Here is a 53,284-nt window from a genome sequence, read left to right as displayed (position 1 = left end):
AAAGCAGCCATTGTTCATGCGCCGAGTGGACGACTGCTTCGCGATCAAACCGGACGCCGCTCCCTACGAAACTCAAGAATTTTGGAACGACCAAGCCGCAGCGAAACGGCCTCGCATGGTGAGCGAGGCTGTCCGGAGACGTATGGATTAGAAAATTAGAGCAATGGCCTACTAGTGCCCCTCCGGCCGTCCAGACTGAATACGATCCCCTGCGCTTCAAATGCGGCACGCAGCAGACTTATCCTGTCAGTCCGAACGCCCCCCTACCTCGAACTTGACGAGCGTACTGTTAGAGACCGTAGAGGCTCTATAGGTATCTAGGACAGTCCACCTTAGCGCGGCACGAGGCGCCCGGCATTGCTCCGGACTGAGTAGGTTTCTCTTCACGACAAATCGCGTGTGTTCGCTTGCCAGCTAGCTGTGCTGATGAAAAAGCTTGGCGATGACCTTCCACTGCCCGTCTTGCTTTAGGAGAGTGTGAAAGTCGGTATAGTCGGCACCGTTCGCATCGTTTTCCATATCGACGCGCACAGCCGCCGTGGTTGGCGTGATCGCCAGCACGTCAATGCGTGTCTGCATGTTCGGCGCCTTGCCGCTCTTCTCGACGTAATCATAAAGGTTGCTGATCGGACCGCCGAGCAGGCTGCCGCCCGCGAACCCGTACATCACGGCTTCATCGTGGAAGGCTTTGGCTGTCACCTTGGCGTCGCCGGTCTTCATGCCATCGACGTAGCTTTGCACTGCCGCCACCACGTCCTCGAAATCGCGGGTTGTCACAGCCTTTGAGCTGCTTGGCATCGTCTAACTCCCTGTCATGGGCATCAGGCCCGGCCTGGTGCCTGCTACTGGTGGCACGTGCGGCTTGACGAGGCGAACCGCCGGCCGACCGGTTTCGCAGGAATGGAATGGCATTCCGCAGGTTTGGATGCAGACACCCGGCTTACGGTAGGCCAGCGTGTCCCTAATCAGAAAAGCATCTGGGAGAACCGCCATGGCTTCGTTGTACTACGATGAGCACCGCCACTTGCAGCAGGAGTTCGGCACAGTCGGGCTGGCCGAGCGCCTCGATACTGGTTGGGTCCGCGATGAGATCGGCAAGGACGAGCGTGCTTTCATCGAGGGCCGGGACTTCTTCTTTCTCTCCACCGTAGATCCGGACGGCATGCCGACCGTCTCCTACAAAGGCGGCCCGGTTGGCCTGGTGCGCGTGCTCGACGCCAACACGCTCGTGTTCCCCGGCTTCGACGGCAATGGCATGTTCTACTCGGTCGGCAACATCGAGGGGCAGAACAAGGTCGGCCTGCTGTTCATCGACTTCGAGACGCCTCACCGCGTGCGCGTGCAGGGGCACGCAACGATGCTGCGCGATGATCCGATTATGGAAAGCTGGACCGAGGCGCAGTACGCCGTGAAGGTCGAAGTCACGAAGGCCTGGGTGAACTGCCCCCGCTACATCCACCGGTTCAACCGGCTCGATGAAAGCAAGTACGTGCCGCGCCCCGGCAAGAAGACGCCGCTGGCCCTCTGGAAGCGGCTCGACATCGTGCAGGACGTGATCACCGACGAGGATCGTGCCCGCGCCGAGAAGGAGGGCGTGATCGACCTCCCCGCCTATGAAGCCAAGGTATCGAAGGGCGACAACTGACAGCGACGCTACTGCACCCCTTCAAGGCCGAGCTCCCGATACTCGGCAGGTGTGTAGCCGGTCGCCTGTTTGAAGGCGCGGGCGAAGTTCGAGGCGTTCGAGAACCCCGCTGCGGTGGCTACCGCAGCGAGATCGTGCGCCCGGCCGCTAAGGAGCTTCCGCGCAAGGTCGAGCCGTTGTGCGCTGACGTAGGCGTGGGGTGCCACGCCGAACGTTTGCTTGAAGCTGCGGGCGAAATGCGCGGGGCTCATACAAGCTACGGCTGCCAGCTCGGCGACCGTGAAGGGTTGCGCCACGTGCGCCTCGATAAAGGCCAGCACGCGCTGCTTCCGGCGTTCGTCAAGCGGCCTCTCACACAGCGGCGGTTTGAGCCGCACTGCGGTTTCGGCGCAGTGGTTGACCAGGTAGGCGGATAGTGCCTGCCCAAGCCCTTCGATCAGGAGCGCTCCCGCTGCCGTCTGACGGTCAAGCTCGCGGGCGATCTGAACGGCGACCTGCTCGATGAAGGGGTCGCGAGCGATGACATCGTAGCGCAGCGCCACCCTGGCCGGGTCGACCCCGAAATCCTGCTCGACCGCATGGGCGAAGGGCTGGGCGGGCAGGAAGATGTGCAGGCAGTCGCGGAGCGGCTGCTTGAAGTCGATGTATTCCTCGCGGATGCCTGCCGGGCACAGCCAGGCCGTGCCGCGCCGCCCATGGGTTCGCTGTTTCAGGCCTGCCCCTTCCCGATCAACAAGCGTGGCGTCGCTCAACAAAACCGCCAGTTCGGTATCGCGGGGCAGCACCGAAGGCAGCTCACCACGCGCGTGGCTCCACCGCTCGGCCAGCACGTTCGTCCAGCCCCGGCCGCGTGACGAGCCGAGGCAGTGGCCGGTGACATATTTTTCGTTGGCGTGGCACTCGATGGGCATGGGTGCGGGTCCGAGCTATCGAACTAAAATCCTAGCCCGGCTCGCCTCCGCAGGCCACCACACGGTGATCGCCGCCGCTTTGGCCATCTCCCCGAAACTCAGGAGTTTCGCAGGTTACTTTTGCTCAATGAATTCAGGCGTTCACGCCGCACCAAAGCCATGAACGAAATGCGCAGCGCGTGACTGCTTTGTCGAGGCATTCGGACATGCACGGTCATCGCCGCCAGGGTCCGAGTTGGGTCGCCAGCGGCGGTTCACGCTGCCGGCAGGGGGCGCCCCGGACTGCCATGCCCACCGGGGCACCCCACGATGCCGTCAGATGCCCTGACCGCCCGAGACCTCAATGCGCTGCGCGTTGACCCAGCGGTTCTCCTCAGAGAGCAGGCTCGCGACCATCGGCCCGATGTCGTCCGGTACGCCGACGCGACCGAGTGCCGTCAGGCCCGCGAAGAGCTCGTTGATCTCCGCGTTGTCGCGCACCGCGCCCCCGCCGAAGTCGGTCTCGATGGCGCCGGGCGCCACCGTATTGACCGCGATCCCGCGGCTCCCGAGTTCCTTGGCCATGTACCGGGTCAACACCTCGACCGCGCCCTTGACCGCCGCGTAAGCCCCGTAGCCGGGAAAGCAGACCCGAGTCAGGCCGGAGGACAGGTTCACGATGCGACCGCCATCCGCGAGGAGGGGTAGCAGGGTCTGGGTCAGGAAGTAGACGCCCTTGAAGTGAACATCGACCAGCCGGTCGAACTGTTCCTCGGTCGTCTGACCAATCAGGGCATAGTCCCCGTGGCCAGCGTTGTTCACGAGGTGGTCGAAGGTCTCGCGGTTCCAGATCTCGCGCAGCTTTGCCTGCAGGCACTCGGCAAAGCCGGTGAACGCACCGACATCGCCGGTGTCGAGCTGCAGCGCGACCGCCTTGCGGCCCATTGCCTGGATCTCCGCGGCCAGCGCCTCGGCCTGGTCGGAGCGGCTGTGGTAGGTCAGGACGACGTCGCCGCCGCGGCGGGCGACGCTGAGCGCGGTGTTGCGGCCGAGGCCGCGGCTGGCTCCGGTGACAAGGGCGATCTTGGTCATGGGATTGGCTCCGTTCGAGTGGCTGGCCCGGTATGCCGCCCCGGAGCCGGCCCTTGTTGCCGGAAGCTCGGAAGTTCTTGCCTAATCCTACGACCAGCGATGCATTCGCGCGGGCGCTGGGCTACACCTTCCGTCCATGATCACCCTCCTCGCAGCCGTCCGCCGCCACGCGGAGACCCACCACAACGCCGCCGGCATCGCGACAACCCCGATTCCGGGTCTCTCAACCGTGCGGGCGACCGCCCCCAGCGGCCTGCTGCATGACATTTCGCGGCCGCTGGTCTGCCTGGTCCTGCAGGGGAGCAAGCATGTGACCATGGGGACGCGGGACTTCGCCTTCGGGGCCGGCGACTCGCTCCTGATCACCGCAGACGTGCCGACGGTGAGCCAGATCACTCAGGCCAGTGTCGCAGCGCCTTATTACTCGCTCGTGCTCGAACTCGACCCGGCGGTCATTGCCGACCTTGGCGCGCAGATGCCAGCCGAGCCGCAGGCTGACCACATGCCGGTCCGGGTCGACCCGACCGAGGCGGAGACCGCCGACGCGGCCCTGCGCCTGATGCGGCTCCTCGACCGGCCAGCAGCCATACCGGTGCTGGGCAAGCAACTCGTGCGCGAGATGCACTACTGGCTATTGGCAGGACGTCACGGGGCAGCCATCCGACGTCTGGGTTGGCCGGACGGCCACGTGGAGCGGATCACCCGCGCAGTCGCTTTGCTCCGGGCCGGGTTCGCTGAACACCTTCCGGTCGAGCGGCTGGCAGCTGCGGCCGGGATGAGCCCGTCGTCGTTCCACCAACACTTCCGGGCCGTGACCTCGCTGTCGCCGTTGCAGTTCCAGAAGCACCTGCGCCTCATTGAGGCGCGCCGGCTGCTGGTCTCGGAGGGTCTGTCGGCGAGCGGTGCCGCCTTCGCGGTCGGCTACGAGAGCGTTCCCCAGTTCACGCGCGAGTACGGCCGAATGTTCGGGTTGTCGCCCGTCCGCGATGCCAAGGCGACACGGAACCCGACTGCAGCCGCTGCCTGACCACGCTACCAAGCCGATCCGTGGGAAGCCCGCCACGAACGAGGCCGTGCAGTCCACTCCGCAGCAGCCAGAGATGCATCAACCCAGCGGCAGGCGAAGTTCCGACCCCAAGCGGTCATTCGAGGTGCCGCCGAAAGTCCGAATGGGGTCGCAAGCAGACCCAGACCTTGGGTCGCCGCCCATCAGATCTCAACCGCCAAGACGGATCGAAGGGCACGGGCGAGCCATTCTTATCGGCTCCCCCGCCGATCAATGACGCGCTCATCCTCGTCTATGACCCGACCGAAGGCGCTTCCGGCTGGGACATCTGGATAATGCGGGCCCTGATCGGTGAGGTGGATTCCGCCCACTGTCCCGGCCTCGCGCACGGTGCCGTAGAGGGTCGGTCATCGCGTTGCCGGCAGGGCCGTCTCATCGTCCGGGCCTTCAGGTCGGGCGTCCACGCTCACTCGAGGAAAGCGCGTCCCGCCATCATTCCACGCGTACCGCTGAACGCGAGACAAGGTCGACCGGACCGAACTCGTAACCGATCCACTAGCGGCGAGCGCCCGGCCCGTCAGCCTGCGCCGATCCCGTCGGGCTCCACGGTGGCAAGCCACAGGACATGGCGGCGGCCGTTGTCGATGTTCGAGCGGATGCGGATTTCGTCCACGGCGAAGCCCATCCGCTTGAGGCGGGCCTTGAACTTGCGGTCAGGGTGGCCGGACCAGACCGCCAGGATGCCGCCCGGCCGCAGGGCCCAGCGGGCGCGCTTCAGGCCCCATTCGTCGTAGAGGCGGCTATTCTGCCGCCGGGTCGCGCCCTCGGGGCCATTATCGACGTCGAGCAGGATGGCATCGTAGGCGCCCGGCGCCTCCTGGATGATGCGGTTGACGTCGTCGAGCCTGAGCTCGACCCGTGGATCGTCGAGCGCACCCTCGAAGAGATGCGCCAGCGGGCCGCGCGCCCAGGCTGCAACGGCGGGGACGAGCTCGGCGACCGCCACGCTCGCCTGCGGCCCGAGGCCGTCCAGGGCTGCGCGCAGCGTGAAGCCCATGCCGAGCCCGCCGATGAGGATGCGGGCCGCCGGCCGGTCGCGCAGGCGCTCGCAGGTGAGGGTCGCCAGCGCCCGCTCGGAGGCGCAGAGCTGGTCGCTCATCAGCTCGACCTTGCCCACCATGATGGTGAAGCCGTCGCTGCGCTGCATCAGCCGCATCGTGTCGGGTGTGCCCGGCACCGCGCCGACGTCGCGTTGGATCCAGTCGTTCACGTCGGATGGCTTCGCTGTGGGGGATCGAAGGGTGGCAGCCGGCGCTTAGCAGACGCGACACCGGGCGGGGTAGGCGGCAATGCCGGACGGAGCTATGCAGAGGCCTGAAACGGAGTTTTTCAGGCTCCGCCGTCTCGTCCTGTCGGACGCCCCCGAATCGCCGGCCTCGTGATCGAGGCCGCGATCGATCGAAAGAGCTGCTTTCCCATGGCCAAGCGCGTGAAGTCGAAGCCGCAGGAGCGCGGGTTCGTTCTGTTCGACGTGGTTTTCGAGGATGGCAGCCTCGCCTCGAACCGCCGCATCCCGATGGAGATCCTCGGCGGCCTCGACGGCGACGAGCCCGCCCGGACGATGATCGAGGAGCAGGAGGCCGAGATCGCCGAGAAGGCGAGCCGTCCGCCGCGCGTGATCCAGACGCTGGCCCGCACGCCGACGCGCCGGTTCGAGGCGAAGGTCGACTGACCCGCCGCGCATGGGCGGCTAGCCCAGCGCCTCCCGGAAGGCGCGCAGGTTCGCGCGCATCATCTCGATATAGCCCGGTGCCGGCCCATCGGCCGCGCTCAGCGCGTCCGAATAGATCCTGCCCCCCACCCGCGCGCCGCTCTCGCGGGCGATCTGCTCCATCAGGCGCGGGTCGGCGATGGATTCCAAGAACACCGCCGGGATCTTCTGCTGCCGGATCTGCCGGATGATGCGGGCCACGTCCCGCGGGCCGGCCTCGCTGTCGGTCGAGAGCCCCTGCGGCGCGACGAAGCGCAATCCGTAGGCCTGCGTGTAGTAGCCGAAGGAATCGTGCGTGGTGATGATCCGCCGGCGCGCCTCGGGGATCTCGGAGATGGTCGCGCGGATCTCGGCATCGAGCGCATCGAGCTTCTCGGAATAGGCCCTGGCGTTCTCGGCGTAGCCGGCCGCGTGGGCCGCATCGATCCGCGAGAGCCCGTCGCGGATCGCGGCGACGTAGAGCTTGGCATTCGCGACGCTCTGCCACGCATGCGGATCGTCATGGCTGTCGGCAAGACTGCCGGGAACATGATCGTGGCCATGATCAGCGTGATCACGAGACCCGGCGATGGTTTTCGCTCCGCTCGACGCGACGACGACCGGCGCCCGGGTGCCGGAGGCGCGGATCAACCGCTCTATCCAGCCCTCGAAGCCGAGGCCGTTGACGAAGACGATGTCGGCCCCGGCAAGCCTGCGGGCATCATCCGGAGAGGGGCTGAAGCTGTGCGTGTCCGCATCCGGCCCGACTAGGTTGGTGACAGCGACCCGTTCCCCGCCGACCTGACGCACGAGGTCGCCGAGGATGGAGAAGGTCGCCACCGCCTTGATCCGCTCCTCGGCCGAGGCTGTGGCCGGCGCGATCACGGCCACGATGAGGAGCAGCCACGCCGCCGTTCGCCGGAGTTCCATCGGCCACTCACCCGTCATCGATCTGCCCGCCTCTCTTCGTGCCCGAGCAGATAATGTAACGTTATCACATCGCCAAGCCTCACCGCGAACATGACAAAGCGGCAATGCGCCGGACATACGGCGGATACACAGGCTTGGGCATTCTGGCGCCCTGGGGTGAGTTCGTTCTGTTGGATCGAGGTAGCGCCATGTCGAGACGTGTGATCGTTGCGGTCATGCTGGCCGGATTGGCCGGCGCGGGGGCCGTCGCTTCGGTGAGTGCCGGCGAGCGGCATGGCTGGGATGGTCCCGGCCATAGGCATGGGCGCTGGAGCGCATTGACGCCGGAGGATCGCGCGGCCTTCGCCGATGCGCGCATCGCCGCTCTGCACGCGGGTATGAAGCTCAATGCCGACCAGGAAAAGCTGTGGCCACCGGTCGAGGCCGCCCTGCGCGATCTCTCCAAGCAGCGCCAGGCCCGCATGCAGGCCTGGCGCGAGCGGCGCGATCAACCGCAAGACGCGCCAACACGGCTGCGCGCCATGGCGGATGCGGCCACCGCTCGCGGCGAGGCGCTGCGCAAGCTCGCCGATGCCACGGGACCGCTCTATGCCACCCTCGACGACGGTCAGAAGCGCCGTGCCGCAATCCTGGCGCACCCGCTTCGCGGACATGGCGGTCAGGGTGGCTGGCGCCACCACGGCGGCGACCGAGATGGTTCAGGCGACAAGCGCGACAACTGATCGTTTCGCGGGTTTCGCTTGATCCCGAGGGGCAGCGGCGGCAAACACCGCTGTCCCTTCACCCGGCGAGGGCGGATCACGGAAGACGCGAACGCATGGCGCGGCGCCCGCTCCTGAGGGGCGATACCCTCCCTCTGCTCGGACGGCTCTGGCGCGAGTGGCTTTCGCCGCATCGGGGAACGCTTGCGGTCGTGCTGATGCTGATCGCCATCGTGGGGGCTGCGACCGGGCTCTACCCGACGCTGATCAAGGCGGCCTTCGACGCCTTCGACGCCAAGGACCAGCGGGCGCTCATCTATGGGCCTTTCGTCGTCATCGCGGTGACGACCGTGCGAGGCTTCGCGCTCTACGGCCAGACCGTCCTCACGAACCGCGTCGTCACCCAGGTCGAGGCCGACATGCAGGCGGCGCTCTACGCGCACCTGATCGAAGCTGACATGGCGCAGCTCGGCCGCGAGAGCGCCGCCTCATTCACGCAGCGCTTCACCACCGATTTCGCCTTCATCAAGGAGGCGCTGACTCGCATCTCGACCGTGATGCTGCGCGACCTTGCGATGTTGATCGCACTGGTGGGCGCGCTGCTCTGGATCGACCCGATCATGACTCTCGCGGCCGGTGTAACCGCTCCGTTCGTCGCCGGGCCGATTGGCCGGGTCGGCAAGAAGCTGCGGCGCGTCTCCACCAATACGCAGGAGCAGATGGGCCTGATGGCGAGTCTGATCAGTGAGAGCCTGCAGGGTGCGCGCGTTGCCAAGACCTACGCGCTGGAAGGCTATCTCAAAGGCCGCGCCGCAGACGCACTGCAGCACGTGCGCCGGCTTAAGATGAAGGCGGCCAACACCCGTGGCCGGCTCGACCCGCTGCTCGAAATTGGCGGAGGCTTCGCGGTTGCCGCCGTGCTGGTGCTGGTCGGCCAAAGGGTGATGTCGGGCGAGAAGACGGTCGGCGACTTCACCGGTTTCGTCGCCGCCCTGCTGCTCGCCTCGCAGCCCGCACGCGCGCTCGGCACCCTCAACGCCATCCTGCAGGAGGCCTCCGCCGCGCTGACTCGCTATTACGCGCTGCTCGACGAACCCCCGACCATTCGCGAGCAGGCCAACGCCGTGCCGCTGGTCGTTACGAAGGGTGAGATCCGCTTCGAGGACGTGCATTTCCGCTACCGCGAGGATGCGCCGGCCATCGAGGGGATCAACCTGACGGTGCCAGCGGGAACCACGACGGCTTTGGTTGGCCGCTCGGGCTCGGGGAAATCCTCGCTGCTCAACCTCGTGCCGCGTCTCTACGATGTCACGCAGGGCCGATTGCTGATCGATGGTCAGGACATCCGCAGCGTGACCCTTGCCTCGCTGCGTGAGGCCGTCGCCGTGGTCTCCCAGGATGTGGTGCTGTTCGATGATACCATCGCCGCCAACATCGCTTTCGGCCGCCCCGGCGCGAGCCGTGCCGAGATCGTGGCCGCAGCCGAGGCGGCAGCGGCACACGGTTTCATTTCGCGGCTCGCGGACGGCTACGATTTTCAGGTGGGGCCGTCGGGCGGACGTCTCTCGGGCGGCGAGCGTCAGCGCGTCTCGCTCGCGCGTGCCTTCCTCAAGAACGCGCCGATCCTGCTTCTCGACGAGGCCACCAGCGCGCTGGACTCCGAGTCCGAGCAACTTGTTCAGGCCGCGCTCGAGCGACTGATGGAGGGGCGCACTACCCTTGTGATCGCTCATCGTCTGTCCACCGTGCGCGATGCCGGCCTCATCGCGGTGCTCGACGCCGGACGAGTGGTCGAGACCGGGACTCACGAGAGCCTGGTCGCAGCGGGCGGCGCCTACGCGCGCCTCCATCGCCTGCAATTGTCGGACTCGGCCACGCAGGAGATCCTCGCGCAGTAGCCTCGGTGCGGTCCATGGACGAACCGGCCCGCACGCAATCCTTCCTCAGCGGCCGACTTGGCGGTGCGTGCCGGTCATGTCGACGACGAATCCGTTTTCGGTGGGGTTAGTGGCCGCGTCCGGGTACTTGCACGCCATTCGCTGACTGCGCGACGGCCGCACCCTCCGCCTTCGTTGAGATCGCGGCCTCGGAGGCCTATGCAGGCCCCATGGAACTCCAAGTATCCGCCCCGCGACCCGTCGCACCTCTCGCCTGCAAAGGGCCGCCTGCCGGGAAGGCGGCGCCGTTCCTGCCGATGAGCCGCGCCGAGATGGCCGCGCTCGGCTGGGATGCCTGCGACATCGTGCTGGTGACGGGTGACGCCTATGTCGATCACCCGAGTTTTGGCATGGCCATCATCGGCCGGTTGCTCGAGGCGCAGGGGTTCCGGGTCGGCATCATCGCACAACCGGACTGGCAATCGGCGGAGCCGTTCAAGGCGCTCGGCAAGCCGAGACTGTTCTTTGGCGTCACTGGCGGCAATCTCGATTCGATGGTGAACCGCTACACGGCGGATCGCCGTCTGCGCCATGACGATGCCTACACGGCCGGCGGTGAAGGCGGCCGGCGCCCGGACCGCTGCACCATCGTCTACACGCAGCGCTGCCGCGAGGCGTTCAAGGACGTGCCGATCGTGCTCGGTGGCATCGAGGCCTCGCTGCGCCGCATCGCGCATTACGATTACTGGTCTGACAAGGTGCGCCGCTCGATCCTGGCGGACGCGAAGGCGGATCTGCTGATCTACGGCAATGCCGAGCGTGCCGTGGTCGAGGTGGCGCACCGCATGGCCGCAGGCGAAACGCCGCGCGAGCTCGATTCCATCCGTGGCGTCGCCCTGTTCCGCCGCGTGCCGGAAACCTACACCGAGCTGCCCGCCGACGATCTCGATTCCGCGGACGAAGCCGCTACCCGCCGCCCCGGCGACACGGTGATCCGGCTTCCCGCCTACGACGAGGTGTTGAACGACAAGGAAGCCTATGCCCGCGCTTCGCGCGTGCTGCACCGGGAGGCCAATCCCGGCAACGCCCGTCCGCTCGTCCAGCGCCACGGCGACCGCGACCTCTGGCTGAACCCTCCGCCGATCCCGCTCACCAGCGACGAGATGGATGCGGTCTACGACCTGCCCTACGCGCGTGCGCCCCACCCGTCCTACGGCGACGCGAAGATTCCCGCCTGGGACATGATCAAGTTCTCGGTGACGATCATGCGCGGCTGCTTCGGCGGCTGCACCTTCTGCTCCATCACCGAGCACGAGGGCCGCGTCATCCAGAACCGCTCGGAGGGTTCGATCCTGCGCGAGATCGAGCGGATCCGCGACAAGACGCCGGGCTTCACTGGCGTGATCTCCGATGTCGGCGGGCCGACCGCCAACATGTACCGGATGGCCTGCAAGGACCCGAAGATCGAGGCGGCCTGCCGGCTGCCGTCCTGCGTCTTCCCGGACATCTGCCCGAACCTGAACACCTCGCACGACGACTTGATCCGGCTCTATCGCAAGGTCCGCGAGGCGAAGGGCGTCAAGAAGGTGATGGTCGCCTCCGGCGTGCGCTACGACCTCGCGGTGAGGAGCCCCGAATATGTCGAGGAACTCGTCACCCACCATGTCGGCGGCCGGCTGAAGATCGCTCCCGAGCATACCGAGCGCGGGCCCCTCGACCTGATGATGAAGCCGGGCATTGGTACCTATGACCGCTTCAAGGAGATGTTCGAGGCGGCCGCAAAGAAGGCCGGGAAGAAATACTACCTGATCCCGTATTTCATCGCGGCGCATCCGGGCACGACCGACGAGGACATGATGAACCTCGCCCTCTGGCTCAAGAAGAACGACTACCGCGCCGACCAGGTGCAGACCTTTCTGCCCTCGCCCATGGCGACCGCCACGGCGATGTATCACACCGAGCTCAACACGCTGCGAGGCGTGCGGCGCGGCGGCAGCGAGCAGGTTGGAGCGATCAAGGGCCTGCGACAGCGCCGGCTGCACAAAGCCTTCCTGCGCTACCATGACCCTGAGAACTGGCCTGTGCTGCGCGAGGCGCTGAAGGCAATGGGACGCGCGGATCTCATCGGGCCGAGGCCGGACCAACTCGTGCCGTTGTCGCAGCCGCCGGGGATGAGTGCCGGTACGGGCAAGGTGGGAGGCCAGCCGCGCCCCGGGCGTCATGCGGGCGCTCCGCGTTTCACCACGAAGGGCGTGCCGATTAGGAAGTGACGCTCTCGCGTCCGAGCCATGTGTCTCGCGCTAGGTTTCGGACCACCCGAAAGGCCTTCGTGAAGCCCAACACCGGTTGACGGCTTGATCGAATCGGTCTCTAATTTCTGTTATGACAGAAAATACAGACCAACAGAAGAAGCTTCCCGCCGCCGTCGAGGGCTTCGTCATGCACTGGGGCAACCTGGGCAGCCAATGGGGCGTGAACCGTTCTGTGGCGCAGATTCATGCCCTTCTCTACCTCTCCGAGAAGCCCATCACGGCGGAGGAGATCGCTGAGACACTCGGCATCGCCCGCTCCAACGTCTCGAACTCGCTGCGTGAGCTGACCGGATGGAACCTGATCCGGAGGGTGCCGGTCTTTGGCGACCGGCGCGATCACTTTGTCGCCGAGACCGATCTCTGGGAGATGGCAACGCGGATCGCTGCCGGTCGCAAGGAGCGCGAGATCGATCCGGCCATCGCGGCGCTCCGTGCGTGCGCCGCCGAGGCCGAGGAAGATCCTGCCGTCGGCGCAGTCGCACGGCGGCGGCTCGGCGCCATGCTCGATTTCACGCAGACGATGGAGGGATGGTACGCGCAGATGCTGCATGTGCCGCACGGGACCCTGGCCAAGCTGATCAAGCTCGGCAGCCGCATCGTCCGTTTCCTGCCCGCCAAACCGGAGGGATGAGTCGATGTCCGCCCTCGCACGCTGTCGATCGGGGCAGGCCGCTCCCGCGCCAGCCAAGACCGATCTGCTCGACTTCCGCTTCCGGGCGCTGATCCCGGAGGCGCAATGGGCCTCGCTGCCCGAGGCTGTGCGCCGCCGCTTCTCGAAGCGCCTGCCGCAGGGCGCGAGTGCTGTCTACGTCGGGCAGGTCGTGTCCACGCGAATGAGCTTGGCAGGATGGCTTCTCGCCCAGGCCACGCGCATCATAGGCTCGCCGCTGCCGCTCTCTCGGGCTGCTGGCATGGCGAGTGTCGTCTCGGTCACCGAGGACCCGCAGGGCGGCGGCCAAATCTGGACTCGGCTCTACGCGCGGCCGAGCGGTTTTCCGCAGATGATCCACTCGGCCAAGCGCTTCACCGGGCCGACAGGTCTCGAAGAACATATCGGTGCAGGCATCGGCATGCGGCTGAGCGTCGGCGTCGAGGACAGAGCGCTGGTGTTTCGCAGCCGAGGTTATTTTTTCGACGTTTTTGGCCCGCGGCTTGTGCTGCCGGCATGGCTGTCGCCCGGAGCGCTAAGCGTCACCCACGCGGCGACGTCAGCGGACGCGTTCCGCTTCACCCTCGATCTGCGCCACCCGCTGCTTGGCCCGTTGATTCGACAGGAGGCGGAGTTTCGGGACAGCAAGCCCCTGAAATCAGAACTCTGACGTCTTGGCTAAGCGCTGCCGACGCAATCCGCGGTGGAGATATTGAACCTGCGGATGCTGCCTCGGATTGCTTCACTGCACCTGCAATAACGGAGTGATCAGCCACCGAGATGGGCGGACGGGCGGTCGTCGCCCCAGATCTTCTCGAGATTGTAGAAGCCTCGCACTTCTGGGCGGAAGATGTGGACGAGCAGGTCACCCGCGTCAATCAGCACCCAATCGCAGGCAGGCATGCCCTCGACGCGTGGATTGCCGTACCCGCCGCTCTTGAGACCCTGCAGGATCTTATCGGCGATGGCGCCCACGTGGCGCTGGTTGCGGCCGGAGGCGATGATCATTGTGTCGGCTAGAGAAGTCTTACCGGCGAGATCGATCGCGATCGTCTCTTCGGCCTGCATGTCGTCGAGACAGCCGAGCGCGAGGGCCTTCAGAGCCTCGGTGGCCTGCGCGTCTTGAGAAAGTTGGTCGTTCAGCGGATCGATTCCCCGTTCGGTCGCGGCCTCGTCCGAGGCGGCTATTGTCGATTATCAAAACTTGGATGCTTTGGGCGCCGACTGCAATGCTGCCGGGCGCAAAGCCTTCATACACGGTTCCGCAGCGCCGTCGATGACAGCGATGAGCGTGGGCCATGCAGGAAGATCCAGGCAGGGGGCTGCAGGCTGGCAAGACGAGATGCGTCGGGTTCGTCGATCCGCCATCGCGCCAGCGCTCTCGCGCCGGGCGCGTTCGGCCCTGACAGTGTGGATCCGGGCCGGTCGATCACCGCGATGGGCATCAGCGATGCGATCTCCCGGAAACGTTCCCAGCGGTGGAAGCTCACCAGCGAGTCGGCGCCCATCATCCAGACAAAACGCAGGGATGGGCGATGCCGGCGCAGCCAGCGCAGGGTCTCGATCGTGTACCGTGCGCCGATCGCCGCCTCTATGCCGGTCACTGCGATGCGCGGATCCCGGGCGACTCCGCGCGCCGTCGCAATGCGCTCCGACAGCGGCGCCAGTTCCCGGTGATCCTTCAATGGATTGCCCGGCGTGACCAGCCACCAGATCCGGTCGAGCCGAAGGCGCTTGAGGGCCAGGCGGCTGACATGAAAATGGCCGGCATGGGCCGGGTTGAACGAGCCGCCATAGAGCCCGATCCGCAGGCCGGGCGCCGCCGGCGGTAGGCGCGCCGCGTCGAGCCCGTGAGTCATTCGACGCCCGGTTGCGGCGTGAACGTCTCAACCGTCATCGCGCGCCGAAGCCATCTAGCCAACGTTCCAACGTTGAGGATGCGGCCCCAGCTTGCTTCGTTGCACGCGCAAATAGTTTCGAGAGGTTCATACGCTGGTCCGTCGTCAGACCGGCCGCGTCTGCCCGTTGCCGTGAACACGGTACTTGAAGGTCGTCAACTGCTCGACGCCGACGGGGCCCCGCGCGTGCATCCGGCCCGTGGCGATGCCGATCTCGGCGCCGAAGCCGAACTCGCCGCCATCGGCGAACTGCGTGGAGGCGTTGTGCGTGACAATCGCGGAATCGACCTCGTTGAGGAAGCGGGTCGCGGCCTCCGCATTCTCGGTCACGATGCAGTCGGTGTGATGCGAGCCGTGCGTCTCGATATGCTCGATGGCCGCGTCGAGGCCATCGACGACGCGGGCGGAGATGATCGCGTCGAGATATTCCGTATTCCAATCGGCCTCGACCGCGGGTGTCACCCGGGGATCGGCCGCACAAACGGCCTCGTCGCCGCGCACGGCGCAGCCGGCCTCGATGAGCGCCGCGACAAGCGGCTTCAGGTGGGTCTCGGCCACGGCCTCGTCGACGAGCAGCGTCTCGGCCGCACCGCAGACGCCGGTGCGGCGCATCTTGCTGTTCAGGAGCAACGTGCGGGCCATGTCGAGATCGGCGCCGGCCGCAACGTAGACGTGATTGATACCGTCGAGATGGGCAAAGACTGGGACACGCGCCTCGTCCTGGACCCGCTCGACGAGGCTGCGACCGCCGCGGGGCACGATCACGTCGATCGAACCGTCGAGGCCCGACAGCATCAGGCCGACGGCGGCGCGGTCGCGGGTCGGCACCAGCTGGATCGCGTCCGCCGGCAGGCCGGCCTGGGCCAGCCCCTCGCTCATGGCGCGGGCGATGACCGTGGCGGTACGGTGCGCATCAGAGCCCGCGCGTAGGATCGCTGCGTTGCCGGCCTTCAGGCAGAGCGCACCGGCATCGGCCGTGACATTAGGACGGCTCTCGAAGATCACGCCGACTACGCCGAGGGGCACGGCGACGCGTTCGATCAAGAGGCCGTTCGGCCGCTCGAAGGCCGCGAGCTGACGCCCGACCGGATCGGGCAGGGCGCCGACCTGCGCGACAGCCTCGGCGATGCCGGCGACGCGGCGCTCGTCGAGTGTGAGCCGGTCGATGATCGCGTTCGACTGCCCGGCGGCCTTGGCGGCGCTGACGTCCCGCGCGTTCTCGCGAAGAATGTCGGCGGCGTGGGCGCGGATGCGCTCGGCGATCGCGCGCAGCGCGATGTCCTTGGTCTGCGCGGTGGCCAGCGCCATGCCCCGCGTGGCTGCGCGCGCCCGGCGGCCAATCTCGGCCATCTGGGTGGGTAGGTCATCGGCGTCCGCGAGTTCGGAGCGCAGGTTCAGAACAGGCACTGTTCCGTTTCCATCATCGGTGGCGCGTGCGGTACGCAGGATATTTCGCTGTCTCATCGCACGTGGGGTGTTTTCCCAACAAGTCCAAGTGCCCTCAGCTCCGCGACGCCACCCCTGCACCCAGCGCGGAGCGTCAGACCGGATCGATCGGGCCGACGGTCGCCATGTCGTCCCGGTGGACGATCTCGCTACGGCCCGAATAGCCGAGCAGCTCGGCGATCTCGCGACTTGGCCGGCCGATGATCAGCTGTGCCTCGGTGCTGTCGAAGGAGACGAGGCCGCGGGCCAGCACCCGGCCTGCCTTGTCGCGGATCAGCACCGCGTCTCCCTTGCCGAAAGCACCCTCGACGGCGGTGACGCCGACCGGCAGCAGGCTGGCGCCGCTCTGCAAGGCACGCGCGGCGCCGTCGTCGATGACGAGCGCGCCACTCGGCTCCAGCGCCCCGGCGATCCACGTTTTCCGAGCCGCCGTCGGAGTAGAGGCTGACAGGAACCAAGAGGAGCGCTTACCCTCGCGGATGGCGCGCAGTGGATTCTTCCCGCGCCCGTCCGCGATGACCATGTGCGTGCCGCCGGCCACCGCGATCTTGGCGGCCTCGACCTTCGTGCGCATGCCGCCGCGCGACAGTTCTGAGGCTGGGCCCCCAGCCATAGCCTCGATCTCCGGTGTGATCCGATCAATCACCGGCAGATGCTGAGCATTCGGGTCGGTATGAGGCGGGGCCGTGTAGAGCCCATCGACGTCGGAGAACAGCACCAACACGTCGGCGCCGATCATGGTGGCGACACGGGCGGCGAGGCGGTCGTTGTCGCCGTAGCGGATCTCGACCGTGGCGACGGTGTCGTTCTCGTTGACGACGGGCACGGCGCGCACGTCGAGCAGCTTCTGAACCGTGGCACGGGCGTTGAGGTACCGGCGGCGCTCCTCGGTGTCGCGCGGCGTCACCAGGATCTGGCCGGCGACGATATCATGATGACCGAGCGCCTCCGTCCAGTGTCGGGCGAGCGCGATCTGCCCGACGGCGGCCGAGGCTTGACTCTCCTCCAGCCGCAGAAGGCCTGGCGGCAGGCCGAGCACCGTGCGCCCGAGCGCGACGGCACCCGAGGAAACCACGGCGACATCGACGCCGCTCGCATGGAGTTCCGCGATATCCTCGGCCAGCGCTGCGAGCCAAGCATGGCGCAGCCGGCCGCGGGTGCTGTCGACGAGCAGGGCCGAGCCGACCTTGATGACGATGCGGCGAAAATCTTCGAGGGCGGGAGTCGACACGGGATGATGCAAGCGATGGGACGAAAGATATCTCGTTTGCACGAACTCGCCGGGCTTGAACAGCGAGGAAGGATTGGGGTGGCGGCGTCATCCCTTCGTTTGGGCACCAGGGACACAGGATGTTGTGAACTGATTTTGTTCGGCTTGGCCCAGCGACCCTGCAGCATCTTAAGCTGCAGGCAGGCCGACGTTGTCATGTCCACTCGTGTCCGTAAACGGACCGAAAATTACAGGTATTTTGTATTCATTGAGCGTTCGTCTGCATCTAGGCCGCTCTTACGTCGATTGCCGTCTATCCTTGGCCTTTAGGACCCCTTGGACACCTTCAGTAACGTCGCTATAGCGACGCGAAACGTCGTACCGGAGGAGTGCCAAGATGGCATCGAGCGCAGCGGTGACCCCAGCCTGGACGGGTGGGACCACCGAGAAGAAAGACCTCTACGAACTCGGCGAGGTCCCGCCGCTCGGCCACGTGCCGAAAAACATGTACGCCTGGGTGGTCCGCAAGGAGCGCCATGGACCGCCGGAGAGCGCCAACGAGGTCGAGGTTGTCCCGACCTGGGAGATCGGCGACGACGACGTGCTCGTTTACGTCATGGCGGCCGGCATCAACTACAATCACGTTTGGGGCTCGCTCGGCGAGCCGGTCTCGCCGATGGATTCGCATAAAAGCGACATCCATATCGGCGGCTCCGATGCCTCGGGCATCGTTTGGGCGGTCGGCCGCAAGGTTAAGCTGTGGAAGGTCGGCGACGAGGTTGTCATCCACTGCAACCAGGACGACGGCGACGACGAGGAGTGCAACGGCGGCGATCCGATGTTCTCGAACTCCCAGCGCATCTGGGGCTACGAGACGCCGGACGGCTCTTTCGCGCAGTTCTGCCGCGTTCAGTCGCGCCAGCTCATGCCGCGGCCGAAGCACCTCACCTGGGAAGAGGCGGCCTGCTATACGCTGACGCTGGCGACTGCCTACCGCATGCTGTTCGGCCACACGCCGCACCAGCTCAAGCCCTCCGACAACGTCCTTGTCTGGGGCGCTTCCGGTGGCCTCGGTGTGTTCGCGGTGCAGCTCATCGCGGCGTCCGGCGCTAACGCGATCGGTGTGATCTCGGACGAGTCGAAGCGCGACTACGTCATGAGCCTCGGCGCCAAGGGCGTGATCAATCGCAAGGACTTCGATTGCTGGGGCCAGATGCCCAAGGTGAACAGCCCCGAGTACACCGCTTGGCTCAAGGAAGCCCGCAAGTTTGGCAAGGCGATCTGGGAGATTACCGGCAAGGGCAAGGACGTCGACATGGTGTTCGAGCACCCGGGCGAGTCGACCTTCCCTGTTTCCTGCCTCGTGGTGAAGCGCGGCGGCATGGTCGTGTTCTGTGCCGGCACCACCGGCTACAACATCACCTTTGACGCCCGCTACGTCTGGATGCGCCAGAAGCGCATCCAGGGCTCGCACTTCGCTCACCTGAAGCAGGCCTCGGCTGCCAACCGCTTCGTGATCGACCGCCGCGTCGATCCGTGCATGAGCGAGGTCTATCCCTGGGAGAAGATCCCAGAGGCTCACACCAAGATGTGGAAGAACCAGCACCCGCCGGGCAACATGGCCTGCCTCGTGAACGCCACGAAGGCCGGTCTGCGCACCGTCGAGGACGTGATCGAGGCCGGGCCGAAGAAGGCGATCTGAAGCGGTCGCGACGCCCATCCCGTCCGCGAGGCGATCAGCCTTTGCGGACGGGCCTTGGGGCTCCGAAGAGGCTGGTCCACGTCACGCCCATCGCGTGTGCGCTGGGCGAGCACTGTTTGCGCGGTGATCACGCTGAATGAGGTGAAGCAACCATGATCGGCGCGCGGCACGCTCAGCGTTTTCCGGATTCGTTTTGCGGTAGGTGGCGCTTGTACGTCTCCTCTTCCTCCCCACGCTTGGTAATGAGGTCGGCATAAGCCTGCTTCATCTCCGGCGAAAGCGTGACGCGGCGGCCTTTGTCGCCCTTGCGCTTTGGGGCCTTCTTGAAGGTGTTGGACGAGTCGGACATTCGGTCCTCGGCAGTTCGATCGGTCGCGGGTGTTCATCCCGCCGACCCCTGTACACTTCCGAATACCGTTCGTGAGACCGAAACATGACGGGCAGCGCTCCACTTACGGATTTTCCCGACGGACGTTCGCCTTGAACACCGGCTAGCGTGCGTTGGCGCGCGTGCATGGTCATCGCCACGCTCGCGGGCGCTGCCGACCCCGCAGGGCGTGTGGCTCGTCGCCACGGATTTCCGGCTAATGATCCTCACCGACGAAGAGAATGCGGCCATCTTCGGCAAGCGCGCATGACCCGGGTGCGGCTTCCGACCAGTCCGGCGCGCTGCTAGAAGGCCCGTTCAGCGCGGCGCGAGCCCACGACAGTCAAGACGGCGACGAGCATGGAAAAGTTCACTACCCTGGAAGGCGTTGCCGCCCCGATGCGGATCATCAACGTCGACACCGATCGCATCATCCCGAAGCAGTATCTTAAGACCATCAAGCGTTCCGGGCTGGGCAAGGGGCTCTTTTCGGAAATGCGCTACAGGGACGACGGCTCGGAGAACTCAGACTTCATCCTGAACAAGCCGGCTTACCGGCAGGCCAAGATCCTGGTGGCGGGCGACAATTTCGGCTGCGGCTCGTCGCGTGAGCATGCGCCCTGGGCGCTCGCCGATTTCGGCATCCGCTGCGTGATCTCGACGAGCTTCGCCGATATCTTCTTCAACAACTGCGCTAAGAACGGCATCCTGGCGATCGTCGTCTCACCTGAAGATCTCGAGAAGCTGTTTCAGGATGCCGAGCGCGGTTCAAACGCGACGCTGACCATCGATCTCGCGGCCCAGACCATCAAGGGACCGGACGGCGGCACACTGCATTTTGACATCGACGAGGCCCGCAAGCACAGCTTGCTCAACGGCCTCGACGAGATCGGGCTGACACTTCAACGCAACGCGGCCATCGACAGCTACGAGGCGAAGCTCGCCGAGCGCGGTTGGGCTTGAAGCACAACAGCGGAAGACTTCGTTACGAAGTCTTTACCATCAGGGCGCCTTAAATCTGCGGGATAGCCAGCGCACGTTCCGACGAAGCGAATTCCGGTTCGTCGTCGGACTGTGCGGCGACTACAGAGCCGGCAGGAGACGCTCCGATGACCTCGCGCGCCACGATTACCGCCCTCATCTGTCTCGCCGGCTTGGCGGCGAGCCCGGCTCGCGCCGATTTCGATTCCTGCCTCGCCGGCATTCAGAGCCAGGCTGCCGCAGCCGGTGTCTCGGCGCAGACCTTCCGCACCGCGACGCGGGGCATCGCGTACGACGACAAGGTCATCGCGCTCTCGCAGAAGCAGCCCGAGTTCAAGACGCCAATCTGGGATTACATGGCCGCTCTTGTCGACGACGAGCGCGTCGAGGACGGCAAAGCTGCCATGCGCCGCAACGCACAGGCGCTTGCCACCGCGGAGCACCGCTATGGCGTCGACCGTCACGTCATCGCCGCCGTCTGGGGCGTCGAGTCGAATTTTGGCAAGAACCTCGGCACCATGCCGCTGGTGCAGTCCCTCGCCACGCTCGCCTGCTCCGGCAGCCGCCGCCGAGACTATTTTCGCGGCGAGCTGATCGCGACCCTGAAGATTATCGAGCGCGGCGACATTGAGCCATCGCGCTTGACTGGCTCCTGGGCCGGTGCCTTCGGCCAGACCCAGTTCATGCCCTCGACCTACCAGCGCCTCGCGGTCGACCTCGACGGTGACGGACGCCGCGACGTGGTGGATTCGACGGCCGATGCCGTCGGCTCCACCGCGAATTTCCTGCGGGCCGCCAAATGGTCGAACGGCATGGGCTGGGGCTACGAAGTACGACTGCCGCGCGGTTTCAACACCGCTGCTGCGGGCCGCACCCGCAAGCATCCCGTCGGTCATTGGACGGCCATGGGAGTTACGAAGGCAGATGGCAGCCCGCTGACCGCCTCTGGCCCCGTCGGCATCCTGGCACCGGCTGGAGCCAACGGCCCGGCTTTCCTCGTGACCAAGAACTTCGATGCGATCTATTCCTACAACGCCGCCGAGTCCTACGGACTCGCCATCGCCGTGCTGTCGGATCGCCTCCGCGGCCGTCCTGGCGTCCAGGCCGACTGGCCGACCGACGATCCGCCGCTGTCGCGCGCCGAGCGCCGTGACCTTCAGGTCCGCCTGACCCAGCGCGGCTTCGACGTCGGCGAGCCTGATGGCAAGGTCGGTGAGAAGACTCGTGAGGCCATCAAGGCCGTCGAGCGCAGCCTAGGCATGCCGCTCACTGGCCGCCCGGGTGGGAAGGTGCTTCAGGCGCTGAGGGGCTGACTTCGGTCGGCCTCTTTCAACTGCACCACGCATCCGGTCGCAGCAAAAAGCCCGCTCCGAGACATCGGAGCGGGCTTTTGTGATTCTAGCGGCTCCAAGTCGGAGCCCGAGGTAATTACTCGGCAGCGGCAGGAGTCTTGGCAGCCTTCGCCGTGCGGTCGGTGCGCTCGACGATACGGGCCGACTTACCGCGGCGGTCGCGCAGGTAGTACAGCTTGGCACGGCGTACCTTACCGCGGCGGACGACCTTGATCGAGTCGATCAGCGGACCGTGTACGGGGAACACGCGCTCGACGCCCTCGCCGTAGGAGATCTTGCGGACGGTGAAGCTCTCATTGAGGCCGCCGCCGGAGCGCGCGATGCAGACGCCTTCATAGGCCTGCACACGGATGCGCTCGCCTTCCTTGACCTTGACGTTCACGATGAGCGTGTCGCCGGCCTGGAAGTCGGGAATGGTCTTGGCGAGGCGAGCAACTTCTTCCTGCTCGATCTGCTGGATGATGTTCATGGCAAAGCTCCGGCCGTCGCGCCTCGCCATCCCTCATGGACAGCGGGCGTCAGGATTTCGGCATCCTGTTGTGAGTTGGCGTGCGCCATACAGGAGACCGGAGCTTTTGTCACGCCGCGGTCGTGAGGCTGAGAAAAGTTCGCGGCTCAGCCTTGCAGGTGTGCCGCGCGTCCCACCCTCCCATGTTGAGAAAATCACCATTCGGGTCCACATGGATAGCGGCGACGGGCCAGTCCGGCGCCGTTCCCGGCCGGCCTTGAACCGGCGCCAGTGGACGAGGATTTCCAGCAGCCATGTTTATCCAGACCGAAGCCACGCCGAACCCTGCCACGCTGAAGTTCCTGCCCGGACGCGTCGTGCTGCCCGAATCGACCTTCGAGGCCAAGGATAAGGAGGGCGCCGCCCGCTCGCCGCTGGCCAAGGCGCTGTTCGAGGTGCCCGGCGTCTCAGGCGTTTATTTCGGTCACGACTTCATCTCGGTGACGAAGGCTGAGGGCGTGAGTGAGTGGGCACAGGTGAAGCCGGCCGTGCTCGGCGCAATCATGGAGCATTTCCAGTCCGGCGCTCCGATTCTATCCGAAGGCGTGGTGCTCGAAGAGGGCAGCTCCGAAGAGTTCTACGAGGAGGCTGACCACGACATCGTCGTCACCATCAAGGACCTACTGGAGACCCGTGTGCGCCCGGCCGTGGCAAGCGACGGCGGCGACATCACCTTCCGCGGCTACAAGGAAGGCGTGGTCTATCTGGAGATGAAGGGCGCCTGTTCAGGCTGCCCGTCCTCCACCGCGACCTTACGCCAGGGTGTGCAGAACCTGTTCCGCCACTTCCTGCCGAGCGTGCGCGAAGTCCAGGCGATTTAATCTTTCTGTTCAGTGGTCTTCGAGGCCATGGCCATGGCCTCGAAGGCGGCCCACAGCGCGGGCGGCTGCGCGCAGACACGCTTGCGGAGCGCTGTGAGCCTCGGTCTTTATCGGGCAGACTGGCAACACCCGCCCGGCAATGCACCTGAAATCGACCACCTCGCGCTGACGGGGCGGCCGTTCTTGTCTTAAACGTGGTGCCAGAGTGGCGATGAACGCGAGCACCGCCACCTGCTACGGAGAGAGTGTGCGCATCCTCGCCATCGATACGGCGCTCGACGCCTGTTCCGCCTGCGTCGCCACCGACGAGAGCGAAGCGTTGCTCGGCGAAGAGTCGATGACGCTCGCGCGCGGCCATGCCGAAGCGCTGCTGCCGCTGGTCGAGCGCGTGATGGCGCGGGTCGAAGGTGGCTTCGAGAGCCTCGACCGTGTCGCCGTCACGGTCGGCCCTGGCAGCTATACCGGTCTGCGGGTTGGCCTCTCGGCTGCGCGCGCCATTGGCCTTGCCGCTAAGATTCCCGTGGTCGGAGTGACGACGCTGTCGGCCCTGCTCGCGCCGCAGCTTGCTCTGCAGACCGAAGGCCTCGTGGTCGCCGCCATCGATGCGCGCCACGGCGCGGTCTACCTGCAGGCGATCAGCGCCACGGCCGGTGTCGCCGTGCCGCCCGTTCGGCTCTCCGTCGAAGAGGCTCTGGAGCGTATCGCCGGTGACCGAATCACCCTGGTCGGCTCGGGGGCGCAGGCACTTGCGGCCGCCGCACAGGATCGCGGTGTCGCCGTCACGGTCGCCGAGACCGGCGTGCCGCAGATTGGCTGGGTCGCCCAACTCGGCCTTGTCGCCGATCCCGAACAGGCGCTGCCGAGGCCGCTCTACCTCCGCGGCGCCGATGCCCAACCCCAGGAGCATGCGAGGATTGCGCTTCGATGACGCGCGGCCTGTCTCCCTTCTGGGCTCTCGATTGGTGGTCCGCCTGGTGGGACGCCTGGGGCTCCACACCCTACATTGCTCCCCTGCGCGATCCGGGGCAGGCCTCGACGCTTTCGCGCCTTCACGCCACCGCCTTCGCCCGTCCCTGGGACGCTCATGAATTCGAGCGCATGCTCTGCGAACGCTCCACCGAGGCGCACGGCCTCTGGCGCGGAAACAGCGTCCACGGCTTCGCCCTGTCGCGCAAGGTTGAGGACGAGGCCGAGATCCTGACCATCGTGATCTCACCGTCGCTGCGTGGCGGCGGCCACAGCCACCGACTGCTGCGCGAACACCTCGCCGCGCTGAGCTTTGCGGGCGTGCGCAGCGTCCATCTCGAGGTGGACGAGGGCAACGATCCGGCCCTACGGCTCTACGCGCGCCACGGCTTCATCAAAACCGGCGAGCGCACCGGCTATTATCCGCGCCCCGACGGCAGCCGCGCCACGGCGCTCACCATGCGCGCGACGCTCGCGTGAGAGTCGACACCGGGGTCGCGCCCCGATGCATGTCATGACTCGCATCGCGACGGCTGCGCGGCTGGTGCTCTATGCGCTGTTTTTCGGGCTCATCGTGGGCCCGCACGTGCTGAGCCTGCGTTACGGGCGTGGGGGCCTCGCTGGCCGGCTGCCAATGCTGCTGCACCGCGTCTTCCTCCGCCTGTTCTCGGTGCGGGTGATCCAGAGCGGCACGCCGCCGAGGGCGGGGGAGGGGGCGCTGGTGCTCGCCAACCACGTCTCCTGGCTCGACATCATCGTGCTCGGCGGTCTGCGACCGCTCTCCTTCGTCGCGAAATCGGAGATCGCCGGCTGGCCGGTAATCGGTACGCTCGCGCGTCTGCAGCGTACGGTGTTCATCGATCGCGCCCGACGTGGGGCCACCGCCACCGTAAACTCGATGATCGGCGAGCGCCTCGCCGCGGGCGAACTCGTCGTGCTATTTGCCGAGGGCACCACTGGCGACGGCCTGCGCCTGCTGCCCTTCCGTTCCTCGCTCGTCGGCGCCGCCCGGGAGGCACTCACCGACGGCACGGGAGGCCTCGCCCGCATTCGGCTGCAGCCCGTGGCGCTCGCCTATACCGGGCGCAGCGGATTGCCGCTGACCCGTGTGGAGCGCCCCGAAATCGCCTGGTATGGCGACATGGAACTCGCTCCTCATCTTGATCTCTTCGCGCGACGCGGCCCAATCGACCTGCACGTGGTCTGGGGCGCCCCGATCGCTTTCGAGCCCGGTACCGACCGCAAGGTAGCGACCGCGCAGGCCGAGGCGGCGGTCAGGCAATCACTGCGCGATGCGCTCGCTGGCCGCGTGACAGGGGTGCAGGGTGCCCGCGCCGCGGAAGCCACCGACCGCCAGACCGGCCGCGAGGGCGCCGATGTCTCCGCGCCGGGCATCGCAGCGGTTTAACCCCTCTCCCCGCATGCGGGGAGAGGGGATCTGCTCATGCAGACGGAGCTGTTCGGATGCCGTCTGAGCCGATCAGTCCTTCGGCAGCCGATAGGTTGCCGCCTGTCCGTGCGTGACACCTGCCTCGTCGATCAACTGCCACACCACGACATCGACAATAGGGAAACGCCGACCCGACTTCGCGATGCGGATCCCAGAATAGCCGGCGACGTAGCCATCACGCGCAACAGCCGCCAAGAGGCGGTCGCGCTCGGCGCGATCAGGCGCCTCTGCCGAGAGCCGCGAAGGCATGCCGATCATCTCGTCCAGCGCGTAGCCGAAACTCTCCTGCGCCGTGCGGTTGGCGTAGACGAAACGCGGATCGGCATCGGTGTCGTGAGCCAGGAGCGCGAATGGGGCCTGCTCGTAGGCCCATCTTGCATCCGCCCCCTCCGGCAGCAGTGGCCGGCCGATGAGGCGCTGATAGCTGCCGGCCAGGAGCGCGAAGAAGTCGGGGTCTTTCGTCAGGTCCGGGATGATGGTCTCCTGGGTTCGGCCTCGGCGACGTGCGCCTGAAACCGTGCTAAGGCCGCCTCCGATCCCTTGGAACGGCCGTCGGCGGAGCCGACGGCGCAGAACATGAACACGGCCGGGCCACTTTGAAGAAAGCCTTCGTCAAATCCTACGGCTGCCAGATGAACGCCTACGACGCGGGGCGCATGGCGGACCTGCTCGCGGCTGAGGGCTATGCTGCGACGGAGACAGTGGAGGAGGCGGATGTCGTCGTCCTCAACACCTGCCACATCCGCGAAAAGGCTGCCGAGAAGGTTTTTTCCGAGGTCGGACGCCTGCGTGTGCTCAAGGCTGAACGCGCTCAGGCAGGCCTCGATACGCGAATCGTGGTGGCGGGCTGCGTCGCGCAGGCCGAGGGGCGCGAAATCCTGGCCCGCACGCCGGCCGTTGACGTGGTGGTCGGCCCGCAGAGCTATCACCGGCTGCCGGAGCTGCTGTCGGAATCGAAGAGCCGCCGCGTCGTCGACACCGAGTTTCCGATCGAGGACAAGTTCGCGAAGCTGCCGGCACGCCGCAACCGAGGTGTCACCGGCTTCCTGACCATCCAGGAGGGCTGCGACAAGTTCTGCGCCTTCTGCGTGGTGCCTTACACCCGTGGTGCCGAGGTCTCGCGCCCTGTCGCAGCCATCCGCGCCGAGGCCGAGGCGATGCTCGCTGACGGCGTCCGCGAGATCACGCTGATCGGCCAGAACGTGAATGCCTATCACGGCGAGGCGCTGGGCGGCGGCACCGCCTCGCTCGCCGACCTGATGCGAGCGCTCTCCGACCTGCCGGGACTGGCACGGCTGCGCTACACTACGAGCCACCCCAACGACATGGGCGACGATCTGATCGCCGCCCACGGCGCCAATCCCTTGGTGATGCCCTACCTGCACCTCCCGGTGCAGTCGGGTTCGACCCGGGTGCTGCAGGCGATGAACCGCAAGCATACGGCCGATGCTTACCGCCGGCTGATCGAACGCGTGCGTGACGCGCGGCCCGATATAGCCCTGTCCTCGGACTTCATCGTCGGATTTCCCGGGGAGACCGATGCGGAATTCGAGGAGACTATGCGGCTCGTCGCGGACATCGGTTTCGCAAGCGCTTTCTCGTTCAAGTACAGCCCCCGCGCCGGCACGCCTGCTGCCGATCGCGAGGACGCGATCCCCGAGAGCGTAAAATCCGAGCGCCTCGCCCGGCTCCAGCAATTGCTCGACGGGCAGCGCCACGCCTTCAACGAGAGCATGGTCTGCGAGACCGTCGAGGTGCTGGTGGAGAAGGCCGGACGCCATCCGGGACAGGTCGCCGGCAAGACGCCGCATCTGCTGATGGTGCAGATCGAGGCGCCGGCTTCGACCATCGGCACGCTGCTGACCGTGCGGATCACGCGCAGCGGATCGAACAGCTTGTTCGGCGAGTTGCTGCCTGACGCGGTAGCCGCCTGATTGCAGAAGGATCTCGCCAGTGCCGAATGACGCCGCCGGGCGCACCCTGAAGGGGAGAGGGCCGGCCGCGCAAGGCGGCCTCGCCGAGACCGTGGAGGTCTCGCTGACCTTCGAGGATAACCGGCTCGCGAGCCTCGTCTTCGGTCAGTACGATCAGAACGTCGCCCATATCGAGCGGCGCATCGATGTGAAGGCGACGGCGCTCGGCAACCATCTCGTCATCAAGGGCACGCCGGACGCCGCCGAGAAGGGCCGGCGGGTCTTCGAGCGGCTCTATGGCCGCGTCCGCAACGGCGACACGACGGTGACGCTGGGCGACGTCGACGGGGTGATCCAGGAGGTCACCGTCCAGGGCAACCTGTTTCCCTCGGCCGAGATTGCAGCCGAGCCCGATCGCGAACATTTTGAGCAGATCGCCACTCGCCGCCGCGGCGCCGTGCGCGCCCGCAACGCCGCTCAGAGCGACTACATCAAGCTGCTGCGCACCAAGGAACTCGTCTTCGCCGAAGGCCCTGCTGGCACCGGTAAAACCTGGCTCGCGGTCGGTCACGCGGTCTCGCTTCTGGAGCAGGGCCACGCCGAGCGCCTGATTCTCTCGCGGCCTGCGGTGGAAGCGGGCGAGCGCCTCGGCTTTCTGCCGGGCGACATGCGCGAAAAGGTCGATCCGTATCTGCGGCCGATCTACGATGCGCTGTACGACTTCATGGAGGCGCGCCACGTCGACCGTGGCTTGCAGACCGGCATCATCGAGATCGCGCCGCTTGCCTTCATGCGCGGGCGCACGCTCACCAATGCGGTGGTGCTGCTCGACGAAGCGCAGAACACCACCTCTATGCAGATGAAGATGTTCCTTACCCGGCTCGGTGAGAACTCGCGGATGATCGTGACCGGCGATCCGAGCCAGATCGACCTCCCGCCGGGCCAGAAATCCGGGCTCGTCGAGGCGGTGAACGTGCTCGACGGCGTTGAGGGCATCGGCCGCGTGCGGTTCCGCGACATCGATGTGGTCCGCCACGATCTCGTCCGGCGGATCGTCACGGCCTACGAAGCGGCGAGCCACGGCGAGGCGGAAGCCGATCGCAATCCCAATCTGCGGCGACGCCCACTGGCATAGCGGCCCCATGCGCGCTACCCTGGCCGATAGGCTGACGGCACTTCGCCGCGGCGATCTCGCAGGAGCGAGCGAGCTCTCCCTGGTGGGCGGTCTCACCGAGTTTCCGACGGAAATCTTCGGGCTCGCCGACAGTCTCGAGGTGCTCGATATTAGCGGCGGCAGCCTCACGAGCCTACCCGCCGAGATCGGCAGGCTGACGAAGCTGCGCGTGCTGTTCCTGTCCGGCAACCGCTTTGAACGGATGCCGCCGGCGCTGGGCAATTGCCCGTCCCTGAGCCAGATCGGCATGCGCAATGCCGGCCTGCGCGAAGTCCCAAGCGAGGCACTGCCGGCGACCCTGCGCTGGCTGACGCTGACCGACAACGCCATCGAGATCCTGCCCGACGCCCTTGGCGAACGACCGCATCTCCAGAAGTTGCTACTCGCCGGCAACCGGCTTCGCACGCTGCCGGAGGGGTTGGCCGCCGCGAAGAGGCTCGAGCTGATCCGGCTTGCCGCTAACCGCTTCGAGGCGCTGCCCCCGTGGCTTGTAACGCTGCCCAGCCTCGCCTGGCTGTCCTATGCCGGCAATCCGCTGGAGCGCGAGATGCCACTCGCAGGCGTCGCCTCCGTGGCATGGCGCGACCTAACCCTCGGTGAGCGGCTGGGGGAGGGCGCGTCCGGCATCACGCACCGGGCCTCCTGGCGCACGGAGGGTGAGATCCGCCCCATTGCGCTCAAATTGTTCAAGGGCGCCATGACCAGCGACGGGTTGCCCGATCGCGAGATGGCGGCTTGCCTCGCGGCCGGCGCGCATCCGAACCTCACGAGCGGCCTCGGCCGGCTGACGGGACATCCTGAGGGCGCGGAAGGGTTGGCAATGCGCCTGTTGCCGTCGCACTGGCGCGCGCTGGCCGGGCCGCCGAGCCTGTCGAGTTGCAGCCGCGACGTCTACGATCCCGCCATGCGGATCGAAGCCGAGGTGGCCCTGCGCCTTGCCCGCGCCGCTGCCTCTGCCGCCGCGCACCTACACACACGCGGTCTGCTGCATGGTGATCTCTACGCGCACAACCTGATCTGGGATGGTACGAGCGGCGAATGTGTCCTCAGCGATTTTGGTGCGGCCTCGTTGCTTCCAAGTAGCGAGGTCGACCGTTGCTACGAGAGGGTCGAGGTACGGGCTTGGGGGCTCCTGCTCGGTGAACTCCTCGACCTCTGTCCTGCTGTGCCCGACACATTGCGCACCCTTCAGCACGCCTGCACGCAGCCTGATACCGCGGCGCGCCCTCTGATGGACGAGGTCTTGGCGACCCTCGGCGAGCCGTAAGCTCGTCCGATCCCTCAAGCGCTGGCCGACCACCGGCAGGTTCAAGCCGGTTGCATCTTCCGAGTCGCGCTTCGGCGCACGAGCCTAAATAGGATCAGCCAGGCGGCGGCGACCGTACAGGCTTCGATGACGTAGAGAGCGGCGAGCGTGCCATTCGGAGGCAGCCACCACGACCACCATGCGATCAGCAACGAGCCGCCGAGATTGGTTGCATTGACGATCACCGCACGCTCTGCCTGATGGCTCGAGGCGCCGAGCACGTCCATGGCCACCGAGGAGGCGGCGATGAAGAGCGGCAGCCAAGCGAGGATGCCGACGAAGCGCGTGAGCGACGTGTAGTCCCGCCCAAAGATCAGGGGCAGGTAGCCGGAGATCACGAAGAGCCCGGCCGAGGTCGCGAGGCCAAGCGCCAGTGCGAGGGGCAGCAGCCGCCGAGCGCCCGGCATCGTGGCGTGGATGCCGTCGAGGCTGGTTTTTGCAAAACGGGGAAAAGCGATGCGGTTCAGCGCGTCGATCGTCAGGTAGCTGCTGTCCAGAATGCGGCGGGCGACGCCGTAGCTGCCAACCACCTCGATCGAGGCCACCAGGCCGAGCATAAACAGGTCGGCGTTCTGCCGCACCGAGCGCGCAACGAATTGCGAGCAGAAATAAAGGCCCAGTCGGATCTCCTCGCGCACGATGGCGAGGCGTGGCCGGCCAAGACGGCGCAGCCACCACGCATAGGCGACAACCACTAGGAGGTTTCCGGCGAATTGCCAGGCTGCCCATTGTGCGAGGCTCGCCGTCGAAAAGACCAGACAGGCGACGATCGCCGTCAAGGTTCGCGCCACAGCGTAGCCGACGACAGCGCGGTTGGCCGAGGCGAAGCGCGAATGGCCGAGGAAAATCAGCTCGGCCAGCAGAATGAGCCGCACCAGCACGATGTTCGTGACCAGGAAGAGTGCCGTCGCGCCTAAATTGGTCGCTGGATCTGGGCTGATCGTGATCCAGTAGGGCACGGCCACGAGGCCTAGCGCGACGAGCAGCACGCCCGTCGCTCCGGTGAGAATGAGGTTGTGGCCCAGCATGGCCGGGTACATGGCTCGGTTCTGGGAGACCCGGCGCAGCAGGCAGTCGGAAGCGCCGATGCCGCAGACATGCACGGCGACGTTGGTAAGCGCGGCAAGCTGCACGAACCGGCCGAACTCGCTGGACCCGAGTGCACGGGCCAGGATTGCGAAGGTGACGAGCTGAGCCGCGCTCGCCGCCACGAGGCTGCCGCTGGATGCGATGTAGGACAGCCCCAACGGCAGGTGCCGTCGCAGGGCGGCCAGCCGTAGCGGGACGGAGCGGATCAAGAGTCTAGGGTCTCCGGGACGAGAGAGCTACGCAGATTCACATCTTGTCGCAGCGCGGCAACTATCGTTTGACCGGGTGGGGAGATTGCCGTCGCATGCGGTTGCGTCCGACGGGCTGGAGGCGTCATGGGGGCGCAAGACATCCTGAGATTGGAACCTAGTCAATCCGCACGATCGACGGAGGCCGCGAGCGGCGAGACCGAGGTGATCATGCTCGGCGCCGGCATTGCTGGCAGCGCCGCTGCCTCGGCTCTGGCTCGCCAGGGTCGGCGTGTCGTCCTGATCGCCCAGCACGAGCGCCACCCCCCGGAGTTCCGCGCGGAGAAGCTCGGCGAGCCGCAGATGCGGCTTCGCGACCGGATGGGACTCGGAGAGGCGGGGCGAGCTGCGGCGACCGCGTTCGACGGTGTCTGGCTGCACCGCTTCGGTCGGATCGCTGCCCGCAGTGCGCGGCGGGAATACGGCTGCGATTATGGACGCTTGGTTGATGCCCTGCGCGCTGCCCTGCCGCCCACTGTTCAGCTCGTGGTCGGGCGTACGGACGCCATCGAGACCGGCCCGAGTCGGCAAACGGTCAGGCTGCGCGATGGTCAATCGCTGACCGCGCGGCTTCTCGTCGTCGCCACCGGCCTCGGCGAGGAAGTGCGCCGCGTCCTCGGCCTCCGCAAGGAGATGGTGAGCCCTGCGCACACGCTGGCGGCAGGGTTCACCTTGACGCGCGTGCCGAGCGAGTTTCCGTTTCCCTCGCTGGTTTGGACGGGCGAGCGGTTCGGTGACCGCGTCTCTTACCTGACGCTGTTCCCGGTCGGCGACACGATGCGCGCCAACCTCTACGTTTACCGGACGCCCTCGGAGGCCTGGGTGCAGGATTTCCGGCTCAGCCCCAATGCCACGCTGCGCGCCTTGATGCCGCGGCTGGAAGAAACCTTCGGCGAGGTTCGCGTAAATGGGCCCGTGGTGCTGCGCGCGATCGACCTGTACCGCGTGCGGGAGCACGAGCGGGACGGCTTCGTGGTGGTAGGCGACGCCTTCGCGACGAGTTGCCCGATCACCGGAACTGGTATCGACAAGGCGCTCACCGACGTCGACCGGCTGCGCCACTTTCACCTGCCACGCTGGTTCGAGACTCTGGGAATGGGGGCCGAGAAACTCGCGAGCTTCTATGCCGACCCCGTGAAGCAGGCGCGCGACCGCTCGGCGCTGCGCGTGAGCCTCGACGCCCGCTCGATCAAGGTCGAAACCTCGCTTCGCTGGCGGCTGAAGCGGGCGAAGAGCGAGACGCTGGTGCGGATGCTCTACCGGCTTCCGTCCAACCGTTTCATGGAGCGGCACTAGACTGCGCTGCGGAGCAGCCTTGTCCCGGCCCCGGTTGCCGGACGGGGTGCCCGCCCGCTAACAGCGCTACTTGCCCCGTCGGACCAGCCTCGCCCGTGAGCCATCCCGAGATCGACATCGCCATTGAGGATGCGCGCTGGGAAACGGCCGTGCCGGAGCTCGAGGCCTTGGTCGAGCGCGCCGTCGCAGCGGGCCTCTCGGCCTTGCCCGATTCGCAAGCTGGGCCCGTCTCGGTGAGCATCCTGCTCGCCGACGACGCGACCGTGCAGGACCTCAACCGGACCTGGCGCGACAAGGACAAGCCTACCAACGTGCTCTCGTTTCCGGCCGCGGACCAGCCCATGCCGCCGGGCGAGCCGGAGCCGCTCGGCGACGTGGTTCTTGCTTATGACACGGTGCTGCGCGAGAGTGTGGAGCAGTCGAAGCCGTTCAGCCACCATCTCGCGCATCTCCTCGTCCATGGCACTCTTCACCTGCTCGGGCAGGATCACGAGACCGGCGAGGCCGAGGCCGACGCGATGGAAGCCATCGAAGTCGCGGCCCTCGCGACGTTGGGCATCCCGGACCCTTACGCCGACTGACCCGCCTCGACCCCGGCACTTCCGCCTCGGACATTCAAGAGAGACATGACCAACGACCGAAGTCGCGGCGCGGCCCTGGCCGCGCCCCATGCAGATGCCGACCCCCAGCCCCGCGAGGCTTGGTACGATCGCCTGCTCAATGTGTTCAACCTGCGCTCACGCGACAGCCTGCGCACCGGCATCGAGGATGCGCTGGCCGAGCCCGACACGGGCGAGGACTCGTTCTCCCCGCTGGAGCGGGCGATGCTCAAAAACGTGCTGGGTCTTCACAAGGTGCGCGTTGACGACGTGATGGTGCCCCGCGCCGACATCGTCGCCGTGCCCGTCGAAAGCAGTCTCGGCGATCTGCTCAAGCTGTTCCGCACCGCCGGCCATTCACGTTTGCCCGTCTACGGCGAGACGCTCGACGACCCGCGCGGCATGGTCCACATCCGCGATTTTGTCGAATACTTCGCCAGCAAGGCTGAGGCGTCGCCCCGTCGCGCGCCAGCGAACTCAGGCGCAACGGCCACCAACGAGGAGAACAAGCCCGCCCGCGTGCGCCGGCTGCCGGCCCGCGCCGTCCGCGAGCTCGATCTCGGCAAGGTCGACCTCTCGGTGACGCTGGCCTCGACCCGCATCCAGCGCCCGGTCCTGTTCGTGCCACCATCCATGCCGGCCATCGACCTGCTCGTGCGGATGCAGGCGACCCGCACTCACATGGCGCTGGTGATCGACGAGTATGGCGGCACCGACGGGCTGATCTCCATCGAGGATTTGATCGAAGTGGTGCTCGGCGACATCGAGGACGAGCACGACGTAGCTGAGGGTCAACTCATTAACCGCGTCGAGGGCGAGACCGACGCCTACGTCGCGGATGCCCGCGCCGGCCTCGCGGAGGTCTCGGAGGCCACCGGCGTCGATCTCGTGGCCTCGGCCGGCGAGATGGCGGAGGAGATCGACACGATCGGCGGCCTCATCGTGACGCTGGCCGGCCGCGTGCCCTCGCGCGGCGAGATCATCGCCGGCCCGAGCGAGCTCGAATTCGAGGTGCTCGACGCCGACCCGCGCCGCGTGAAGCGGCTGCGCCTGCAGCGAGGCCCTAGCCGGATTGGGCAGGTGGTCCCGCTGGCACTGCCAGCGCCAACGAAGGACCTGCCGCCGCAGGCCCAGGCGGCCGGGCGTTGATTATCGGCGAGCCCGTGCGATAGCGGAGGGCTTGCCGTTTTCGGTCCACCTCATGGGGAGGCGCCGCTGGAACGCGGAATTCATGTAAAGCCTGCCATCCGCACCCGGCTGCCCGATGATCCTCACCGCATGACCCTCGCGCGCAACAGCGACGCACATATTGGGCTGCCCATCGTCGGCTGGCTCGAGTCGATCGCCCATCGCATCATCCTGAGCCATGGTTGGACCAGGTTCGGGCTCGCGGTCGCAGCGGGCGCAATTGGCGCGCTGGCGATGCCGCCCTACGGCATGCTGCCGGCTTTGGCCCTGTCGCTCACCGTGGCGGTCTGGCTCATCGATGGCGCGAGTGCCGGTCCCCGCGGCTGGTGCACGCTCCGGGATTGCGCCCTGATCGGCTGGGCCTGGGGCTTCGGCTACTTCGTCGCCGGCCTGTGGTGGCTCGGCGCAGCCTTTCTGGTGGAGGCCGACCAGTTCGCCTGGGCGATGCCACTCGGCGTAGTCGGGCTGCCGGCGGTGCTCGCCGTGTTCTATGCCCTCGGCTTTGCTGCGGCCCGACTGGTCTGGTCGCGTGGGATCGGGCGACTTTTCGCGCTGGCCTTTGGTCTTGCTGGCAGCGAATGGCTGCGCGGGCATCTGTTTACCGGCTTTCCCTGGAACAACGTCGGCATGGCGCTCGGCGGCAATCTCTGGCTGATGCAGGGCGCCTCACTCGTGGGGCTCTATGGCCTCAGCCTGATCGTCGTGCCGATCGCGGCCGCTCCCGCAGCACTTGTCACCGGCGCCAGCCCACGCGCGCGGTTCGGCCCCGTCGTCGCGGGCGGGTTGGTGCTGGCTGTGCTCGCGCTGTTCGGAGCCTGGCGCGTCCCGAGCGGGCCCGATGCGACCATCGCCGGCGTGCGGCTGCGCCTGATCCAGCCGAATATCCAGCAGGACGAGAAATTCGGGCCCGAGGCCCGCGACAGCGTCGTCGACAAATATCTCGAGCTCAGCGACCGGGCGACATCGCCGGAGCGCAGCGGCATTGCCGACGTCACCCACATCGTCTGGCCGGAATCCGCCTTTCCCTTCCTGATCCAGCGCGACCCCCAGACCCTCGGACGCATCGGTGCGGTGCTGCCCAAGGACAAGCATCTCATCACCGGCGCGGCGCGGGCACAGGAGCCGCTCACCCGCGAACACGCAGTGTTCTTCAACTCGATCCTGACGATCGAGCATGGCGGCACACTCGGCCAGACCTACGACAAGGTGCATCTGGTGCCCTTCGGCGAGTACCTGCCGGGCCCGTTTGACGCGATCCTCAGGGCGCTGGGACTCCGGCAATTCGTCTCGGTGCCGGGCGGCTTCACCCCGGGCTCGCGCGCGGGCCAGCGCATCCTCCCCATCCCGGGCCTGCCGCCGGTGGCGGCGACGATCTGCTACGAGTCGATCTTTCCCGGAGCCATCGTGCCGGCCGACGCTGCAGATGCCGCAGCCGTCGTGCCCGGCCTGATTCTGAATCTGACCAACGACGCCTGGTTTGGAGACACGCCGGGCCCGCATCAGCACTTCGCCCAGGCGCGGCTGCGCGCCGTCGAGGAGGGCCTGCCGCTGGTGCGCGACGCCAACAGCGGCATCTCAGCCGTGGTCGACGCGCATGGGCGTATCGTCGCCGCGCTGCCTCTCGGCCAGGAAGGCGTGCTCGATGCGGAACTGCCCGCGCGCATCCCTGGTCGCACCGTCTATGCGCACCTGGGCGACGTACCCTTCGCAGCGATGCTGCTTTGCGCCGTCCTCATCGCGTTCGCCGGCCGTCGGCGTGACGCCCAAGGTGCAGCATGACCACGAGGACGGACGCAAGACCTCACAACCCGCTTCTCGTTGGTCTCGCGGTGACGCTGGTGGCATTCAACCTGCGGCCGGCGCTGACGAGCGTCGGGCCCCTGCTGACGCAGATCGTCGCCGAGACCGGATGCAGCGCCACCACGGCGACCGCGCTCACTACGCTGCCGGTGCTCTGCCTCGGCATCGGCGGCGCGTTCGGGCCGCCGGCGATCCGACGGCTCGGCGTCGATGCGGGCATCCTGGCGGGGCTCGTCGCAGTCCTTGCAGGCCTGTTGCTCCGCGGGCTCGGCGGCCTACCTGCCTTGTTCGCCGGAGCGGCGTTGTCGGGGCTTGGAATCGGCCTCTCGGGCGTCCTGCTGCCGGCACTCGTGAAGCGCGACTTCTCTCGCCGGGCCGGCCGGGCCACCGGGCTTTATACCATGGCGCTCTGCATCGGCGCAGGCGCTGCGGCTGGGTTGACCGTCCCGTTGGAGCACTGGCTCGGCCAGGGCTGGGCCGCCGCACTCGCCTTCTGGGCGCTGCCGGCGCTCATTGCAGTGGTTGCCTGGATTCCGTTCGCGCGCCCACGCCCTGCAGCGGCGGCCGTCCCGAGTGCCCGGCCCACGCTCCGGCTCTGGCAGGAACCGCTCGCCTGGCAGGTGGCCGGCTTCATGGGCTTGCAGTCCTCACTGGCCTACATCCAGTTCGGTTGGCTACCCGCGATGCTGCAGGGGCGGGGTCTCGATCCCGTCGAGGCCGGTTATCTCACCGCGTTATCGGCCTTCGCGCAAGCGCCGGGCGCTCTCGTGGTGCCGACACTGGCGGCCGGTGCGAGCGATCAGCGGGGCTGGATCGTCGGCAGCCTGTTCGTGACGGTCTCAGTCTTCGCGGCGTTGGGTTTCGGACCGGCGAGAGGCATGTTGCCGGCGGCGATCGTGCAGGGCTTCGCCCTGGGCGGCTGCTTCGGATTGGGCCTGACGGTGATCGTGCTCAGGGCACGCGATGCGGCGAGTGCCGGCGCGCTCTCCGCCATGGCGCAGGGCTTCGGCTACACGCTCGCCTCGCTCGGCCCGTTCGGCTTCGGGCTCGCCCACGAGATCAGCGGCGGGTGGGGCTTGCCGACGCTGCTCTTCGCCAGTGTGGCGCTCGGCGCAGCGCTCTGCGGCCTCGGTGCTGGGCGCAACCAGCATGTCGGTCAGGCCCCCCGGGGGCCGTAGAGGATCACTGCCATCCCGGCGAGGCAGAGCGCGGCGCCTGAGACGTCCCAGCGGTCCGGATCGACGCCCTCGACGAAGCGCAGCCAGATCAGCGAGGCGACTACATAAATCCCGCCATAGGCCGCGTAGGCCCGCCCGGCCGCGGTGGTGTCGGCGAGGGTGAGTAAACTCGCGAAGGCGATCAGCGACGCGAGGCCGGGCAGAAGCCAGAGCACGGAGGCATTCATCCGCGCCCAGGCCCAAAAGGCGAAGCAGCCTGCGATCTCGGCGAGCGCAGCACCGATGAAGGCGGCGAGGTTCGTCATCGGACTTCTCTCGAATACCGCCAGGCTTCGAGCAAGCCGCGTTGCATCACCTCTCCGAAACAAAAGCGGTTTTGCCGCATGATCCATCAGCGCACGGAAGAGTTTCTCCACCAAGGGACATCTCCCGCAACGTGGTGAAAACGATGAATCGCATCCTTACAGCATCGGCGGCATTGGCCGGCGCACTCCTACTGGTTCCTGCAACTGCGGACGCCCGCGGAGGTTTCCATGGCGGCGGGGGCGGCTTCGGCGGCGGCGGTGGTGGCTTTCGGGGAGGCGGTTTCGGTGGCGGCGGCGCTGGCCTTCGCGCCGGTGGCTTTGGTGGCGGCGCAGCGCTTGGCGCACAACGCGGCTCGTTTGGGGTGGCCGGCGGCGGCTTCCGTAACGGTGGAGTCGGAGTTGGCAACGGCTTCCAACGCGCCGGGCTCGGCGGCGGCCTGAACCGCGCCGGCACTCCCGGCGTGGTTGGCGGCTTCGCAAACAACCGTGGCTTTGCAAACAACCGTGGCTTCGGCAGCAGCCGTGGCTTCAATGGCCGCGGCTACGGGTATCGCCGCGGCCTGGGTTATGGCGCCCTTGGCGCCGGAATCGGCCTGGGTCTCGCAGCAGGCGGTCTCGGTTACGGCTACGGCTATAACGGCTACGGATACGACGATGGCTACTATGGCGGCGGCTATGCTCCAGCTGCCTATGGCTATGATCAGGAAGGCTACGATGTGGGTCAGACCGAGGTGGTCCAACCCGATCGGTCTGTCGCCTACTGCGCCAGCCGCTTCCGCTCCTACGATCGCCGGAGTGGCACCTATCTCGGTTTTGATGGTGTGCGGCACGCCTGCCCGTGATCGATTGATACACGTCTGAGAGAAGCCCCGCGGAGCTGCGGCTCCGCGGGGCTTCGTCGTCTCGGAGCCGACGGCGGGACGTCCTTATCCGCCGCGCAACCGTGACAGCCGGCTGCAGGCAGTGTAGCGGCACCGCAGCGCGGCGCTCCCGCGGCTCTCCTTGAAACCTGCGGCAGCAGCCCTTGTCCGATCTCCGCACGCCCGTTCGCTGGATGGGGCTTTTGGCGGTTTCCGCCGTTCTGGCCATCGCGCTCAGCTTTGCGCGATTTCCGGCGGCGCTGCTGCTTGGGCCGATGCTGGCCGCCATCGCCTTCGGCGTGGGCGGCGCCCGGCTTCTCCTACCGCGTCCGCTCTTCCTCGCGGCACAGGCAATCATCGGCTGCCTCGTGGCACATTCGGTCACGCCCGAGATCGCTCGGACCATCATCGACGACGGTGCCCTGATGGTTGCCGCGGTGCTGGTCACGGTTCTGGCGGGCGTTGTGGTGGGCCTCACGCTGACCCGGCTCCAGGTTTTGCCCGGCGCGACGGCGGCCTGGGGCTCGGCACCGGGCGGTGCGGCGGCGATGGTGGCGATGTCGGAGGCCTACGGCTCCGATCCGCGCCTCGTCGCCTTCATGCAGTACGTGCGCGTCGCCGCGGTGGTGCTCACCGCCTCGCTGGTGGCACGCCTCCTCGTCGATGTCTCCGCCGAACCCGCGAGTGCAGTGGCTCAGCCTTTCCCGCTTACCTCCATCGTCGCAACGCTCGGGATCGCAGCTCTGGGCACGGGCATGGCCCTTGTGCTGCGCATGCCAGCCGGTGCGCTCGTCGGACCGATGCTACTCGGCGCAGCTCTGCACGCCACCGGCATCGCCAGCGTCGCGGTGCCCGGACCGCTGCTCGACGCAGCCTATGCGGCCATCGGCTGGTATGTCGGCCTGCGCTTCACGCGCGAGACGCTGCTGACAACCCTGCACGCGCTGCCCGGTATCCTCGTCGCCACCGGCGCGATCATCCTGCTCTGCGGCGCCTGGGCCTACGGCCTGACCTTCCTGCTGCCGATCGATTTCCTCACCGCCTTCCTGGCGACCAGCCCAGGCGGCCTAGATTCCGTGGCAATCATCGCCGTGGGCTCGAAGGCGGACGTGTCCTTCGTGCTCGGCGTGCAGACGCTGCGCCTCTTCACTGTCCTGCTGACCGGGCCGATCCTGGCACGCTGGATCGCTCGATCGGCACCGGATGCCAGCGCATGAGGGCGCTCTACCTCGCCTTTCTCAATTCCTGGCGCGGCCTCGTCTACGGCGCGCGCACGGAACGCGCGATCCGGCTGGAACTCGTGCTGCTGGCGTTCGGGCTGCCCGTGGCGCTGCTGCTCGGCACGGGCCTGTGGATCCGCGTCGCACTGCTTGCAAGCCTGCTGCTGATGCTCTGCGCCGAATTCCTCAACACCGCGATCGAGAAGCTCTGCGATCACCTTCATCCCGACCGTCACACGCGTATCGGTGTGGTCAAGGATCTCGCTTCGGCCGGCGCCTTCGCGGCGCAGGGGATCGCGGCCCTGGTTTGGATCGCGGCCGTCATCGACCGGCTTTGAAGGTCAGACCTGCGCTACGGCGCTCGCGTCCGAAGGCCGGAGGGACTAGATCGGGCGTTTCGGAGTCGTCTGCTCCGCCGCGAAGTCTCCTGCCGTGACCGATTACATCAAGAAGATCCTCTCCGCCCGCGTCTACGACGTGGCCAAGGAGAGCCCTCTCGACCCGATGCCGCGTCTGACAAAGCGCCTCGGCCGTCCCGTGCTGCTCAAGCGCGAAGACCTGCAGCCGGTCTTCTCGTTCAAGCTGCGCGGCGCCTACAACAAGATGGCGGGTCTCGATCCGGAGCAACTCGCGCGCGGCGTGATCTGCGCCTCGGCAGGCAACCACGCCCAAGGTGTCGCACTCGGGGCGGCACAGCTCGGCGTGCGGGCGGTGATCGTGATGCCGAACACGACGCCTGCCATCAAGGTCGATGCCTGTCGGGCGCGCGGCGCCGAGGTCGTCCTGTACGGTGACGCCTTCGATGAGGCGCTCGGAGAAGCCCGCCGTCTTGAGGCCGAGCAGGGGCTGACCTTCCTGCACCCCTTCGACGATCCCGACGTGATCGCCGGTCAGGGCACCATCGGCATGGAGATCCTGCACCAGCATTCCGGGCCGATCGAGGCGATCTTCGTGCCGATCGGCGGCGGCGGACTCGCGGCCGGCATCGCCACCTTCGTGAAGTACCTACGGCCCGAAACGAAGGTGATCGGCGTCGAGCCGGACGATGCTGCGAGCATGAAGGCGGCGTTCGATGCGGGCGGCCTCGTCACTCTGCCGAGCGTCGGCCTCTTCGCAGACGGTACCGCTGTGCGCCAGGTCGGCGAGGAGACTTTCCGCCTCTGCCGGGAGCATCTTGACGAAGTGATCACCGTCGATACCGACGCCATGTGCGCGGCGGTGAAGGACATCTTCGACGACACCCGCGCCGTCTCCGAGCCCTCGGGGGCGCTGAGCCTCGCCGGCGCCAAGGCCTGGGCAGCCGAGCACGGCGGAGGAGGTACGCTCGTCGCGATCTCGTCGGGCGCCAACCTCAATTTCGACCGCCTGCGCCACATCGCGGAGCGCGCCGAGATCGGCGAGGAGCGTGAGGTCCTGATCGGGGTCACCATCCCCGAGCGGCCGGGCGCCTATCGTGCCTTCATCGCTGCGCTGGGACCGCGCGCCATCACCGAGTTCAACTACCGCTACGCCCGCGACGCGGAGGCGCAGATCTTCGTCGGCATCAACCTGCCCGGCGGCAAGCCGGAGAAGCGCGAGCTGATCGCCTCATTGACGGCGGCGGGCTATCGCGTCCTCGACATGAGCGACAACGAGATGGCCAAGGTTCATGTGCGTTACATGGTCGGCGGCCGCGCGCAGGGCCTGCCTGACGAGCGGCTCTACCGCTTCCAGTTCCCGGAGCGCCCCGGCGCGCTGATGAAGTTTCTCGAGGCTTTGGGCGACGGCTTCAACATCACGCTGTTCCACTACCGCAATCACGGCGCGGATTACGGCCGGGTGCTGGCGGGGATCGACGTGCCGCCGGCCGAGCGCGCCCGCTTCGACGCCGCACTTGATGTCCTGGCCTACCCCTACGTCGATGAGACCGAGAACCCGGCCTACCGGCTGTTTCTCGACAACGCGACATCGTCGGCCGGATAGGGAGCATCGCCGCCTGCGGGCTGATCCATGATTCTCAAATCGCCGGCTCGATGATGCTCGTCTGAATGGCGCTTTCCTCTCGCCAGAGACCTTGCGGGCTTAAGGGGGACTGCGCCGATGTCGCCGGCCGCCGTAGACGAAAATTCTATTCATTCGTTCGTTTGACATCGATGACGGCCGGGTTGTCCCGAAGCCGCTTGGCGATGTTGTCGACGCTTGTCTGCGATAGCCGCACAAAGGAGATCGTCACCTCGTCCTCACCCTCGTTTGCGCCCGGCTTCACCATGAAATGGCGTACGCGCGAGGCCCGCTCGCCAGTGACCTCGTGCAGGGTTTCGATCGACATCGCGCCGCGTTTCACGATTAGGAGCAGGGAGCGCGTCTGCATGCGACCCCGCCACTGCTCCTCGATCGGCTTCACACCAGCGAGGATGCCGACGACGATGATGGTCGTCGCGATGCCCGCCACGTAGAGGCCGCCACCGATCGCGAGGCCGATGGCCGCGACGGCCCAAAGGCTCGCAGCGGTGGTCAGCCCTTTCACAACCTCGCCGCGCAAGAGGATCGTGCCCGCGCCGAGGAAGCCGATGCCCGAGACGACCTGAGCGGCGACGCGGGAGGGATCGAGCACGACCTTGTCCGCGCTCAACACGTCGGCGAAGCCGAAGGCCGAGACCAGCATGATCAGGCAGGCGCCGACGCAGACCAGCATGTGCGTGCGCAAGCCCGCTGCCCAGAGCAGCCGCTCGCGCTCGAACCCGATCACACTGCCGAGCGCCCCCGCCAGCACCAGCCGCGCCACCATCTCCGTATTGCCCAACACGCCAGTCTTCCCCAGACTCGTCCGCTGGGGGCGAGCTTCCTGCGACACAGGCCTCGAGGCAAGCGCTGGCGACCCAGGCTTGACGCTTCCGCAACCCCGGGTGCAAGGCCAGCGCGACCGATCGCATTGCCCGACGCACCGGGACCTCAGCCGATGCCGCCCCTCTTCGCCATTCCGTTCCCGGCCATCGATCCCGTAGCGATATCTATAAGCGGGGTACCGATCGTCAAATGGTACGCGCTCTCCTACATCGCGGGCCTAGTCGGCGGCTGGTTTTACGCGCGCCGGCTGGTGGCTGCCGATTCGCTCTGGGGCGTGGTCAAGCGGCCGAAGCTCGGCGATGTGGACGACCTGATCGTCTGGGTGGCGCTCGGCGTCGTGCTCGGCGGCCGCATCGGCTACGTGCTGTTCTACAATCTGCCGATGTATCTCGACGACCCGGCCGAGATCCTGGCGATCCGCAACGGTGGCATGTCGTTCCACGGCGGCTTCCTGGGCTCGATCTTCGCGCTCCTGCTTTTCGCTCGCACGCGCGGGCTCAACGGCTACACCATGCTCGATCTTGCCGCCGTCGTGGTGCCGATCGGCTTGTTCTTCGGCCGCATCGCCAATTTCGTGAACGGCGAGCTCTGGGGTCGCGCAGCGCCCGACTTCCCCTACGCGATCGTCTTCCCGACGGGCGGGGACGTGCCGCGCTATCCGAGCCAGCTCTTCGAGGCGGTGGCGGAAGGCCTGCTGCTCTTCATAGTCATGGCAATCTGCGTGCGCCGCTTCGGCTTTCGCAAGCCGGGACTGCTCGGCGGCATCTTCGTGCTCGGCTACGCCATCACCCGGACGTTCTGCGAATTCTTCCGTGAGCCCGACCCGCAACTCGGCTTCCTGTTCGGGCGTGAGGTTGGCGCGCTCGGTGGCGGCATCACCATGGGCATGTTGCTCTGCGTGCCCATGGCGATCATAGGCGCAACGTACATCGTCCTCGCAGCGCGTGGCGTGACCCGGCCCCGGCATCCCGAGGTCGAGGTCCAGGCCGAAGCAGGCCAGATCTGACCGGTCCCATGCCAGGGCCGACGCCGCTTTTCAGGGAGATCGCGGCCGAGATCCGCGAGAACGGGCCGATCGGCCTCGACCGGTACATGGCCTTGTGCCTCGGGCATCCGGTGCACGGCTATTACCCGACGCGCGACCCGCTCGGACGCAGCGGCGACTTCGTCACGGCGCCCGAGATCAGCCAGATGTTCGGCGAACTGATCGGCGTTTGGATCGCCGCGGCTTACGCAGCGATGGGCGCGCCCGAAAGGCTCGTTCTCGTCGAGCTTGGTCCGGGCCGCGGCACGCTGATGGCGGACGCCCTGCGGGCACTGCGCTCCACCGCCCCTGGTTCCGCGATCGATCTCCATCTCGTCGAGACGAGCCCAGTGCTGCGCGCGCTCCAGCAGGAGCAGCTCTCCGCCGCCTCCCCGCATTGGCACGAGACCGTCGATACGCTCCCCGACGGCCCGATGATCGTCGTTGCGAACGAGTTCTTCGACGCGCTGCCCGTGCGGCAATTCGAGCGCCGGGAGAACGGTTGGTGCGAGCGTCAGGTCGGGCTGTCGGCCGACGGAGCGCGGCTTGTGCGCGGCCTCTCCCCGGAGCCTGACGCGACCATCACTCGCTATGCCGCTGTCGGTGTCGTGCTAACTGTGCCGAGCGCGTCGCTTGCGATCACGCGCGCGCTCGCGACGCGTCTCGTGCGGCAGGGCGGTGCGTTGCTCACCATTGATTACGGTCATGTCCGGCCAGGCTTCGGCGACACGTTGCAGGCGCTCGCCCATCACCGCTTCGTCGATCCGCTCGAGACGCCGGGCGAGGCTGACCTCACGACCCATGTCGATTTCGCCGCGCTCGTCTCCGCCGCCTCTGCCGAGGGTGCACGCATCCACGGTCCCGTGGATCAGCGCGATTTTCTGGGCGCGCTCGGCCTGCGTCTGCGTGCCGATCGGTTGAAGCAGCGCGCGACGCCGGCTCAGGCTGCCGCGATCGAGGCAGCCCATGCGCGGCTGACCGACCCTTCGCGGCGAGGCATGGGCTCCCTGTTCAAGGTACTCTGCTTCAGCCATCCCTCTCTCGCTGTGCTGCCCGGATTTCCGGTCCCGGCGTGATCACGGCCCCGCAATGATTGATTGCCTGGATCCGCCATGTTCATCGAAGCACCCGAACTTTCCTCGCACTCGTATGTGCGGCACGCATTCTTCACCCGGCAGGGCGGTGTCTCGGATGGGCTCTACGCCTCGCTCAACGGCGGCATTGGCTCGCGCGACGAGACGGCCCTCGTCGCTGAGAACCGAGCAAGGATGTGCGCGCAACTCGCGCTTCCGCCGAGCGCCCTGGTCAGTCTCTATCAGGTGCACTCAAACCGGGTAGTCACCGTCGAGGCGCCGTTCCCGCTCGAAGAGCGCCCACAGGCCGACGCCATGGTCACGCGGGTTCCGGGTCTCGCGCTCGGCATCGCCACCGCCGATTGTGGACCGATCCTCTTCGCCGATCCCGAGAACTGTGTCGTCGGCGCTGCCCATGCCGGCTGGAAGGGCGCACTCACTGGCGTAATCGCGAACACGGTCGCCGCCATGGAGGATCTCGGCGCCGTTCGCAGCTACATCGTCGCTGTCCTCGGGCCTACCATCTCGCAGGCCGCCTACGAGGTCAGCGCGGATTTCGTGGAGCGCTTCCGCGCCGAGGCGCCGGGCTCGGAGCGGTTCTTCGCAGAGGGCAAACGGGGCGGGCACGCGCAGTTCGACCTGCCCGGCTTCATTGTGTCTCGGCTCGAAGAGGCTGGGATCGGAGAAGCCGTCGCCCTTGGCCTGTGCACCTATGCCGACGAAGAGCGCTTCTTTAGCTATCGACGCACGACGCACCGCGCAGAAGCCGATTACGGCCGATTGATCTCAGCGATCGCCCTAACACCGTGATCAACGCTCGTTCCGCGACCAAAATCGCGTGCGGCACCGCACATCGCCCCCCCTTGAACGCTTGGTATCTCGGCGATGGAACTTGGCCGTACGGGTTCCGCTCCTGCGACAACTTGTCCGAAAAAACAGGGGAAAAAAGCTCGGCGGTAAGGCAACCTTGACCGTTTGGTGGCGTTTTAGCCTCAAGTGACCAAGGGATCGGCAACCATCGCCACAAAGGGGCCGCCTTCGGGACGGCTGGCGTGGTTGCAGCGCAACAGCATCCCCTCGGTTGCTGGAATAGATACGGGGAACCGCGCCGGACCTGCCCTCAGGCGGATCGGCGCAGAGTAAAAGGGACCAGTACGATGAAATCTTTCCTCCGGGCCACGACTGCCCTCGCTGCTATCGCTCTCGCCGGCTCGGCGTTCGCTGCCGACCTGCCGCGCCGTGCTGCACCTCCGCCGGTCTTCACGCCGGTTCCGGTCTTCACCTGGACGGGCTTCTACGCCGGTTTCAACGCTGGTTACGGCTTCGGCACCTCTGACAACAACAACCCGACTGTTCTCGGCGTCAACAGCGCTAGCACTCTGGTTCTGCCGGGCACGACGGCGGTCATCGCCTTCCCGGGCCAGCGCAGCAGCGACGGCTTCGTCGGCGGTGGTCAGATCGGCTACAACTATCAGTTCACGCCTGGTTCGGGCTTCGTGATCGGCGTTGAGGCCGACGCCCAGTACGCCGATTTCGGTCGCGATCGTAACCGCTTCGTCTCCACCGGCCCGCTCGCTGCGCAGGCTGTGTTCAACCCGAACGGCCTCTCGGGCCTCGACTACTTCGGCACCGTTCGCGGCCGTCTCGGCTACGCCTTTGACCGCACCCTCGTGTACGGCACCGGCGGTTTCGCTTACGGCAGCGGCGGCGGCAGCCAGTTCGGGACCGGTGTCTCCTCGGACGACTTCCAGACCGGTTGGGTCGCAGGCGGTGGCGTCGAGTACGCTCTCCCGACCGACTCCTTCCTGAACTTCTTCCGCTCTTCGGCGGTGACGCTGAAGGTCGAAGGTCTGTACGTGAACCTCGATCGCAACAACAACAACAGCGCAGGCGCCTTCGCCGTCAACAACGCGGGCGCGCTTGTCACGACCAGCAGCCCGGGCGTCATCGTCGCCTCTGGCAACCAGCGCATCCGCGACACCGAGTTCGCTGTCGTCCGCGCCGGCATCAACTACAAGTTCGGCTCGTACTAAGACCGAACTTGGGGGCGATCCTCGCGGTCGTGCCCGATCAAGCTCTACCGCTTCGGTATCGCTCAGGAAGCCCGGCCTCACGGCCGGGCTTCCCTCGTTTCGAGCTTGTGTAGGTCACGGCCGTTGTCGTGACTTCCATCCCGCGGCTCCTGCGCGCAGCGCAAAGTTTGCAGCGACCCCTGACAAAGCTCTCGCAGCCCCCCATCTCTGAGATGTCATGCGGTGGCGATGCTGCCGCCCGCCCTCAGGAGGACGGCCTATGAACAGCGAAGAACGCGACATCATCAATGGGATCTTCCAACGGCTCGAGCAGGCCTCCGGCCAGCAGCGGGACGCGGATGCCGAGCGCTTCATTGCCGACAAGCTGCGCAGCCAGCCTTACGCGCCCTACGCGATGGCGCAGCTGATCTACGTGCAGGAAGAGGCGATCAAGAGCCTCAACCAGCAACTCGAACAGGCTAGGCAGCAGTCACAGCAGCAGTCCCAGGGCGGCGGCTTCCTCTCAAGCATTTTCGGCGGTGGTGGGCGCCAGGATCCGCAGTCCCAGCCACGTCCGGGCGGGCAGGCCTGGGGCAATCAGGGTGGCTATGGCGGTCCGCAGCAGGGTTATCCCCCGCAGGGCGGGCAGCCGGGCTATGGTGGTCCGCAGCAGGGTGGTCCGTGGGGTGGGCAGCCCCAACAGTCTCCGGCGCGCGGTGGTGGCTTCCTTGCTACCGCCCTCCCAATGGCGGCTGGTGCTGCCGGCGGCATGCTGCTCGGTAGCGCGCTCTCGAACGCCTTCGCCGGCGGCCACTCGCATCTCGGCAGCGCTGCGGCGGCTGGCCTCGGAGGCGGCGACTCGTTCACCGAGAACAATTTCTCTGGCAGCGGCGGCGACAACCAGGATCTCGGCTCTGCCCTCGGTGGCGGCAGCGATACCGCAGGCTTCGACGATGCGTCGTTTGACAACGATCCTGGTGGTGATTTCGGCGGTGGCGACGACGACTGGGTCTGACCTCTGTCGGTCTCGCAGGATGCAAGTGTAAGAAGGCCCCGGTGCGGTTCGATCCACACCGGGGCCTTTTTCTGGATTGTGCCTGTCAGATCACCTCGACGCGTGTCCCGACCGGGATGCGCTCGTAGAGGTCGATAACGTCCTCATTCATCATTCGAATGCAGCCGGACGAGACGGCCTGACCGATGGTGTGCGGCTCGTTGGTGCCGTGGATACGGTAGAGCGAGGAGCCGAGATACATCGCGCGGGCACCGAGCGGGTTGGCCGGGCCGCCCTCCATGTGGCGCGGCAGGTCGGGGCGGCGCAGCAGCATCTCCGCCGGCGGCGTCCAATCCGGCCATTCGCGCTTGGCGCTGATGGTCTTGGTGCCGTGCCAAAGGAAGCCGGGTCTACCGACGCCGATGCCGTAGCGAATGGCGCGGCCACCGGCTTGCACGAGATAGAGGTACTTGGCGTTCGTATCGATAACGATCGAGCCTGGGCGCTGGCCACCCGAAAACGCGACGACCTGGCGCTCGTAGCGGGGGTCCATCGTACGTCCGATCGCGGCATCCTGGGGCCCTGCCTGCGAGGGTAGGGCGGCCATGCGGGTGCGCGGTAGCGGTGTCGTGGGCACGGGGCTACTGCCAGAATAGGGGTTCTCGTCGGGATAGCGCATCGCGCCGGGCCCTCCATAGCCGTAGGCTGCAGGATGCTGAGGCAGTACGCCGTCGTCGCGCAGAGCAGGGCCTGGTGCGCGAGCCGGCGTAGGGCTGCCACCTGTTACCAAATACTCGATGAAGCCGCCGCCATACTGGCCGGAGCGCGACTGAGCTTGCGCCGTTGTCGCCGAGATGACCGCGGCGGCCCCAACCGCGCAAAGGGCTATCGTCAAACGCATTGCATTTCGTCCCTGTCGCGTGCGGAAAAACTGGCAGTGCTCGCGCAAGGCTCGTTTCGCGCAGTACTCACGCATCGAGCATTGCTGTCCGCGACAAGAAACCGGTGAAAGAACGTGGTGAATCGTTCACGACGTTCCGGGCCGCTGCGTTAAGGACGTTGAATGAATGTGGTTTGATCTCAGTAAGTTACTGGAGAAGCAGGAGCCCTGGCTTGTCGTCGAGAGCCTCTGGCTGATCGGAATCGTCGTAAGCAAAGCGTAAATACCGGGACTGACCTGAATCCTTTCAGCAATTGGAAACCGTTTTGCGGGATTTTCACGGGCCACCGCCGCTATGGGCCGAAGCCGAACGATGACCGCAAAACGCTACCGCATCGAGGATACCCTCGGCCTAAGCCTCGACATACAGGCCGAGACGGCGGGAGCGTCACCGGCACGAGCTGCCCAGCTCGACGAGATACTCTCCGCGATCCAAGATCTGAAGCGCCTCACGCAGGCCAGCGCCGGCGAGACGATCGAAGCCTGCCGGCGTGAGCTGAGCGAGGCCTTCGCCATGCGCTCCGAACTCGATCTGATGAAGGACGCGATCACGCGAACCAAGCAGGAGATCGCGAACCTCCACCGGTCCGACAGTGCCGGCAAGGGCATGCGCCGCGTCGCGGGCGAACTCGATGCCGTGGTAGAGTCGACCGAAGCTGCCACCTCGACGATCCTCGGTGCCATCGAAGAGATCGAGACTAATGCCAACATGCTGCGCGGCCAGCGACTGCCGAGGGCGACGCAGGCGCATGTCGATGCGATCCTCGAACGCGTCATCGTCGCCTACGAGGCCTGCAACTTTCAGGACCTGACCGGTCAGCGGATCAGCAAGATCGTCGGCGTGCTGAAATTCGTCGAAGAGCATCTCGATCGGATGATCGAGGCCTGGAGCGGTCTCGACAGCTTCCGCGAGCTGATCACAGTCGACGCGCCCGCCGTGAGCATCGACGACGAGAAGTCTCTCCTGAACGGACCGAAGCTCGACGAGGATCCCGGTCACGTTGACCAGTCCGACATCGACGCGCTGTTCGACTGAACCAGCGCGCCGGCCCTTCCAAGCGGAATCGCCGGGCCTTACATCGGGGGCATGAGCCGGCACGGATTTCGATCGAACCAAGGCGACGTTCCCCCGGACGGGTTTGACGCTCCAGAGGACGAGGAGCTGGAGGCACCCGCCCTCGACGATGCCACGGAGATCGATTTTGATTTCGAGCCCGGCGTGGTCGCTGCCGGCACCGAGGTCATTCGCCGGTTCTGGTCGACCTTGCCGAGCTCGCCCGGCGTCTACCGGATGTTCGATTACAAGGGCGACGTCCTTTACGTCGGCAAGGCGAAGAACCTGAAAGCCCGCGTCGGTTCGTACGCGCGAGGCCAAGCCCATTCCAATCGCATAGCCCGCATGATCTCGCAGACGGCGGCGATGGAATTTGTTACCACGGCCACCGAAACCGAGGCGCTGCTGCTTGAGGCCAACCTCATCAAGCAGTTGAAGCCCCGCTTCAACGTGCTGATGCGGGACGATAAATCGTTTCCCTACATCCTGCTGACCTCGGACGGACCGGCTCCGCAGATCGTCAAGCACCGCGGCGCACGGCGCCGGAAGGGCAACTATTACGGACCCTTCGCCAGTGTCTGGGCGGTCAACCGCACGGTGAACGCGCTGCAACGCGCCTTCCTGCTGCGTACTTGCACGGACAGCTACTACGAGAACCGCAGCCGACCCTGTCTGCTCTTCCAGATCAAGCGCTGCTCCGGCCCCTGCACTGGCGAGATTTCCCAGACGGATTATGCGGCGCTCGCCGAAAACGCGAAGGCGTTTCTGTCCGGCAGGTCGAGTGCCGTGAAGGATCGCATGCGCGAGTCGATGCAAGAGGCCTCGGACGCTATGGAGTTCGAGCGGGCTGCACGCTTTCGCGATCGTATCGCGGCCCTCTCGGCCATTCAGGGAACGCAGGGCGTGAACACGCAGGGCGTCGAGGAAGCCGATGTTTTCGCCCTCGACGAGCAGGCCGGCCAATTTTGCATCGAGGTGTTCTTCTTCCGGAACCACCAGAACTGGGGCAATCGCGCCTATTTTCCGAAGGCCGACAAGACCATGAGCCCCGACGAGGTGCTCTCTTCCTTCATCGGGCAGTTCTACGATGACAAGCCGGCGCCGCGGGCGGTGCTCGTCAGCCACGCCATTGAGGATGCCGAACTCGTAGCCGCTGCCCTCTCGAGCCGGGTCGACTACCGCGTCGAGATCCACCAGCCACAACGTGGTGAGCGCAAGGCGCTGGTGGAATACGCCCAGCGCAATGCGCGCGAGGCGCTCGGTCGCCGGCTCGCGGACACCGCCTCGCAGGGCAAGCTGCTCGCCGCACTCGGTCAGGTTTTCGGTCTCGGCAAAGCGCCGCGCCGGATCGAGGTCTACGACAACTCCCACATCTCCGGGACGAACGCGGTCGGCGCGATGATCGTCGCTGGCCCGACAGGCTTCATGAAGACGAACTACCGCACCTTCACCATTAAGTCGGAAGAGCTCACCCCGGGCGACGATTTTGGAATGATGCGCGAGGTGCTGCACCGGCGCTTCAAGCGCCTCGTCAAGGAGGCGCCCCGTACGCCGAAAGAGGCGGCGCTCGCGGCTTCTGACGGGGGCGTTGCCGAACCCATTCCAGAGCCGGACACTGACGGCGATGCCTTCCCCGCTTGGCCCGATCTCGTTCTGATCGACGGAGGTAAGGGTCAGCTGGAGGCGGCCCGCTCGACGTTGGAGGAGGTGGGTGTCACGGACGTTGCCTTGGTGGGCATCGCCAAGGGGCGCGATCGCGACGCTGGCCGCGAAACCTTCTTCATCCCAGGCAAGCCGCCATTCAAGCTGCCGCCGCGCGACCCGACGCTCTACTTCGTGCAGCGACTGCGCGACGAGGCCCACCGCTTCGCTATCGGCACCCACCGCGCCAAGCGCAAGCGCGAGATGGTACGCAATCCGCTTGATGAGATCGCCGGCATCGGGCCGACGCGTAAGCGGGCGCTGCTGCATCATTTCGGGACCGTGAAAGCGATTCAGCGCGCCGCTTTGGAGGATCTCGCACAGGCACCGGGTGTCAACGCCGCGACGGCAAGGGCTGTCTACGACTTCTTCCATGCGAATGCCTGAGCTCAAATGCCTGAGCCTATGTCTCAAACGCCGCGGTTGACGCCCTCGCGAGCGCGTGATTTCACCGCGCCGATGAACGCGGTCTTTCCTCAGAGGCGCTCGCAAGCGTGGACGCTCGCGAACTGCCTGACCTATGGTCGCCTCGTCGCGGTGCCGGTGCTGGTGGCGCTTTTGTTCTGGCCCGAGGAGCACAAGGCCCGCTTCGCTGCGCTCGCGGTATTCATTGCAGCCGGCATCACCGACTATCTCGACGGCTACGTTGCTCGCACCTACGCGCAGAGCTCGGCGCTCGGGCGCATGCTCGACCCGATCGCCGACAAGCTGCTGGTCGCAGCATGTCTGCTGATGCTGGTGGCCGATCACACAGTCGCAGGCGCCTCCGTCTGGGCCGCGATCGTCATCCTTTGCCGCGAGGTTCTGGTCTCGGGACTGCGGGAGTATCTCGCCGAGTTGAAGGTTGGCGTGCCAGTCAGCAAGGTCGCAAAGTACAAGACCACCGTGCAGCTTATGTCGCTCGGCTTCCTTGTCGCAGGGCCGGCTGGCGAGACTGTCTTGCCCGGCACGATCACTATCGGCCTCGTCCTGCTCTGGATCGCCGCGGCCCTGACACTTTACACCGGTTGGGACTACATGAGGGCCGGTATCCGGCACGTAATCGACGAGCCTTGAAGCGTCCCCGACGGGGCGGTGGCGGGCTTGTCGTGATGGGACATCCCGGGACAGGGACTTGGAGCAGCCATGAAGCTCGTCTATTTCGCCTGGGTCCGAGAACGAATAGGTAAGGCCGAGGAGACTGTCGCGCCTCCTGTCGAGACTAGGACGGTCGCCGACCTCGTGACCTGGCTCAAGGGCCGCGGTGAGGAGTATGCCTACGCCTTCGAAAATGAGGACGTGGTGCGCGCCGCCATTGATCGCGTCCATGCCCGCACCGACAGCGCAATCGCGGGGGCCCAGGAAATCGCCTTCTTCCCCCCGATGACTGGTGGCTGACGCGGTTGTGTCGTCCGCTGCACGATGCGGCTCGATCGTTTCAGCAGAGCGCAGTACGATCCGGCAGACCAAGCAAGCTAGTGACCGCGGTATATCGGGCAACAGATCAAGCACCGAAGACCATGCTAAGCCTCAGCGCTCGGCCACATGGGGATGACTGATGGCAGAAGTGCCCGAAGAAGATCTGGCAAAATTGATCTATGCGGCGACCTTCGCTGAGGAAGCCCTAAAAGCCGTGTACGAGCGGCACGGTATCATCGTGGCTCGAGACGCCATGGGTGAGCTTGCGACGGCGATCAGACTGCTTGAAAGTTACGTTGCCTCGTCGAACGCTACCAGCAAGGCCGGTAGCCGGTAGCCTGTGGCGATCACGATGCACGGGGCTTCTCCTGATTGCCCCTGGTAAGCGGGTTGCCTTCTTCGTGCAGCAGGCCCCGCCGACCGCTCGTGATCACCAGAAATGTCACGACGGATGTCTGCGCCCGACGAGGGGATCGGACGGCTCTTGCTTGCAGGCTCGTATGGAGTGGTGCCGGTTGCGGGACTTGAACTCG

Annotated in this window: 53 protein-coding genes; 37 read left to right on the top strand and 16 right to left on the bottom strand. The window is 66.5% G+C overall.

The window, feature by feature from the left end:
- Window positions 1–414 precede the first annotated feature (414 nt).
- On the bottom strand, window positions 415–798 hold the full coding sequence (locus tag MGN01_RS18995; protein WP_147048403.1) for a nuclear transport factor 2 family protein: 384 nt from the start codon (window positions 796–798) through the stop codon (window positions 415–417).
- Window positions 799–991: 193 nt separating this feature from the next.
- Between MGN01_RS18995 and MGN01_RS18990 the strand changes: the two genes are divergently transcribed.
- The gene (locus tag MGN01_RS18990; protein ID WP_147048402.1) at window positions 992–1,645 is read left to right on the top strand and encodes a pyridoxamine 5'-phosphate oxidase family protein; all 654 of its coding nucleotides are present in this window, start codon (window positions 992–994) and stop codon (window positions 1,643–1,645) included.
- Window positions 1,646–1,653: 8 nt separating this feature from the next.
- Here the strand turns inward: MGN01_RS18990 and MGN01_RS18985 are convergent, their stop codons facing one another.
- Window positions 1,654–2,556: an AraC family transcriptional regulator gene (locus MGN01_RS18985; RefSeq protein ID WP_147048401.1), complete on the bottom strand. Its 903-nt coding sequence runs from the start codon at window positions 2,554–2,556 to the stop codon at window positions 1,654–1,656.
- A gap of 315 nt (window positions 2,557–2,871) precedes the next feature.
- Complete coding sequence (locus tag MGN01_RS18980; RefSeq protein WP_147048400.1) at window positions 2,872–3,627, bottom strand: SDR family NAD(P)-dependent oxidoreductase; 756 nt, start codon at window positions 3,625–3,627, stop codon at window positions 2,872–2,874.
- Window positions 3,628–3,763: 136 nt separating this feature from the next.
- Between MGN01_RS18980 and MGN01_RS18975 the strand changes: the two genes are divergently transcribed.
- A complete protein-coding gene (locus tag MGN01_RS18975; RefSeq protein WP_147048399.1) occupies window positions 3,764–4,654 on the top strand; it encodes an AraC family transcriptional regulator in 891 nt (296 codons plus the stop codon).
- 556 nt (window positions 4,655–5,210) lie between these two features.
- Here the strand turns inward: MGN01_RS18975 and MGN01_RS18970 are convergent.
- Complete coding sequence (locus tag MGN01_RS18970; RefSeq protein WP_238257860.1) at window positions 5,211–5,903, bottom strand: spermidine synthase; 693 nt, start codon at window positions 5,901–5,903, stop codon at window positions 5,211–5,213.
- 207 nt (window positions 5,904–6,110) lie between these two features.
- Between MGN01_RS18970 and MGN01_RS18965 the strand changes: the two genes are divergently transcribed.
- Entirely contained in the window at window positions 6,111–6,365 is a 255-nt protein-coding gene (locus MGN01_RS18965; RefSeq protein ID WP_147048398.1) for a hypothetical protein, read from the top strand.
- A gap of 18 nt (window positions 6,366–6,383) precedes the next feature.
- Here MGN01_RS18965 and MGN01_RS18960 read toward each other — a convergent pair whose 3' ends face one another.
- Window positions 6,384–7,313, bottom strand: a complete 930-nt coding sequence (locus MGN01_RS18960; protein WP_147048397.1) for a metal ABC transporter substrate-binding protein — start codon at window positions 7,311–7,313, stop codon at window positions 6,384–6,386.
- Between the two features lie 188 nt (window positions 7,314–7,501).
- On the opposite strand from MGN01_RS18960, the gene MGN01_RS18955 reads away from it, so the two are divergent.
- From MGN01_RS18955 to MGN01_RS18935, 5 genes are all read left to right on the top strand, one after another.
- The gene (locus MGN01_RS18955; protein WP_147048396.1) at window positions 7,502–8,035 is read left to right on the top strand and encodes a Spy/CpxP family protein refolding chaperone; all 534 of its coding nucleotides are present in this window, start codon (window positions 7,502–7,504) and stop codon (window positions 8,033–8,035) included.
- A 95-nt stretch (window positions 8,036–8,130) separates the two neighbouring features.
- Complete coding sequence (locus tag MGN01_RS18950; protein ID WP_147048395.1) at window positions 8,131–9,912, top strand: ABC transporter ATP-binding protein; 1,782 nt, start codon at window positions 8,131–8,133, stop codon at window positions 9,910–9,912.
- 209 nt (window positions 9,913–10,121) lie between these two features.
- Window positions 10,122–12,161 carry a YgiQ family radical SAM protein gene (locus tag MGN01_RS18945; protein ID WP_147048394.1) on the top strand — a complete coding sequence of 680 codons (2,040 nt, stop codon included), beginning with the start codon at window positions 10,122–10,124 and terminating at the stop codon, window positions 12,159–12,161.
- Window positions 12,162–12,273: 112 nt separating this feature from the next.
- Complete coding sequence (locus MGN01_RS18940) at window positions 12,274–12,834, top strand: GbsR/MarR family transcriptional regulator (protein ID WP_147048393.1); 561 nt, start codon at window positions 12,274–12,276, stop codon at window positions 12,832–12,834.
- 4 nt (window positions 12,835–12,838) lie between these two features.
- Window positions 12,839–13,522, top strand: coding sequence for a DUF4166 domain-containing protein (locus tag MGN01_RS18935; protein WP_147048392.1), 684 nt, complete (start codon window positions 12,839–12,841; stop codon window positions 13,520–13,522).
- A gap of 98 nt (window positions 13,523–13,620) precedes the next feature.
- Here MGN01_RS18935 and rsfS read toward each other — a convergent pair whose 3' ends face one another.
- The 4 genes from rsfS to proB form a co-directional block, all read right to left on the bottom strand.
- Window positions 13,621–13,953 carry a ribosome silencing factor gene (rsfS, locus tag MGN01_RS18930; protein WP_238257876.1) on the bottom strand — a complete coding sequence of 111 codons (333 nt, stop codon included), beginning with the start codon at window positions 13,951–13,953 and terminating at the stop codon, window positions 13,621–13,623.
- Between the two features lie 149 nt (window positions 13,954–14,102).
- Window positions 14,103–14,711: a nicotinate-nucleotide adenylyltransferase gene (locus MGN01_RS18925; RefSeq protein ID WP_147048390.1), complete on the bottom strand. Its 609-nt coding sequence runs from the start codon at window positions 14,709–14,711 to the stop codon at window positions 14,103–14,105.
- A gap of 144 nt (window positions 14,712–14,855) precedes the next feature.
- Window positions 14,856–16,157 (bottom strand): glutamate-5-semialdehyde dehydrogenase, encoded by a 1,302-nt coding sequence (locus MGN01_RS18920; RefSeq protein WP_147048389.1) that lies wholly within the window; start codon window positions 16,155–16,157, stop codon window positions 14,856–14,858.
- Between the two features lie 133 nt (window positions 16,158–16,290).
- A complete protein-coding gene (proB, locus tag MGN01_RS18915) occupies window positions 16,291–17,427 on the bottom strand; it encodes a glutamate 5-kinase (protein ID WP_147048388.1) in 1,137 nt (378 codons plus the stop codon).
- 376 nt (window positions 17,428–17,803) lie between these two features.
- On the opposite strand from proB, the gene ccrA reads away from it, so the two are divergent.
- On the top strand, window positions 17,804–19,108 hold the full coding sequence (gene ccrA, locus MGN01_RS18910) for a crotonyl-CoA carboxylase/reductase (protein WP_147048387.1): 1,305 nt from the start codon (window positions 17,804–17,806) through the stop codon (window positions 19,106–19,108).
- 172 nt (window positions 19,109–19,280) lie between these two features.
- On the opposite strand, the gene MGN01_RS23700 is transcribed toward ccrA, so the two are convergent.
- Window positions 19,281–19,457: a hypothetical protein gene (locus MGN01_RS23700; protein ID WP_170246063.1), complete on the bottom strand. Its 177-nt coding sequence runs from the start codon at window positions 19,455–19,457 to the stop codon at window positions 19,281–19,283.
- Between the two features lie 378 nt (window positions 19,458–19,835).
- On the opposite strand from MGN01_RS23700, the gene leuD reads away from it, so the two are divergent.
- Together leuD and MGN01_RS18900 are read left to right on the top strand one after the other, a co-directional pair.
- A complete protein-coding gene (leuD, locus tag MGN01_RS18905) occupies window positions 19,836–20,438 on the top strand; it encodes a 3-isopropylmalate dehydratase small subunit (protein WP_147048386.1) in 603 nt (200 codons plus the stop codon).
- Between the two features lie 146 nt (window positions 20,439–20,584).
- Entirely contained in the window at window positions 20,585–21,769 is a 1,185-nt protein-coding gene (locus tag MGN01_RS18900; protein WP_147048385.1) for a lytic murein transglycosylase, read from the top strand.
- Window positions 21,770–21,884: 115 nt separating this feature from the next.
- On the opposite strand, the gene rplS is transcribed toward MGN01_RS18900, so the two are convergent.
- A complete protein-coding gene (rplS, locus tag MGN01_RS18895; protein ID WP_147048384.1) occupies window positions 21,885–22,277 on the bottom strand; it encodes a 50S ribosomal protein L19 in 393 nt (130 codons plus the stop codon).
- 293 nt (window positions 22,278–22,570) lie between these two features.
- Here rplS and MGN01_RS18890 point away from each other — a divergent pair, with 293 nt between their 5' ends.
- From MGN01_RS18890 to MGN01_RS18875, 4 genes are all read left to right on the top strand, one after another.
- Window positions 22,571–23,137: a NifU family protein gene (locus MGN01_RS18890; protein ID WP_147048383.1), complete on the top strand. Its 567-nt coding sequence runs from the start codon at window positions 22,571–22,573 to the stop codon at window positions 23,135–23,137.
- A 247-nt stretch (window positions 23,138–23,384) separates the two neighbouring features.
- Complete coding sequence (gene tsaB / locus MGN01_RS18885) at window positions 23,385–24,065, top strand: tRNA (adenosine(37)-N6)-threonylcarbamoyltransferase complex dimerization subunit type 1 TsaB (protein ID WP_147048406.1); 681 nt, start codon at window positions 23,385–23,387, stop codon at window positions 24,063–24,065.
- Window positions 24,062–24,583 (top strand): GNAT family N-acetyltransferase, encoded by a 522-nt coding sequence (locus MGN01_RS18880; protein WP_147048382.1) that lies wholly within the window; start codon window positions 24,062–24,064, stop codon window positions 24,581–24,583. The genes tsaB and MGN01_RS18880 overlap by 4 nt, the downstream gene beginning before the upstream one ends.
- A 34-nt stretch (window positions 24,584–24,617) precedes the next feature.
- A complete protein-coding gene (locus MGN01_RS18875; RefSeq protein WP_147048381.1) occupies window positions 24,618–25,511 on the top strand; it encodes a lysophospholipid acyltransferase family protein in 894 nt (297 codons plus the stop codon).
- Window positions 25,512–25,583: 72 nt separating this feature from the next.
- Here MGN01_RS18875 and MGN01_RS18870 read toward each other — a convergent pair whose 3' ends face one another.
- Window positions 25,584–26,027, bottom strand: a complete 444-nt coding sequence (locus tag MGN01_RS18870; protein WP_147048380.1) for an MEKHLA domain-containing protein — start codon at window positions 26,025–26,027, stop codon at window positions 25,584–25,586.
- A 122-nt stretch (window positions 26,028–26,149) separates the two neighbouring features.
- On the opposite strand from MGN01_RS18870, the gene miaB reads away from it, so the two are divergent.
- Genes miaB through MGN01_RS18855 form a run of 3 tightly spaced genes read left to right on the top strand, consistent with a single transcriptional unit; the run spans window position 26,150 to window position 29,907 of the window.
- Window positions 26,150–27,487, top strand: a complete 1,338-nt coding sequence (gene miaB, locus MGN01_RS18865) for a tRNA (N6-isopentenyl adenosine(37)-C2)-methylthiotransferase MiaB (protein WP_147048379.1) — start codon at window positions 26,150–26,152, stop codon at window positions 27,485–27,487.
- 19 nt (window positions 27,488–27,506) lie between these two features.
- Window positions 27,507–28,601 carry a PhoH family protein gene (locus tag MGN01_RS18860; protein WP_373319170.1) on the top strand — a complete coding sequence of 365 codons (1,095 nt, stop codon included), beginning with the start codon at window positions 27,507–27,509 and terminating at the stop codon, window positions 28,599–28,601.
- Window positions 28,602–28,608: 7 nt separating this feature from the next.
- Entirely contained in the window at window positions 28,609–29,907 is a 1,299-nt protein-coding gene (locus MGN01_RS18855) for a leucine-rich repeat-containing protein kinase family protein (protein WP_147048377.1), read from the top strand.
- Window positions 29,908–29,948: 41 nt separating this feature from the next.
- On the opposite strand, the gene MGN01_RS18850 is transcribed toward MGN01_RS18855, so the two are convergent.
- Window positions 29,949–31,244, bottom strand: a complete 1,296-nt coding sequence (locus MGN01_RS18850; protein ID WP_238257862.1) for a lipopolysaccharide biosynthesis protein — start codon at window positions 31,242–31,244, stop codon at window positions 29,949–29,951.
- A gap of 126 nt (window positions 31,245–31,370) precedes the next feature.
- Here MGN01_RS18850 and MGN01_RS18845 point away from each other — a divergent pair, with 126 nt between their 5' ends.
- From MGN01_RS18845 to MGN01_RS18825, 5 genes are all read left to right on the top strand, one after another.
- The gene (locus tag MGN01_RS18845; protein ID WP_147048376.1) at window positions 31,371–32,579 is read left to right on the top strand and encodes an FAD-dependent oxidoreductase; all 1,209 of its coding nucleotides are present in this window, start codon (window positions 31,371–31,373) and stop codon (window positions 32,577–32,579) included.
- A gap of 95 nt (window positions 32,580–32,674) precedes the next feature.
- Window positions 32,675–33,160, top strand: a complete 486-nt coding sequence (gene ybeY, locus MGN01_RS18840; RefSeq protein ID WP_147048375.1) for an rRNA maturation RNase YbeY — start codon at window positions 32,675–32,677, stop codon at window positions 33,158–33,160.
- 45 nt (window positions 33,161–33,205) lie between these two features.
- Window positions 33,206–34,327 (top strand): hemolysin family protein, encoded by a 1,122-nt coding sequence (locus tag MGN01_RS18835; protein ID WP_147048374.1) that lies wholly within the window; start codon window positions 33,206–33,208, stop codon window positions 34,325–34,327.
- Between the two features lie 129 nt (window positions 34,328–34,456).
- Window positions 34,457–36,145, top strand: coding sequence for an apolipoprotein N-acyltransferase (lnt, locus tag MGN01_RS18830; RefSeq protein ID WP_147048373.1), 1,689 nt, complete (start codon window positions 34,457–34,459; stop codon window positions 36,143–36,145).
- Window positions 36,142–37,344, top strand: coding sequence for an MFS transporter (locus MGN01_RS18825; RefSeq protein WP_147048372.1), 1,203 nt, complete (start codon window positions 36,142–36,144; stop codon window positions 37,342–37,344). Before lnt ends, MGN01_RS18825 begins: the two co-directional genes overlap by 4 nt.
- Here MGN01_RS18825 and MGN01_RS18820 read toward each other — a convergent pair.
- Window positions 37,323–37,649, bottom strand: a complete 327-nt coding sequence (locus MGN01_RS18820; protein WP_147048371.1) for a YnfA family protein — start codon at window positions 37,647–37,649, stop codon at window positions 37,323–37,325. The genes MGN01_RS18825 and MGN01_RS18820 overlap by 22 nt on opposite strands.
- Window positions 37,650–37,792: 143 nt before the next feature.
- Here MGN01_RS18820 and MGN01_RS18815 point away from each other — a divergent pair, with 143 nt between their 5' ends.
- The 4 genes from MGN01_RS18815 (at window position 37,793) to ilvA (ending at window position 41,691) form a co-directional block, all read left to right on the top strand.
- Entirely contained in the window at window positions 37,793–38,491 is a 699-nt protein-coding gene (locus tag MGN01_RS18815) for a BA14K family protein (protein ID WP_147048370.1), read from the top strand.
- A gap of 182 nt (window positions 38,492–38,673) precedes the next feature.
- On the top strand, window positions 38,674–39,726 hold the full coding sequence (locus MGN01_RS18810; RefSeq protein ID WP_373319171.1) for an AbrB family transcriptional regulator: 1,053 nt from the start codon (window positions 38,674–38,676) through the stop codon (window positions 39,724–39,726).
- Window positions 39,723–40,067, top strand: coding sequence for a diacylglycerol kinase (locus tag MGN01_RS18805; protein ID WP_147048369.1), 345 nt, complete (start codon window positions 39,723–39,725; stop codon window positions 40,065–40,067). Before MGN01_RS18810 ends, MGN01_RS18805 begins: the two co-directional genes overlap by 4 nt.
- A gap of 49 nt (window positions 40,068–40,116) precedes the next feature.
- On the top strand, window positions 40,117–41,691 hold the full coding sequence (gene ilvA / locus MGN01_RS18800; RefSeq protein ID WP_147048368.1) for a threonine ammonia-lyase, biosynthetic: 1,575 nt from the start codon (window positions 40,117–40,119) through the stop codon (window positions 41,689–41,691).
- A 145-nt stretch (window positions 41,692–41,836) separates the two neighbouring features.
- Here ilvA and MGN01_RS18795 read toward each other — a convergent pair whose 3' ends face one another.
- The gene (locus MGN01_RS18795; RefSeq protein ID WP_147048367.1) at window positions 41,837–42,514 is read right to left on the bottom strand and encodes an MgtC/SapB family protein; all 678 of its coding nucleotides are present in this window, start codon (window positions 42,512–42,514) and stop codon (window positions 41,837–41,839) included.
- A 153-nt stretch (window positions 42,515–42,667) separates the two neighbouring features.
- Between MGN01_RS18795 and lgt the strand changes: the two genes are divergently transcribed.
- From lgt to MGN01_RS18770, 5 genes are all read left to right on the top strand, one after another.
- A complete protein-coding gene (gene lgt, locus MGN01_RS18790; protein ID WP_147048366.1) occupies window positions 42,668–43,561 on the top strand; it encodes a prolipoprotein diacylglyceryl transferase in 894 nt (297 codons plus the stop codon).
- A gap of 8 nt (window positions 43,562–43,569) precedes the next feature.
- A complete protein-coding gene (locus MGN01_RS18785; protein ID WP_147048365.1) occupies window positions 43,570–44,655 on the top strand; it encodes a class I SAM-dependent methyltransferase in 1,086 nt (361 codons plus the stop codon).
- Window positions 44,656–44,691: 36 nt separating this feature from the next.
- A complete protein-coding gene (gene pgeF / locus MGN01_RS18780; RefSeq protein WP_147048364.1) occupies window positions 44,692–45,462 on the top strand; it encodes a peptidoglycan editing factor PgeF in 771 nt (256 codons plus the stop codon).
- Between the two features lie 347 nt (window positions 45,463–45,809).
- Window positions 45,810–46,685, top strand: coding sequence for an outer membrane protein (locus MGN01_RS18775; RefSeq protein WP_147048363.1), 876 nt, complete (start codon window positions 45,810–45,812; stop codon window positions 46,683–46,685).
- 259 nt (window positions 46,686–46,944) lie between these two features.
- A complete protein-coding gene (locus MGN01_RS18770; RefSeq protein WP_147048362.1) occupies window positions 46,945–47,679 on the top strand; it encodes a DUF2076 domain-containing protein in 735 nt (244 codons plus the stop codon).
- A gap of 85 nt (window positions 47,680–47,764) precedes the next feature.
- Here MGN01_RS18770 and MGN01_RS18765 read toward each other — a convergent pair whose 3' ends face one another.
- Window positions 47,765–48,559 carry a L,D-transpeptidase gene (locus tag MGN01_RS18765; RefSeq protein ID WP_147048361.1) on the bottom strand — a complete coding sequence of 265 codons (795 nt, stop codon included), beginning with the start codon at window positions 48,557–48,559 and terminating at the stop codon, window positions 47,765–47,767.
- A 352-nt stretch (window positions 48,560–48,911) separates the two neighbouring features.
- On the opposite strand from MGN01_RS18765, the gene MGN01_RS18760 reads away from it, so the two are divergent.
- The 5 genes from MGN01_RS18760 to MGN01_RS18740 all read left to right on the top strand — a co-directional run bounded on the left by MGN01_RS18760 (window position 48,912) and on the right by MGN01_RS18740 (window position 53,088).
- Window positions 48,912–49,634, top strand: coding sequence for a protein phosphatase CheZ (locus MGN01_RS18760; RefSeq protein WP_147048360.1), 723 nt, complete (start codon window positions 48,912–48,914; stop codon window positions 49,632–49,634).
- 51 nt (window positions 49,635–49,685) lie between these two features.
- A complete protein-coding gene (gene uvrC / locus MGN01_RS18755; RefSeq protein ID WP_147048359.1) occupies window positions 49,686–51,740 on the top strand; it encodes an excinuclease ABC subunit UvrC in 2,055 nt (684 codons plus the stop codon).
- 72 nt (window positions 51,741–51,812) lie between these two features.
- A complete protein-coding gene (gene pgsA / locus MGN01_RS18750; RefSeq protein ID WP_147048358.1) occupies window positions 51,813–52,409 on the top strand; it encodes a CDP-diacylglycerol--glycerol-3-phosphate 3-phosphatidyltransferase in 597 nt (198 codons plus the stop codon).
- 69 nt (window positions 52,410–52,478) lie between these two features.
- Complete coding sequence (gene moaD, locus MGN01_RS18745; protein WP_147048357.1) at window positions 52,479–52,730, top strand: molybdopterin converting factor subunit 1; 252 nt, start codon at window positions 52,479–52,481, stop codon at window positions 52,728–52,730.
- Between the two features lie 160 nt (window positions 52,731–52,890).
- Complete coding sequence (locus MGN01_RS18740) at window positions 52,891–53,088, top strand: hypothetical protein (RefSeq protein WP_147048356.1); 198 nt, start codon at window positions 52,891–52,893, stop codon at window positions 53,086–53,088.
- Window positions 53,089–53,284 lie beyond the last annotated feature (196 nt).

The organism is Methylobacterium gnaphalii (genome assembly GCF_007992215.1).
GTDB lineage: Bacteria > Pseudomonadota > Alphaproteobacteria > Rhizobiales > Beijerinckiaceae > Methylobacterium > Methylobacterium gnaphalii.
The sequence above is the reverse complement of the archived record's forward strand: the minus strand, read 5'-3'. Positions and strand labels throughout refer to the sequence as shown.

What these genes read in the sequence shown, in the direction of transcription:
- MGN01_RS18995 (WP_147048403.1), bottom strand. Translation starts at nt 798, where the DNA reads ATGCCAAGCAGCTCAAAGGCTGTGACAACCCGCGATTTCGAGGACGTG.
- MGN01_RS18990 (WP_147048402.1), top strand. Translation starts at nt 992, where the DNA reads ATGGCTTCGTTGTACTACGATGAGCACCGCCACTTGCAGCAGGAGTTC.
- MGN01_RS18985 (WP_147048401.1), bottom strand. Translation starts at nt 2,556, where the DNA reads ATGCCCATCGAGTGCCACGCCAACGAAAAATATGTCACCGGCCACTGC.
- MGN01_RS18980 (WP_147048400.1), bottom strand. Translation starts at nt 3,627, where the DNA reads ATGACCAAGATCGCCCTTGTCACCGGAGCCAGCCGCGGCCTCGGCCGC.
- MGN01_RS18975 (WP_147048399.1), top strand. Translation starts at nt 3,764, where the DNA reads ATGATCACCCTCCTCGCAGCCGTCCGCCGCCACGCGGAGACCCACCAC.
- MGN01_RS18965 (WP_147048398.1), top strand. Translation starts at nt 6,111, where the DNA reads ATGGCCAAGCGCGTGAAGTCGAAGCCGCAGGAGCGCGGGTTCGTTCTG.
- MGN01_RS18960 (WP_147048397.1), bottom strand. Translation starts at nt 7,313, where the DNA reads ATGGAACTCCGGCGAACGGCGGCGTGGCTGCTCCTCATCGTGGCCGTG.
- MGN01_RS18955 (WP_147048396.1), top strand. Translation starts at nt 7,502, where the DNA reads ATGTCGAGACGTGTGATCGTTGCGGTCATGCTGGCCGGATTGGCCGGC.
- MGN01_RS18950 (WP_147048395.1), top strand. Translation starts at nt 8,131, where the DNA reads ATGGCGCGGCGCCCGCTCCTGAGGGGCGATACCCTCCCTCTGCTCGGA.
- MGN01_RS18945 (WP_147048394.1), top strand. Translation starts at nt 10,122, where the DNA reads ATGGAACTCCAAGTATCCGCCCCGCGACCCGTCGCACCTCTCGCCTGC.
- MGN01_RS18940 (WP_147048393.1), top strand. Translation starts at nt 12,274, where the DNA reads ATGACAGAAAATACAGACCAACAGAAGAAGCTTCCCGCCGCCGTCGAG.
- MGN01_RS18935 (WP_147048392.1), top strand. Translation starts at nt 12,839, where the DNA reads ATGTCCGCCCTCGCACGCTGTCGATCGGGGCAGGCCGCTCCCGCGCCA.
- MGN01_RS18925 (WP_147048390.1), bottom strand. Translation starts at nt 14,711, where the DNA reads ATGACTCACGGGCTCGACGCGGCGCGCCTACCGCCGGCGGCGCCCGGC.
- ccrA (WP_147048387.1), top strand. Translation starts at nt 17,804, where the DNA reads ATGGCATCGAGCGCAGCGGTGACCCCAGCCTGGACGGGTGGGACCACC.
- MGN01_RS23700 (WP_170246063.1), bottom strand. Translation starts at nt 19,457, where the DNA reads ATGTCCGACTCGTCCAACACCTTCAAGAAGGCCCCAAAGCGCAAGGGC.
- leuD (WP_147048386.1), top strand. Translation starts at nt 19,836, where the DNA reads ATGGAAAAGTTCACTACCCTGGAAGGCGTTGCCGCCCCGATGCGGATC.
- MGN01_RS18900 (WP_147048385.1), top strand. Translation starts at nt 20,585, where the DNA reads ATGACCTCGCGCGCCACGATTACCGCCCTCATCTGTCTCGCCGGCTTG.
- rplS (WP_147048384.1), bottom strand. Translation starts at nt 22,277, where the DNA reads ATGAACATCATCCAGCAGATCGAGCAGGAAGAAGTTGCTCGCCTCGCC.
- MGN01_RS18890 (WP_147048383.1), top strand. Translation starts at nt 22,571, where the DNA reads ATGTTTATCCAGACCGAAGCCACGCCGAACCCTGCCACGCTGAAGTTC.
- MGN01_RS18880 (WP_147048382.1), top strand. Translation starts at nt 24,062, where the DNA reads ATGACGCGCGGCCTGTCTCCCTTCTGGGCTCTCGATTGGTGGTCCGCC.
- MGN01_RS18875 (WP_147048381.1), top strand. Translation starts at nt 24,618, where the DNA reads ATGACTCGCATCGCGACGGCTGCGCGGCTGGTGCTCTATGCGCTGTTT.
- MGN01_RS18855 (WP_147048377.1), top strand. Translation starts at nt 28,609, where the DNA reads ATGCGCGCTACCCTGGCCGATAGGCTGACGGCACTTCGCCGCGGCGAT.
- MGN01_RS18845 (WP_147048376.1), top strand. Translation starts at nt 31,371, where the DNA reads ATGGGGGCGCAAGACATCCTGAGATTGGAACCTAGTCAATCCGCACGA.
- MGN01_RS18835 (WP_147048374.1), top strand. Translation starts at nt 33,206, where the DNA reads ATGACCAACGACCGAAGTCGCGGCGCGGCCCTGGCCGCGCCCCATGCA.
- lnt (WP_147048373.1), top strand. Translation starts at nt 34,457, where the DNA reads ATGACCCTCGCGCGCAACAGCGACGCACATATTGGGCTGCCCATCGTC.
- MGN01_RS18825 (WP_147048372.1), top strand. Translation starts at nt 36,142, where the DNA reads ATGACCACGAGGACGGACGCAAGACCTCACAACCCGCTTCTCGTTGGT.
- MGN01_RS18820 (WP_147048371.1), bottom strand. Translation starts at nt 37,649, where the DNA reads ATGACGAACCTCGCCGCCTTCATCGGTGCTGCGCTCGCCGAGATCGCA.
- MGN01_RS18815 (WP_147048370.1), top strand. Translation starts at nt 37,793, where the DNA reads ATGAATCGCATCCTTACAGCATCGGCGGCATTGGCCGGCGCACTCCTA.
- MGN01_RS18805 (WP_147048369.1), top strand. Translation starts at nt 39,723, where the DNA reads ATGAGGGCGCTCTACCTCGCCTTTCTCAATTCCTGGCGCGGCCTCGTC.
- lgt (WP_147048366.1), top strand. Translation starts at nt 42,668, where the DNA reads ATGCCGCCCCTCTTCGCCATTCCGTTCCCGGCCATCGATCCCGTAGCG.
- MGN01_RS18785 (WP_147048365.1), top strand. Translation starts at nt 43,570, where the DNA reads ATGCCAGGGCCGACGCCGCTTTTCAGGGAGATCGCGGCCGAGATCCGC.
- pgeF (WP_147048364.1), top strand. Translation starts at nt 44,692, where the DNA reads ATGTTCATCGAAGCACCCGAACTTTCCTCGCACTCGTATGTGCGGCAC.
- MGN01_RS18775 (WP_147048363.1), top strand. Translation starts at nt 45,810, where the DNA reads ATGAAATCTTTCCTCCGGGCCACGACTGCCCTCGCTGCTATCGCTCTC.
- MGN01_RS18770 (WP_147048362.1), top strand. Translation starts at nt 46,945, where the DNA reads ATGAACAGCGAAGAACGCGACATCATCAATGGGATCTTCCAACGGCTC.
- MGN01_RS18765 (WP_147048361.1), bottom strand. Translation starts at nt 48,559, where the DNA reads ATGCGTTTGACGATAGCCCTTTGCGCGGTTGGGGCCGCCGCGGTCATC.
- MGN01_RS18760 (WP_147048360.1), top strand. Translation starts at nt 48,912, where the DNA reads ATGACCGCAAAACGCTACCGCATCGAGGATACCCTCGGCCTAAGCCTC.
- uvrC (WP_147048359.1), top strand. Translation starts at nt 49,686, where the DNA reads ATGAGCCGGCACGGATTTCGATCGAACCAAGGCGACGTTCCCCCGGAC.
- pgsA (WP_147048358.1), top strand. Translation starts at nt 51,813, where the DNA reads ATGAACGCGGTCTTTCCTCAGAGGCGCTCGCAAGCGTGGACGCTCGCG.
- moaD (WP_147048357.1), top strand. Translation starts at nt 52,479, where the DNA reads ATGAAGCTCGTCTATTTCGCCTGGGTCCGAGAACGAATAGGTAAGGCC.
- MGN01_RS18740 (WP_147048356.1), top strand. Translation starts at nt 52,891, where the DNA reads ATGGCAGAAGTGCCCGAAGAAGATCTGGCAAAATTGATCTATGCGGCG.